At 37.7% G+C, this 57,671-nt stretch carries 40 protein-coding genes and 1 riboswitch (1 of these 41 running past the window's edge); of the genes, 14 read left to right on the top strand and 26 right to left on the bottom strand.

Going from position 1 to position 57,671, the window contains the following annotated elements; genetic code table 11:
* On the top strand, positions 1-76 hold the 3' portion of the coding sequence (locus tag ELS83_RS16370; protein WP_171596626.1) for a hypothetical protein. The gene continues 302 nt to the left of window position 1, outside the view; the window shows 76 of its 378 coding nt (coding positions 303-378); its start codon lies off the left edge, out of view; the stop codon is at positions 74-76.
* A gap of 64 nt (positions 77-140) precedes the next feature.
* Here ELS83_RS16370 and ELS83_RS16365 read toward each other — a convergent pair whose 3' ends face one another.
* Both ELS83_RS16365 and ELS83_RS16360 read right to left on the bottom strand, forming a co-directional pair.
* Complete coding sequence (locus tag ELS83_RS16365; protein ID WP_171596625.1) at positions 141-488, bottom strand: hypothetical protein; 348 nt, start codon at positions 486-488, stop codon at positions 141-143.
* Positions 489-555: 67 nt separating this feature from the next.
* Positions 556-3,846, bottom strand: a complete 3,291-nt coding sequence (locus ELS83_RS16360; RefSeq protein ID WP_216616633.1) for a WD40/YVTN/BNR-like repeat-containing protein — start codon at positions 3,844-3,846, stop codon at positions 556-558.
* A 313-nt stretch (positions 3,847-4,159) separates the two neighbouring features.
* Between ELS83_RS16360 and ELS83_RS16355 the strand changes: the two genes are divergently transcribed.
* Complete coding sequence (locus ELS83_RS16355; RefSeq protein WP_171596624.1) at positions 4,160-4,639, top strand: hypothetical protein; 480 nt, start codon at positions 4,160-4,162, stop codon at positions 4,637-4,639.
* 47 nt (positions 4,640-4,686) lie between these two features.
* Here ELS83_RS16355 and ELS83_RS16350 read toward each other — a convergent pair whose 3' ends face one another.
* Positions 4,687-5,622 carry a glucosaminidase domain-containing protein gene (locus ELS83_RS16350; RefSeq protein WP_249414470.1) on the bottom strand — a complete coding sequence of 312 codons (936 nt, stop codon included), beginning with the start codon at positions 5,620-5,622 and terminating at the stop codon, positions 4,687-4,689.
* A gap of 261 nt (positions 5,623-5,883) precedes the next feature.
* Here ELS83_RS16350 and ELS83_RS16345 point away from each other — a divergent pair, with 261 nt between their 5' ends.
* Positions 5,884-6,369, top strand: coding sequence for a cytidine deaminase (locus tag ELS83_RS16345; RefSeq protein WP_171596623.1), 486 nt, complete (start codon positions 5,884-5,886; stop codon positions 6,367-6,369).
* A 39-nt stretch (positions 6,370-6,408) separates the two neighbouring features.
* Here ELS83_RS16345 and ELS83_RS16340 read toward each other — a convergent pair whose 3' ends face one another.
* The 6 genes from ELS83_RS16340 to panB all read right to left on the bottom strand — a co-directional run bounded on the left by ELS83_RS16340 (position 6,409) and on the right by panB (position 13,183).
* Positions 6,409-9,075, bottom strand: coding sequence for a hypothetical protein (locus ELS83_RS16340; protein WP_171596622.1), 2,667 nt, complete (start codon positions 9,073-9,075; stop codon positions 6,409-6,411).
* Positions 9,076-9,097: 22 nt separating this feature from the next.
* Positions 9,098-9,940, bottom strand: coding sequence for a GLPGLI family protein (locus ELS83_RS16335; protein WP_171596621.1), 843 nt, complete (start codon positions 9,938-9,940; stop codon positions 9,098-9,100).
* Positions 9,940-10,782, bottom strand: a complete 843-nt coding sequence (locus ELS83_RS16330; protein ID WP_171596620.1) for a GLPGLI family protein — start codon at positions 10,780-10,782, stop codon at positions 9,940-9,942. The genes ELS83_RS16335 and ELS83_RS16330 overlap by 1 nt, the downstream gene beginning before the upstream one ends.
* A gap of 63 nt (positions 10,783-10,845) precedes the next feature.
* The gene (locus tag ELS83_RS16325; protein WP_171596619.1) at positions 10,846-11,031 is read right to left on the bottom strand and encodes a hypothetical protein; all 186 of its coding nucleotides are present in this window, start codon (positions 11,029-11,031) and stop codon (positions 10,846-10,848) included.
* 569 nt (positions 11,032-11,600) lie between these two features.
* The gene (locus tag ELS83_RS16320) at positions 11,601-12,302 is read right to left on the bottom strand and encodes a pseudouridine synthase (RefSeq protein ID WP_171596618.1); all 702 of its coding nucleotides are present in this window, start codon (positions 12,300-12,302) and stop codon (positions 11,601-11,603) included.
* Positions 12,303-12,364: 62 nt separating this feature from the next.
* Complete coding sequence (gene panB / locus ELS83_RS16315; RefSeq protein ID WP_171596617.1) at positions 12,365-13,183, bottom strand: 3-methyl-2-oxobutanoate hydroxymethyltransferase; 819 nt, start codon at positions 13,181-13,183, stop codon at positions 12,365-12,367.
* A gap of 466 nt (positions 13,184-13,649) precedes the next feature.
* On the opposite strand from panB, the gene dnaK reads away from it, so the two are divergent.
* Complete coding sequence (gene dnaK / locus ELS83_RS16310) at positions 13,650-15,566, top strand: molecular chaperone DnaK (protein ID WP_171596616.1); 1,917 nt, start codon at positions 13,650-13,652, stop codon at positions 15,564-15,566.
* Positions 15,567-15,675: 109 nt separating this feature from the next.
* Here dnaK and ELS83_RS16305 read toward each other — a convergent pair whose 3' ends face one another.
* The gene (locus tag ELS83_RS16305; RefSeq protein ID WP_171596615.1) at positions 15,676-16,359 is read right to left on the bottom strand and encodes a hypothetical protein; all 684 of its coding nucleotides are present in this window, start codon (positions 16,357-16,359) and stop codon (positions 15,676-15,678) included.
* A 373-nt stretch (positions 16,360-16,732) separates the two neighbouring features.
* On the opposite strand from ELS83_RS16305, the gene ELS83_RS16300 reads away from it, so the two are divergent.
* The 5 genes from ELS83_RS16300 to ELS83_RS16280 are packed head-to-tail and all read left to right on the top strand — an operon-like array spanning position 16,733 to position 22,471.
* Complete coding sequence (locus tag ELS83_RS16300) at positions 16,733-17,542, top strand: toxin-antitoxin system YwqK family antitoxin (RefSeq protein ID WP_171596614.1); 810 nt, start codon at positions 16,733-16,735, stop codon at positions 17,540-17,542.
* A gap of 17 nt (positions 17,543-17,559) precedes the next feature.
* Entirely contained in the window at positions 17,560-18,951 is a 1,392-nt protein-coding gene (gene xseA / locus ELS83_RS16295; protein WP_171596613.1) for an exodeoxyribonuclease VII large subunit, read from the top strand.
* Positions 18,952-19,152, top strand: a complete 201-nt coding sequence (xseB, locus tag ELS83_RS16290; RefSeq protein WP_171596612.1) for an exodeoxyribonuclease VII small subunit — start codon at positions 18,952-18,954, stop codon at positions 19,150-19,152.
* A complete protein-coding gene (gene dacB, locus ELS83_RS16285) occupies positions 19,145-20,569 on the top strand; it encodes a D-alanyl-D-alanine carboxypeptidase/D-alanyl-D-alanine endopeptidase (RefSeq protein WP_171596611.1) in 1,425 nt (474 codons plus the stop codon). Before xseB ends, dacB begins: the two co-directional genes overlap by 8 nt.
* 39 nt (positions 20,570-20,608) lie before the next feature.
* Positions 20,609-22,471: a sensor histidine kinase gene (locus ELS83_RS16280; RefSeq protein WP_171596610.1), complete on the top strand. Its 1,863-nt coding sequence runs from the start codon at positions 20,609-20,611 to the stop codon at positions 22,469-22,471.
* Between the two features lie 56 nt (positions 22,472-22,527).
* On the opposite strand, the gene ELS83_RS16275 is transcribed toward ELS83_RS16280, so the two are convergent.
* The 6 genes from ELS83_RS16275 to trxA (ELS83_RS16250) all read right to left on the bottom strand — a co-directional run bounded on the left by ELS83_RS16275 (position 22,528) and on the right by trxA (ELS83_RS16250) (position 28,972).
* A complete protein-coding gene (locus ELS83_RS16275; protein WP_171596609.1) occupies positions 22,528-23,787 on the bottom strand; it encodes a DcaP family trimeric outer membrane transporter in 1,260 nt (419 codons plus the stop codon).
* Between the two features lie 219 nt (positions 23,788-24,006).
* The gene (locus ELS83_RS16270; RefSeq protein WP_171596608.1) at positions 24,007-24,624 is read right to left on the bottom strand and encodes a thiamine diphosphokinase; all 618 of its coding nucleotides are present in this window, start codon (positions 24,622-24,624) and stop codon (positions 24,007-24,009) included.
* A gap of 38 nt (positions 24,625-24,662) precedes the next feature.
* Positions 24,663-25,256, bottom strand: a complete 594-nt coding sequence (pnuC, locus tag ELS83_RS16265) for a nicotinamide riboside transporter PnuC (protein WP_171596607.1) — start codon at positions 25,254-25,256, stop codon at positions 24,663-24,665.
* 55 nt (positions 25,257-25,311) lie between these two features.
* Positions 25,312-27,771 (bottom strand): TonB-dependent receptor, encoded by a 2,460-nt coding sequence (locus tag ELS83_RS16260; RefSeq protein WP_171596606.1) that lies wholly within the window; start codon positions 27,769-27,771, stop codon positions 25,312-25,314.
* Positions 27,772-27,834: 63 nt separating this feature from the next.
* A riboswitch (TPP riboswitch) is annotated at positions 27,835-27,930 on the bottom strand.
* Positions 27,931-28,028: 98 nt separating this feature from the next.
* Positions 28,029-28,469 carry a thioredoxin gene (trxA, locus tag ELS83_RS16255; protein WP_171596605.1) on the bottom strand — a complete coding sequence of 147 codons (441 nt, stop codon included), beginning with the start codon at positions 28,467-28,469 and terminating at the stop codon, positions 28,029-28,031.
* Between the two features lie 140 nt (positions 28,470-28,609).
* On the bottom strand, positions 28,610-28,972 hold the full coding sequence (gene trxA, locus ELS83_RS16250) for a thioredoxin (RefSeq protein WP_171596604.1): 363 nt from the start codon (positions 28,970-28,972) through the stop codon (positions 28,610-28,612).
* 210 nt (positions 28,973-29,182) lie between these two features.
* On the opposite strand from trxA (ELS83_RS16250), the gene ELS83_RS22585 reads away from it, so the two are divergent.
* Positions 29,183-30,604 carry a tRNA nucleotidyltransferase/poly(A) polymerase-related protein gene (locus ELS83_RS22585; RefSeq protein ID WP_171596603.1) on the top strand — a complete coding sequence of 474 codons (1,422 nt, stop codon included), beginning with the start codon at positions 29,183-29,185 and terminating at the stop codon, positions 30,602-30,604.
* Positions 30,605-30,737: 133 nt separating this feature from the next.
* Complete coding sequence (locus tag ELS83_RS16240) at positions 30,738-32,192, top strand: monomeric [FeFe] hydrogenase (RefSeq protein ID WP_171596602.1); 1,455 nt, start codon at positions 30,738-30,740, stop codon at positions 32,190-32,192.
* Positions 32,193-32,234: 42 nt separating this feature from the next.
* Here the strand turns inward: ELS83_RS16240 and ELS83_RS16235 are convergent, their stop codons facing one another.
* The 10 genes from ELS83_RS16235 to ELS83_RS16190 all read right to left on the bottom strand — a co-directional run bounded on the left by ELS83_RS16235 (position 32,235) and on the right by ELS83_RS16190 (position 54,125).
* Positions 32,235-33,287 (bottom strand): endonuclease/exonuclease/phosphatase family protein, encoded by a 1,053-nt coding sequence (locus ELS83_RS16235; RefSeq protein ID WP_171596601.1) that lies wholly within the window; start codon positions 33,285-33,287, stop codon positions 32,235-32,237.
* Positions 33,284-34,645, bottom strand: coding sequence for a hypothetical protein (locus ELS83_RS16230; RefSeq protein WP_171596600.1), 1,362 nt, complete (start codon positions 34,643-34,645; stop codon positions 33,284-33,286). The genes ELS83_RS16235 and ELS83_RS16230 overlap by 4 nt, the downstream gene beginning before the upstream one ends.
* 81 nt (positions 34,646-34,726) lie before the next feature.
* Positions 34,727-35,788 carry a PorP/SprF family type IX secretion system membrane protein gene (locus tag ELS83_RS16225; RefSeq protein WP_171596599.1) on the bottom strand — a complete coding sequence of 354 codons (1,062 nt, stop codon included), beginning with the start codon at positions 35,786-35,788 and terminating at the stop codon, positions 34,727-34,729.
* Positions 35,789-35,823: 35 nt separating this feature from the next.
* Entirely contained in the window at positions 35,824-45,339 is a 9,516-nt protein-coding gene (locus ELS83_RS16220; RefSeq protein WP_171596598.1) for a T9SS type B sorting domain-containing protein, read from the bottom strand.
* Between the two features lie 346 nt (positions 45,340-45,685).
* A complete protein-coding gene (locus ELS83_RS16215) occupies positions 45,686-46,930 on the bottom strand; it encodes a hypothetical protein (RefSeq protein WP_171596597.1) in 1,245 nt (414 codons plus the stop codon).
* Between the two features lie 75 nt (positions 46,931-47,005).
* Positions 47,006-47,296 (bottom strand): hypothetical protein, encoded by a 291-nt coding sequence (locus ELS83_RS16210; protein WP_171596596.1) that lies wholly within the window; start codon positions 47,294-47,296, stop codon positions 47,006-47,008.
* Positions 47,297-47,329: 33 nt separating this feature from the next.
* Positions 47,330-49,768, bottom strand: a complete 2,439-nt coding sequence (locus ELS83_RS16205; RefSeq protein WP_171596595.1) for an ABC transporter permease — start codon at positions 49,766-49,768, stop codon at positions 47,330-47,332.
* A 51-nt stretch (positions 49,769-49,819) separates the two neighbouring features.
* On the bottom strand, positions 49,820-50,503 hold the full coding sequence (locus ELS83_RS16200; protein WP_171596594.1) for an ABC transporter ATP-binding protein: 684 nt from the start codon (positions 50,501-50,503) through the stop codon (positions 49,820-49,822).
* Positions 50,504-50,521: 18 nt separating this feature from the next.
* Positions 50,522-52,870 carry an ABC transporter permease gene (locus ELS83_RS16195; protein WP_171596593.1) on the bottom strand — a complete coding sequence of 783 codons (2,349 nt, stop codon included), beginning with the start codon at positions 52,868-52,870 and terminating at the stop codon, positions 50,522-50,524.
* A 4-nt stretch (positions 52,871-52,874) separates the two neighbouring features.
* Positions 52,875-54,125: an efflux RND transporter periplasmic adaptor subunit gene (locus tag ELS83_RS16190; RefSeq protein WP_171596592.1), complete on the bottom strand. Its 1,251-nt coding sequence runs from the start codon at positions 54,123-54,125 to the stop codon at positions 52,875-52,877.
* 250 nt (positions 54,126-54,375) lie between these two features.
* Here ELS83_RS16190 and ELS83_RS16185 point away from each other — a divergent pair, with 250 nt between their 5' ends.
* The 3 genes from ELS83_RS16185 to ELS83_RS16175 all read left to right on the top strand — a co-directional run bounded on the left by ELS83_RS16185 (position 54,376) and on the right by ELS83_RS16175 (position 57,456).
* A complete protein-coding gene (locus ELS83_RS16185) occupies positions 54,376-55,755 on the top strand; it encodes a sigma-54-dependent transcriptional regulator (RefSeq protein WP_171596591.1) in 1,380 nt (459 codons plus the stop codon).
* The gene (locus ELS83_RS16180; protein WP_171596590.1) at positions 55,745-57,103 is read left to right on the top strand and encodes a sensor histidine kinase; all 1,359 of its coding nucleotides are present in this window, start codon (positions 55,745-55,747) and stop codon (positions 57,101-57,103) included. Before ELS83_RS16185 ends, ELS83_RS16180 begins: the two co-directional genes overlap by 11 nt.
* 104 nt (positions 57,104-57,207) lie before the next feature.
* A complete protein-coding gene (locus tag ELS83_RS16175; protein WP_171596589.1) occupies positions 57,208-57,456 on the top strand; it encodes a DNA-binding protein in 249 nt (82 codons plus the stop codon).
* The last annotated feature ends 215 nt before the right edge of the window (positions 57,457-57,671 follow it).

Genomic DNA, 57,671 nt, shown 5'->3' with positions numbered 1-57,671 from the left:
GTTTATTATTACGGCAATTCAATTGGCCGACTCCTTCCTTTTAAGCAGAACGAAGGACCAATTGGAGGAGAGATAAACTTATTTTTTACGATATAAAAAGGGATAAACTCATGCTTGGTTTATCCCTTTTATTTTTGTGTTTATTTCTCTTTCGATTCTTCCTGCTGAGGCGGTTTCGTTTCTTCTTCCTCTTCGGCGAAAGGAGCATCGGTTCCTACAATTTTCATATTTCGATAATCGTCGGGATTGAGATACACGCCTGTTCGGGTTACATTTTCGATATTTGCATAACTGTATGTAAGCACCACCATTTCGTTATTTTCCAAATCGATAATGGTTTGCATGATGGCATTCTCGGTTCCCGACTGAGAAATAAAAAGTGCGTTTTTAGGCACATTAACATTGGCAGGAGGAGTAACAATGGTTTGAGTCATTTGGCAGGATGCCAAAAGCAAAACTCCAAGACAATAAAAGACTACTTTTTTCATAATTCAATGTATTGATTTTAGATTAGTATTCTCGTTTTATTGTATTGCAGTTACTCCTCTGCTGGCCCTACTCTACTGTGTAAGTAGGGATTCTGCCAGGAGTCCATGCTGCTCCTTGTTTCTCCAATTCGGCCTCTACCCATTTCATTTCCTGGGCCAGGTTCTGTAATCTCTTTAAAGCAGCCGGAAATTCTTCTTTAAGAATTTCGAACTGATCTTTCTGCGTTTGAGTGACTCCCGATGTACTTGCCCAATGTGTACCCACAATGTTGTTAATTCGTCGTGAAATTGGAATTTGAGCCGGTGGCACTTCTTCCCAACTTGCTCTTGCAGATACTCCTTTGAACAGGAATTCAATTTCATTCAACTCTGCCGATAGTTCATCTACTTTTTCAGAAACATTTGCATTGATTCGTGGTGTTTGCAACAATACAGTTTTTATGGCTGCCATTTTTGCTTTAAACGATTCTGTTAACTGCATACTACCCTGTACAGCTTTCAACATTCGTGCCACTTTTTGCTGGAATTGTACCAGTTCTTTTCGGTTTTCGGCAGGCAATGTTGTGTTGTTAAGCGGAACTGCTTTAAACTTCACCTCATCGGCAAGTTTCTGGTATTTTCCTTTAGACACAATGCCCATTTCGACCATATATTCGCCTGGCATTACAAACATGCCTGATCTTGCTTTTTTGGTAGGCTTAAAGTCTTTGCTCTTTACCGGGTACACCGATGGGAATTTTAAATCCCAATTGATACGGTTGATTCCTTTCTTCGCACTTGAAGTAATCTTACGAATTTCTTCTCCATCCTGATCTTTGATGGTAAACAATAGGTAAGGTGCTACTTCTCTCTTTTCATCTTCGAGCTCTTTCCAGCTTGGCTGTGGAATAAACTCACCTTTCTTGAACAGCTCTTTCTCTTTTTGATGGCGAGCTTGTTTTGCTGTTTTTGGCACTTCTTTTAAATAGTAAGTGAATGTAGCACCAAAGGCAGGATTAGGAGCCGTAAAGTAGGTATGGCCCATGCTTCCTTTTCCTCCTGTCTGAATGAACATTAGTGCATCTTTCACTTCGAAAAGTTCAGCTTCTTTGTTTGCCATTTCTTTGTTTACAAATCTTAGCGGCGAATAATCGTCCAAAATGAAGAATCCACGTCCGAAACTTGCTGCAACAAGGTCGCATTCGCGTTCCTGAATGGTTAAATCGCGAATAGCAATGGTTGGAATACCTGATTTTAACTGCACCCAATTTTCTCCATTGTTTTTGGTAAAGAAAATGCCGAATTCGGTTCCAACGAATAACAATTCAGGATCTTTAAAATCTTGCTCGATGGTATGAACTGTTCCATTTTTTGGCAGGTTACCGGCAATATTTGTCCATGTTTTTCCTTTATCAACACTCTTTAGAATGTAAGGTTTAAAGTCGTCGCGCTTACGGTTGTCGAAAGATGCGTAAACTACATTTTCGTCGTGTTTCGATGGTAAAATGTCGCTTACGTATGTATACTGAGGAATTCCTGGGAAAGAGGCAATTTTCGTCCAATCTTTTCCAGCCTGTTCGCTAATTTGAATCAAACCATCGTCGGTTCCTACATATAATAAATTCTCTTTCAATGGCGATTCAGCCATAGAAACAATGGTACCAAATTGTGAGGTAGAAACATGTTTCTTTACTGCATCGGCACTCCAGTATTTGCCCATTACCTTGAATGAATCGCGATCTTTTCCGGTAGATAAATCTTCGCTAATAACTTCCCATGAGTTTCCTCGATCTTCGCTTCGGAATACTTTATTGGCTGCCACATACAAACGTGTATGTTTGTGTGGAGATATAATCATTGGTGCATTCCAGTTCCATTTGTAAGCTTTTTCATCTTTTCGCTCACGTGGCTTGATATTGATCTTTTCACCACTTTTTTTATCGTAACGGAATGAGTTTCCATATTGATATTCGCAGTATACAATGTTAGGATCTTTTGGATCGATTTGTGCCCAGAAGCCATCGCCACCCAAAATTGGATCCCACTCATCGTTGGTTACCCCTCTTCGGCTGATATTTTGTGATGGTCCACCTAGCGTATTGTTATCCTGAGTTCCCCCGTAAACATTATAGAACGGCTTGGCATTATCCACCTGAACACGGTAAAACTGGGTTACCGACAAGTTCGATTTATACACGTAGGTAGCACCAGCATCGAAACTTTCGTAGATACCGCCATCGCCACCAATCATAAAGTGTTTGGTATCATTCGGGTCGATCCAAAGTGCATGATCATCAACATGGCGATTTTTCAGACCTAGGCGTTTCCAGGTTTTTCCACCATCTTCGGTGTAATGCGTATAGGTTTCTACCGAATACACTTTATCAACATCAACAGGATCGCAGAATATTTCGTTGTAATACTGTCCGCTACTTGCATGGTCGCTCATTTTGCTCCACGATTCTCCGCGGTCGGTAGAACGGTAAAAACCGCTTCCTTTTGCTGCTTCAATAATCACATATACATAATTGTGATTTACCGGAGAAACTGCAATGCCCATTCCTCCAACATGACCCGATGGCAAACCTGTCTTTAACTTACGCCAGTTCTCACCTCCATCGGTCGATTTGTAAATGGCCGATTCTGGTCCGCCACCAATTTTTGCATGTACATGACGACGACGCTGTTCCGAAGTTGCGTACATAACATCAGGATCAACCGGATCGATAATCACATTATTCACACCAGTATTTTCACTGATATGCAAAACTTTCTTCCAGTTCTTTCCTCCATCGGTAGTTTTGTACAGGCCACGTTCCTCACCTGGTCCCCAGGTTGATCCTTCGGCTGCCACAAAAACAATATCCGAATTGCGTGGATCGATTACAATTCCACCAATATGGCGCGATTCTTTCAATCCCATGTTTTTCCAACTCTTACCCCCATTCATGCTTTTGTACACGCCATCGCCATAGCCCAATGCACGTTGGTGATTGTTCTCGCCTGTTCCAGCCCAAACCACATTGCTATTGTTCGGGTCCATCGTAACTACACCAATCGAGTAGGAACCATACTTATCGAAGACAGGTTTCCATGTGGTTCCATTGTTAATGGTTTTGAAAATGTTTCCACTCGAAACAGCTACGTAGTACTCGCTATGGTTATTGGGATTCACTGCAAAATCGGAAATTCGTCCGGATGTTGTGGCCGGACCGATTCCTCTAAATTTTAATCCACTTACTAAACTTGAATTGATTAAAGAATCTTTGGTAGGCTCTTTTGTTTTTTTCTTGGCCAAAACAGAATGAGCTGGCAGCATCAGGCCGGTTAAAGCCATCACCATCAACACCCGTTTCAGTCGGATTGTAAAAGTATTCATATGGTTGGTTTTAGGATGAGTTGAAGCGCTTTTTAGTTGTCTGTTTACGCATCAACATGTGTATATTCTTAAGTTTGTTGAATTTACATGTTTATGGCTAAAATTCCTAGTGCAAAACTGTGAATCTCCTCTCACGAATATAAAGGATTCCTAAGCCATATTTCTCTTCTCTTTATCTCCTCTGTAATATTCACCCTCACCTGTTCTTTAACATGCATTAAAAATGGAATAATATCTACTTTTAGGATATTAAGGTCTTTTATTTCTTATTGAATTAATAAGAGGCCAATTCACAAACTAAATGAAGATGATCATGAATATAAAAATCAAAAAATTAGACTTGGTTATTGCAGGTTACATGCAGAAATTATCAATCCCGGCAATTCGTTTTTCATTTGCTGTGATATTTATCTGGTTCGGAATTTTAAAACCCATCGGTTTGTCGGCTGCCATTCCATTGGTAAAATCAACCGTAAGTTGGATGCCTTTCTTTGCTGCTGAAACCTGGGTAGATATTATTGGATGGTGGGAAGTGCTTATTGGCATTTGCTTCCTTTTTAAAAAGAGCACACGACTTGCCATTGCCTTACTGTTTTTACAAATGACGGGTACATTTATGCCATTGGTAATTTTGCCTGAGGTTACTTTCCAGTCGGGCAACATTTTACTTCCAAGCCTGGAAGGTCAATATGTAATCAAGAATATCATGATTATTTCGGCTGCGCTAGCCATTGGAGGAAGCCTGATTTACCCCAAGAAAAAATCCGATTCAACTGAACCGGATTCCATATAATCTTTCGAATTGATATCCCGACCTGAAATCGGGATATCTTTTATCCTTTATCTTTTCTTTTTTCTCAGCCAGATTCTTTCTCCAGCCTTCACTTTGTAGTTCTTCTTTACTCCATTGTACTTGCACAGTTTTTTCAGTTTTACACCGTACTCCTGCGAAATTTCGTAAAGTGTTTCCCCTTCTTTCACACGGTGGAAATTATATCCCCTGGCTGCTTTATTCCTCTTGTTGTGCAGGTAAAGTCTTTGGTCGATTTGTAGAATATAATTCTTCGGTAAATCGTTGTAGCGAAGCAATTTCTTGCGCTCTACCCCAAGGTTTTTCTCAATGCTATAGAAAGTATCTCCTTTCTTTGTCAGGATGTAATGAATTCCATTGGCAACTTCCAACCTTGCACCAAATGGGTCGATGCTCAGGTCTCCATCAATGTCTGCCAGCTGGGTTTTATCTGGTTTCTCTACATAATAGTCTCCACCAGCACCTTTCCTGTCTAACTTATACAGTTGCTCGCCTTCGATAATACTGATTAGCTTGTGTGCGTATTTAGGATCGGTAGCATATCCTGCTTTCTTTAGTCCATGGGCCCAACGTTTGTAATCATCCGATCGGTACTTAAACAGGAAGGCATATCGCGAGCGAGTGGTCAGGAATTTAGAATGATCTTTATACGAATCGTAAGGGTTGGTATATTTTCTGAAGCATTCTCCTTTTTCATCATCGTCGAACTCCATGCTTGGTCCAACCCAATCGTGGCATTTTATTCCGAAATGGTTGTTCGCTTTTCGGGCCAAATCTGAATTTCCATTTCGCGATTCCAGAATTCCCTGGGCCATTGTAATACTGGCAGGAATTCCTGTTCGCTCCATTTCTCTAATGGCCAGGTCTTTGTATTTTTGAATGTACTCTTTTCGTGTGTAATTTTTTGCCAATACGCTTGTCGAAATTGTAAGCATTAGCAGTGTGTATAGGATAATTTTCTTCATAAATGTCTAAAGTGATAGCCAGGTAAATAAGATTTCGAAAATTTATGTATATCTTAGTTCCGATTTCGAAAACAACCATAAAAATATAACAATCCTGTTATTCATTGATATTTCTGTATCAATTTTTATTCACAAGATATTCCGTTGATAGGCTAACGATAATTTTTAAGTAAATATTATCGAAACTATTATATATATTTATGAGTATTAGTAGTTAGTTCTTGTACTAATTGCAAATTACTGCATACTAATGGCATTAAGATGAAGAAAACACAAATTATAACAACAGTTTACGAATACGATTCGGTTGAGGAACTTTCGAAAGAGGATCAATTGCTGGTCAATCAGGCCAAAGATGCAGCTCATCGCTCTTATGCGCCTTATTCAAAATTTAATGTTGGGGCAGCTCTCCTTCTGGAAAATGGTGAAATTGTACAGGGCAATAACCAGGAAAACTCTGCTTACCCTTCGGGATTATGTGCCGAAAGAGTTGCCGTTTTTTATGCCAATGCCAAATACCCAGATGTTCCGGTAAAAGCCATAGCCATTACTTCGAGAACCAATGGGAACTTTTTAGATACTCCTGTTCCGCCTTGTGGGTCGTGCCGACAAGTTTTATTAGAAACCGAAGACAGGTACAATCAACCCATTAAAGTGATTCTTTGCGGTGAAAATAAAATTCGAATCGTAGACAATATCAAGCAGTTATTGCCCCTGTTTTTCGATAAAGAAATGTTGAACGAATAAAAAAAACGGAAGTCCGATGGGCTTCCGTTTTTTGTTTTTCTAAAACGAAAAACTAAGATTGATTTGCACCTGCGATGGACGCAATTGATAGTAGTTCCCAACAATTGAATACTCATCGACAAAATAACTTGAATAAGTAGATTTATCGAATACATTCAGCCAGTGCAACTCCAATTTTGTGCGTTTATTTTTAAAAGTATATCGGTACAATAAATCGAGAAACAGACTTTCAGCTCCTTCGTTTTTATAATACTCGGCAGCACTTCCAAAATAATGACTTTCCCAGGGAAACACCATCATATTCATTTTATGCAACTGCTGTTCTACCTTATTGGTTTCGCCCCTATTTATCTGCGAGTTTAGCCAGGTAAATTCACTTTTAAATTCCAGGTTCAACCATTCGAATACATCAGTGGTAATTTTGGAATTTACAATGTAAGTCTCGTTATTAATTGGGCTAACAAGCTGGTTCAAAAACATTTTTTGTCGACTCGAAAAATAATTCCCTTTTAGGCTAAAGTTGGTTTTCCAATTGCCCACATATTTGCTTGCCTGTGCAAATAAATTATGGGTATAGCTATTGTTATCGTAATTTTCCCATTTTATTTTCATCGATCCATCGTCCTGAATTTCATTATTAAGCATTACATCCATTTTGCTTTCGGTATAACGATAACCAATGTGCATAAAAACTGAGCTTAAGGGATTTTTATAAAATAATGTTGTCCCCATGTTCTGTCCTTTGGTTTCGCCCAAAGCAGCTTCTCGATGTTGCAAACGTCTATAGTTTTCTAATACCTGTGCATAATTAATCCGACTATTGTCTTTGATCCGATCTATTCTTTTCCAGCTATTTTTCCACTCTAAAAAAGAATTAAGCTTGTAATTCAAGCGAAGTTGTGGCTGAAATAAAAAGCTTTCTTTCTTCAAGGAAACATTTGCAGGTTTATCACAAATCTTGTAACGGGAATAATTAAAAGGTAAATCGGCAAAAAGCTTTAAGGTCTCACTTATGTATTGAACTCCTTCGCTTGCATACACCATGTTCTTATTGAATTCCAATCGGTTTTGAAAATCGAGCCCAAGATTTTCAAACTGTTCCTGTTCTCGAGTATAAATATTCGATTCGAAGTCTTTCTGTTTGTACTGATATCCCAACTTATGGGTAAAACTCCATCGCTTCACGCGATTGATCAGGCTTGCAGATTGATTAACATTTAAAACCTTGTGCGTGGCCTCCTGCATTACCGCGTTGTATGGCTTGCCTTCATTTAAAACATCGGAATAAACACCTGGCTGTATCTGCAAACTTTGTGGGGCCCTGTTGTATCCCACAAAAGAATTGAACTGCCACATTCGTTTGCCCAGGGGTTTTATCCATTTTAGTTTGTTTGAAAATGACTGAAATGGATTATCGTAATCCTGTCTTATTTTATCGCTAGCTTGTTGTACATTACCCATTTGAGCATCCCAATAGACTTTAAAGTTCAGAGTGTTTTTTAAATAGCTTTTATCGGAGTTCTGTGTTACAATAAAATCATTTACAAGCGAGCGTTTATTCAAGCTATTACTGATATGTTCACTTAATACAACAGTATCCTTACCCAGAAAATACTCACTTTTCCTTCCACCTTCATGTTTCTGATAATCGTTTAAATAAGAACTGTTTACCTTAAGTTGTATATCCTTATTCAACTTTAATAAATAATTATTCGATAACAAATGGATGTTGTTATCCAGATATCTCATGCTCTGAAAATTGGGCGTAGATAATCCCTGGATGCCTAATAATTCCTCTTTATCGGTATCGTTATCTACTTTATCGAGTAAATCTTCAATGCTAAGCACTTTTAAATCGGAAGCTACATCCTTCCCTGTATTATTGGCCTGGTACGAACAGATAAATTGCTGTTTTTTATTGAACAGCATAGGGGTAATATTGGCGTTCCAAAGAAAAGGAGTAAAACCTGTTCCCATTTGCGCCTTACCTGTTAGCGTAATATTCCGTTTTAGCTTGATATTTAAGGAAGCCTTATCGGTAGCGGTTACATTACGCAGCAATTTAATGGGTTCATGATTTTCGAGAACCTGCACCGAAGCCACTGCTTGGGCTGGTAAATTGTTATTGGCCAAATTGTATTTGCCTTCTAACAAATCCAAACCCTCTATATAATATTTACGAATTGGTGTTCCCTGGTATAGAATTCTACCGTCCGATTCTACCTCAAGGCCAGGCATTTTGTTGATCACATCGGCAATCACCTGATCTTTTTTACTGGCGAAAACACCTACCGAATAGGATAAGGTATCACCACGCTGAGTAATTCCCGGAGCTTTTACATTCACTTCTTTTATTTCCTTAACATCGGGATATAATGTAAAATTCTCAACATGGCTTTTGGTACTCACCCATAAATTCTGGTTGGAATAATTCAGCGATTGAGTTTTCAGATAGACAGAGTCTTTTTCGGTAGAAAATTGAATTTGATACTCTCCCTCTGCATTGCTTATTGCAAAAGCCACAATTCCTCCATTAACCTGCTTTTGTATCAGTACATGAATATTTTCCAATGCATCACCTTTATCGCTGATAATTTTACCCGATATTTTGGTTTGTGCAAGAGCATTCTGTACCCAAAACAAGAAAAATACAATTACAAAACAGGTAAAACACTTCCCGTAAATGCGTGATTTATTAATTGGCATGAATGGTTTATTGCAGTAATAATTATCTCAACTCCATTGGGTTGTTTCTTTGTTTGGCTTTTCTTTGGGCACGCTCCTTGAACTCTTTCTTTTTAAGTGGATCAGTAAAGCGCGCTCCCATTTGCTCCAAACGTTGCACAATATTTTGATTCGCATCATATTTAGCTTTTACTACCCCCTCGCGTGTAGACTCCGTTGTATAAAGAATTGGATAGTAGATATTTACTTGTTTTTTTGTTTTAGATATTGATTTTAACTTAAAAACATAGTGATTTTTGGTATCACCAACCATTACAATTAATCCAGGTAAGCCATGAAATTTATATGGCCCTTCGTTAACAGGTACTTCTTTGGTAAACCAAGCTATATAATCTCTTCCCGCATATTTGGTAGTCGCTTTTTGACATTCCATTCCAGCAATACTATCAGTGTCCATCTCAATTTTCCAATTCAAGGAGTTCATATCTTCTTCATATTCGTATTTATCATTAAAAACTCGATCGAAGCATACCAATTTTCCTTTTTTATAGTTCTTAAAAATTTGATAATTAAAATTCGTTCTTGGATATATAGAAATGTCTGCAACAGCTATTTCCAGAGGAACATTTCTTTTCTCAATATCATATATCATAGAATCTTTCTTCACTAAATTTTCACTCAAAAATTTAGAACCATTATTACCTATAAGTAATAACATATTCTCATTACGAATATCTTCTTTGTTTGTAGAATCTCTTTGATATTGATGGGTGTAAATACAAATTAAATTGGCTTGATCAATGATCTTTGTGTTGCATGTTTTTGTTTGGGAATAAACAAATGTAAATAGAAACAGTAATATTGTTAAATTTATTAGTTTTTTCATCATAATAATTCAATTGGATTATTTCTTCTTCTAGCTTTTTCCATTGCTCGCTTTTTAGCTTTTTCTCTTGTCTCTGGATCAGAAAAACTACCCCCCATATCCTCCAATCGTTTAATGATATCTTGTTTCGCATCGCGCTTTACTTTCATTAATCCTTCTCGAGTTGTACAAATTGTTGGATAAGTTGGAAAATAAATCAAAGTGCCTTTAGGAGGAACTATCGTTGATAACAGCTCAAAAGAATAATGATTTTTAGTATCAGCTATTTTAACAATTAAGCCAGGTAAACCATGAAACTTATATGGACCTTCACTTAATGGAATTTCCTTTGTGAACCATGCCTCATAAGATCTACCTTTATAATTTGTTATGGCTTTCTGACATTTATATGATAAAATTGTAGCCGTATCGGATTTTATAATCCAATTAAAACAATCCATTGGTTCATCATATACAAACTTATCTTTATGTACACGATCAAATACACTAAATGATCCTTTAGGAAAATTTTTATAAACTTGATGTTCATATTTCAATTTTGGAAAAATAGAAATATCGGCCAATGCAATTTCCATGGGAATTCCTCTATTTTCGAAATCTTGAATCATAGAATCCATTTTTATTCTACCATAACTCTTATATCTTGAACACTTCTCTCCTATAAATAAATCCATCCTTTCACTCCCTATCTTTAAAGCATTAGTGGAATCACGCTGAAAAGTAAACAAATAGGTACATCGAAGTTTTGCAATATCTATTGCTTCATGATTTTTAATTTTATTTTGAGCATTAATTGAAAAAGAAAATACTATCAAGAGTAAAATCAATGTAATTCGAAACATCTCTAATAATTTTAAAGTTAAAAAGCTACGATTGATCCCATTTTGGAATCAATCGTATAAACATTAATCACACAAATCTTCTTCAGCTGATGCTATTCCTTCTAATACTGTTTCCATAGTTAAACCACAAACCATATAACCATCATAACAAGAAAGATTTACATCAATGCATGCTGCATCAGCTTTTTTAGGTGCAGCAGCAATCAACAAAACTCCAAAAAACATTAAACTCAGAATTTTCTTTTTCATAGTAAGAAATTTAACAGCAAAAATCCTTCCCCATACAATTGCCAATTGCACAAGTCATCTCGGTTTAGTAGCTTTGCCTTTGCCAAAGTAGCTAAGCTACAAGCCATTCGGGGAAGAGAATGGATAAAATTTGATTCCCGAATGGCAATTCCAACAATTTCACCCCACATATTGTTTAGTCAATAACTCAAATCCATAACTTAAAATCAAGATTTAATTCAACTGCCAAAAGAATATATGTTGGTATATATTGTTAGATTATTGCCCTACTAAATTAATATAATTTTAATACAATCCAAATACAAACTCCTTTCCAGCAATCTCCTAACACCCTATAATTAGGCTTTTTGGTAGATACAGGAGTCTATTCTCTGTTTAACATTTATGTAACAAGTCAAAATAATATTTACCAGTAAAAACAACACGCAAAGGCTTTTTTCATCCTTTCCAAGTAAAACTTATCTTAAACCATTTTATATTTTATTGTAAAACAAAAGCTCTACCGGAAAAATACCAATAGAGCTTTCTTACATTATAAAAAAACCGATGCGAAAGCATCGGTTTTATATCTAATCTGCTAATTTTTCTAACTCTTTCCACAAATTATCATCCTGTGGAACCGGAGCTTTAATTCTTATGGGTTCTTGTTTTACCGGGTGCATAAAACCAATTTCCCTGGCATGAAGACCAATTCCTCCACCATTTTTAGAGCGTGGAGCTCCATATTTTAAATCGCCGCGAATTGGCATTCCAACTTTCGAAAGCTGAGCTCTAATTTGATGATGACGACCTGTATGAAGTTTCACCTCCAACAAGAAATATTTCTGCGAGCGAGTCAATAACTTGTAGTCCAATATGGCTTCTTTCGCACCTTTTTTCTCCCTATCGAAAGCATTGGTACGATTCTTCTCCTGGTTTCTCAACAAGTAGTGCTTCAAGGTCTCCTCTTCTACTCTTGGACAGTTTTGCACCACGGCCCAGTAAATCTTATCGATCTGTTCGGCCTTTTGCTGAAACATTTTATTCAAACGAGTTAAGGCCTTACTGGTTTTTGCAAAAATCACAACTCCACTTACCGGTCTGTCGATACGGTGTGGCACACCCAGGTATACATCACCTGGTTTGTTGTACTTTCTTTTTATGTAGGTCTTTACTTTTTCGCTTAAAGGTTCATCACCAGTCTGATCCCCCTGAACAATGTCACCACATCGCTTGTTAATTGCAATAATGTGATTGTCCTCGTATAATACCTCTAGTCTTTCTCTTGCCACCTTTATTCAATTATTAATTCTGAATGATTAATGAAGTACTCATTCACTCATTTACTAATTCACTAATATTGTTCTCTTTCGTTCGGGAAATCCTTCGATTTTACATCGCCAATATAAGTTTCTACCGCTCCCTTAATTTCTGCAAACAGGTTGTGATATCTTCTTAAGAAACGAGGAGAAAACTCCTGGGTAATTCCCAACATGTCGTGAATTACCAAAACTTGTCCGTCAACCCCATTGCCTGCACCAATACCAATAATTGGAATGGATACACTTTCGGCCACCTTTTTAGCCAAACCTGCAGGAATCTTTTCAAGCACAATTGCAAAACAACCTGCTTCTTCCAATAACTTGGCATCTTCGAGCAGTTTTTCAGCTTCTTCCTCTTCTTTGGCACGTACTGCATATGTACCAAATTTGTGAATCGATTGTGGTGTTAATCCAAGGTGCCCCATTACCGGAATACCTGCCGAAAGAATACGGTTCACCGATTCCAGAACTTCGCTTCCCCCTTCAAGTTTCACTGCATCGGCGCTTGCTTCCTTCATAATGCGAATGGAAGAGTTCAATGCTTCTTTCGAGTTTCCCTGGTAGGTACCAAAAGGCAAATCAACAACAACCAAAGCTCTTTGTACTGCACGTACAACCGATGCGCCATGATAAATCATCTGATCCAAAGTAATTGGCAATGTGGTTTCGTGTCCTGCCATTACGTTAGATGCTGAGTCGCCAACCAAAATAACATCTATTCCTGCCTTATCAACAATGGCAGCCATCGAATAGTCGTAGGAGGTTAGCATGGAGATTTTTTCTCCCTTCAATTTCATTTCAGAAAGCACATGTGTTGTAACTCTCTTTACCGATTCTTTATGAATTGACATGATTTTAAATTTTTGGACAATAGATTAAGTAAGGTGCAATTATCCCAATTCTGTTTTAATTCATACCATTACAATTATTTTTTGAATGGTATAAGACTGCAAAGGTAAAAGAAAAAAGTGAATGAGAGGTGAGTTAATGAGTGAATGAGTGAATGAGAAGTGAGTGAATGAGTGATTGTCTGAATTTGTGATTTTGTGAATTAGTAAATGAGTTAATGAGGATTTGTTAATTGAATGCTTCAATTAATCATTCATCATTAATCATTCATCATTCATAATTGCCTACTTCTGTCTTTCTGTCAGTAAACCTGTCATGATTTAATCTGATTGCTTCCCATACTGTGTCAGTTTTGCATTCGAAACTGCAATTTTTCGAATGGCACAGCCTTTGATTATTCCCTGTCGGATTTGAGAATGATCCGCGAGTGAATTAGAAAAAAATAAGAACATTAAATAAATACTTAAAATGGGTAAAATTATTGGAATCGACTTAGGAACTACCAACTCTTGTGTATCTGTAATGGAAGGTAACGAGCCTGTAGTAATTCCTAACAGCGAAGGTAAAAGAACTACTCCGTCTATTGTAGCGTTTGTAGAAAATGGTGAAAGAAAAGTTGGTGATCCTGCAAAGCGTCAGGCCATCACAAACCCATCAAAAACAATTTTCTCTATCAAGAGATTTATGGGTGAAACTTACGACAAAGTAGGTAAAGAAGTCGGACGTGTTCCATATAAAGTACTAAAAGGTGATAACAACACACCACGTGTTGAAATTGACGATAGAAAATATTCTCCACAAGAAATTTCGGCAATGACTCTTCAGAAAATGAAGAAAACTGCTGAAGATTATCTTGGACAAGAAGTAACTGAAGCTGTAATTACAGTTCCTGCTTACTTCAACGATGCACAGCGTCAGGCAACTAAAGAAGCTGGTGAAATTGCTGGTTTAACTGTTAAGCGTATTATTAACGAACCAACAGCTGCTTCTTTGGCATATGGTCTTGATAAGAAAGATCAGGATATGAAAATCGCAGTATTCGACCTTGGTGGTGGTACTTTCGATATTTCAGTTCTTGAATTGGGTGATGGTGTATTCGAAGTAAAATCTACCAATGGTGATACTCACCTGGGTGGTGATGATTTCGACCAGGTAATTATCGATTGGTTGGCTGATGAATTCAACAAAGAAGAAGGAATTGACTTGCGTCAGGATCCAATGGCTCTTCAGCGTTTGAAAGAAGCTGCTGAGAAAGCAAAAGTTGAATTGTCGAGCTCTACAAGCACTGAAATCAACTTGCCATACATTATGCCAGTAAACGGTATTCCAAAACACTTGGTAAAAACTCTTTCTCGTGCACAATTCGAGCAATTGGCTGATAGCTTGATTCAAGCTGTAATTGAGCCATGTAGATCTGCATTGAACGATGCTGGTGTATCTGCTGCAGAAATTGATGAAGTAATCCTTGTAGGTGGTTCTACTCGTATCCCTGCAATTCAAAATAAAGTACAGGAATTCTTCGGTAAAGCTCCTTCGAAAGGTGTAAACCCTGATGAAGTAGTAGCTGTAGGTGCTGCAATTCAAGGTGGTGTATTAACTGGTGAAGTAAAAGACGTTCTTCTTTTGGATGTTACTCCTCTTTCCTTAGGTATTGAAACTATGGGTGGTGTAATGACAAAATTGATTGAAGCCAACACTACAATCCCAACCAAGAAGACTGAAACCTTTACGACTGCTGCTGACAATCAGCCATCTGTAGAAATTCACATTCTTCAGGGTGAGAGACCAATGGCACAAGGAAACAAAACAATTGGTCGTTTCCACTTAGATAGTATTCCACCAGCACCACGTGGTATTCCACAAATCGAAGTTACTTTCGATATCGATGCGAATGGTATCTTGAATGTATCTGCTAAAGATAAAGGAACAGGTAAAGAGCAAAATATTCGTATCGAAGCTTCTTCAGGATTATCTGATGAAGAAATTAACAGAATGAGAGACGAAGCAAAGGCTAACGAAGAAGCTGATAACAAAGCAAAAGAAAGAATCGATACTTTGAACAAAGCTGACGGAATGATTTTCCAGACTGAAAAGCAGTTGAAAGAGATCGGTGATAAATTGCCAGCTGATAAGAAACAGCCAATCGAAGATGCATTGAACAAATTGAAAGAAGCACACAAAGCTCAGGATGTTGATGCTTGTAATGCTGCTATCGAAGAGTTGAACAATGTATTCCAGGCTGCATCTCAGGAAATGTACAACGCTCAGCAACAGCAAGGCGGTCAGCCAGGTCCTGATGCAGGCGCACAAGCTGGAGGTCAAGCTGGAGGTCAATCAAAATCAGACGATGAAGTAACTGATGTTGACTTCGAGGAAGTAAAATAAGAAGTGATTAGCTAAAGGCTAAAATTCGATAAATTAAAAGGAGCTGCTCATCAGAACAGCTCCTTTTTTTTATGTGATAAAAATATAGGTAAGATTACTTGTGTCAATATTACACGACAGCATCTGGTGCTGAATGCATCCAGAATGTTTTTACCTTCATTTTAATGTAGTTCAATTCGTATTCTACACATTTCATTGGGTCCTCTTTGCGATATAAGCTCTGGCCTATTTCCATAACATCCTGCATGGTTGCCCAAAGGTGATTCAAACACCTGAAAACTTCCTCTTTAAGCAATCCTCTGGAATTCAGCAGGCGGTTCAACTCAATGCGATCCAGTTTTAATACCTGGTAAATTGCATGTATGCCATCAATTATGGATTGGGCAACATCTTCGTTTTGGGTAGGCATATTGGCTTCCAATTGTTGAAGCAAATTTGGCACGATGGAAAGAATAGAACTCAAATTCTTTTTCTCGATAATCTCCACGATATAATCGAATTGCTTGATTCTGGAAACCGGGAAATAATCCTGAACCTCTAAAATTAAAGTATTTAAACTTTCGATTTTTCTAAATACACCAATTCTGATGTTTTGAATTTTTACCCCTTCGGGTCCACAACAAACGATCTCTTTCGCCTTTCTTATTTGCTCAGAAAAACGAGCTTTGAACACCTCATCGAATACAGGATATACTTTTTGAAAGTCGCCAATGTCTCGAGAGAAACTATCGGAGATGAATTTTGCCGCGATGGGCATTTCATCGAAATTAAAAGGAAAATCCATTGTCTCCATACCACCAATTTTGTTAGTTATGCTTTATTAGTTTTATTCTTTCTGATTGATTCCAATCACTTGACCACTAAGATGGAATCGTTTTCGATTCATGTTTTTCTCGTCACCAAAAAAATTGCCTCATCACCACTTTCAACAATACATAATTAGAGAAAAACACATTGAATTCGATTCATAAAATACAAAATATCAATACCATCCAAAAAATATCGATGATGATCTACAACATATTTAAATTATTAAGGATTCGAACCTGTTGGTTTTAATGGGAAAAGCCTGAGATTTTTTTATGACTGTTATTCTTTTATTAGTTTTGTGTTAGCACTTTTTATTTGAATACTTGTCAATCGTGACAAAACAACAACTGAACAAAATGAAACAAAACATATTTATCCTGCTTTTACTTGTGTTTCCACTGATCTCTATTGCACAGGAAACAAACAAAACAGATGAAAATGGATTAAAGCAAGGCATTTGGATGAAAAAATATCCAAATGGCAAACTAAAATACAAAGGAACATTTTTGAACAATCAGCCCATTGGAAAAATGGAACGATATCATGCCAATGGAAACCTGAAGGCAGTACTTTTCTTCTCGGAAAATGGTAAAAAAGCCAAGGCTGAACTGTTTAATGAGTCGGCCAAACGCATTGCCAAAGGAAATTTTATTGAATCGAAAAAAGACAGCATTTGGAACTATTTCGATGCCAAAGGAAATATCCGCGCAAGCGAAAGTTACCAGAAAGGCATTAAGAATGGCCCAAGTGAATACAGGTTTAAAAAGGGTAGTATTTCTGAATCGATACCATATGTAAATGGAAAGAAACATGGCGTTTGGAAACGATTTTTTGAAGATGGGAAAACTTACCTTGAAGCCATGTATAAAGATGGAAAGTTAGATGGTGGATTCCAGGCGTTTTATCCCAATGGAGTGATTGAATTTGGCGGTAAATATCAGAATAACAAGAAAGTCGGCATATGGGAATATCATGCTGAAAATGGCAAGTTACTTTTCAGCATTGAATACCAAAATGGGATTCCTGTTAACCAGGATCAGCTGGATGCCCAACAGATGAAAAAACTACAGATGATGGAAGCACAAAAAGACCAATTGATCAATAGCGATCCTGAAAATTACATTAACGACCCTGATTCGTTTTTGCGAAACCAAATGAGAAGATAACTTCAGCAAAGTACAGTATGTCGAATAAAGGAATTAGTCTTTTTCAACTGAACAATCGAATTAAAGGCGTTTTAAACGATGCTTTTGAGTCTGAGATATGGATAGTAGCAGAAATTAGTGAGCTACGCTATAATCAGAATGGCCATTGCTATTTGGAATTGGTTGAAAAAGATGAAGAAACAGATAAAATCATTGCCAAAGCCAGGGCAACCATTTGGTCCTACACTTTCAGGATGCTGAAACCTTATTTTGAAACTTCGACCGGACAAAGGTTCTCTTCGGGAATTAAGGTATTGATACAGGTTAGCATCGAATTCCAGGAAATTTATGGTTACACCTTAAACATTAAGGATATTGATCCAAGCTATACGCTTGGAGATATCGCCAGGAGAAGAAGAGAAATTTTGAATCGCCTGGAAGAAGAAGGCGTTCTGGATATGAATAAGGAAATTGATTTTCCGGATATTCCCAAATGCATCGCGGTGATATCATCGCCAACGGCAGCGGGTTATGAAGATTTTGCCAATCAGTTGGAAAACAACCTATCGGGATACAAGTTTCATTACAAGCTGTTCCCGGCAATTATGCAGGGAAACCAGGCCGAGGAATCGATTATTGAGGCTTTGGATCGAATCAACGAATACGAAGAGGTTTTTGATCTTGTGGTGATTATTAGAGGTGGAGGATCGACAGCAGATTTGAACTGCTTTGACAATTATTGGCTGGCCTTTAATATTGCCCAGTTTCCGCTTCCTGTAATTTCGGGAATCGGTCATGAAAGAGATGAAACCATTGTAGATATTGTGGCCAATGTTCGCGTAAAAACCCCTACAGCCGCAGCCGAGTACCTGATTGATTGTTTTGATGAAAAGCAGGCATATCACGAAAGATTACAGGAGGAATTTTATACGGGGGTAAATGAAATTTTGTTGGAAGCTTCGGAAAACCTGAACTACTTGTCGAACAAATTTTCGCCAATGGTTAAAAGTATACTGGAAAAGAAATCGAATCAGCTCTTACTGGCCAGGGAAAAATTAATTGGTTCGGCCAAACAGTTAACAAGGTCGCACTCCTATACCCTTGAAAACCAAAAAAGCAAGTTGAAACATGGAGTGGAACATCGCCTGGTTCATGAAAAGAATCATGCAAAGAACCTGCAAAGCAAAATTGGGATACGTGTAGGAAGGTTGTTGGAAAACCAGAAACACAAGCTCGTATTGCATGAACAAAGTGTAAAATATCTGAATCCTGAAAATATCCTGCAAAAGGGGTATACACTCACTTTAAAAGATGGAAAAATTGTAAAAGACATTCGCTCACTATCGGTAAACGACAGTATTGAAACCAGGTTTAAAGATGGTTCGGTGGAAAGTGAAATTCAAAAAGTAAATCCTAAAAAACACAAATAAATGGCGAAGAAAAAAATAAGCTACAGCGAGGCAATTGCCGAAATTGAAGAGACCATAATGCTGATTGAGAATGAAGAACTTGATGTTGATGATTTATCGGCAAAAGTAAAACGTGTTTCGGAATTGTTGGTGATTTGTAAAGCTAAACTGAACAGCACAGAGCAAGAAGTTGAAAAGATTTTAAAAGAGATCGATGAATAAAATAATACTCCTTTTCGCATTGGTAGTTTGGGGATTTTCCTGTTCCTCACAGAAAACTACACCCAATAAAATTCAGCAGGCAGTTGATGAATTTACAGCCGATAGCAGCTTCGTGGCTGCCGGTATTGGCATTCTGGTAAAAGATGTTGAAAAGGATGAAGTGTTGGCTCATCACAACTCAAAAATGGCTTTAACGCCTGCATCGAGCCAAAAGTTAATTACTACGGCTACCAGCCTTGAAATTTTAGGAAGCCAATATCAGTTTAAAACTCTGGTAGAAACTGATGGGAAGCTTAAAAATGGCGTTCTCGAAGGCAATTTAATTATTCGAGGTGCCGGCGATCCGAGTTTGGAATCGAAATACTTTGAATCCCGCAAAAACATTGCAGGTAAAATTGTTTCTGAACTGTTGGAACTCAAAATTAAAGTGATACAAGGTGATGTGCTGCTTGATGATTCTTATTTCGAATCGTCGATACCAAGAACCTGGATTTGGGAAGATATTGGCAACTATTATGGAGCGGTTCCCAATGCAATCAACTATCGCGATAACATGTACACATTGCACTTTGCATCGGGAAAAGCAGGAGAAAGAACCACCATTGTAAAAACAGTGCCTAAAAACACGGGTTTGGTGTTCGAGAATGAGGTAGTAAGCTCAGAAATTAATCGAGATCTGGCCTATATTTTTGGTGGTAATACAAGCAATTACAGGAGAATTGAAGGCAGTATTCCGCAAAACCGAAAAAATTTTAAAGTAAAAGGTGCTTTCCTGAATCCAAAATTGGCTTTACTGGAAGATCTGATTGCTGAACTGAAAAAAAATAAAATTCAGATTCTCCAAAAATCAAATTCTTCAGCAGAGGAAAAGACTCAACTGTTTGAGATGCCATCACCTGCATTGAGTGAAATTGTATACTGGACCAACCAAAAAAGTGTGAATCTGTTTGCAGATCAATTGTTATTTGAGCTGGGCAAAAATCAAAATAAAGAGGCTGGATGGAAATCTGGAATAAAGGCGATTCAGGATTTTTGGGAAAGCAATGGCATCGAAACACAGCATCAAAAATTATTTGATGGTAGTGGCTTGTCGCACTTCAATGCAATTTCGGCCGATTTTTTTAGCCAGATTCTTACTTTTATGTATGGAAGCCCCGAGTATGAAACATTTTTATCATCACTAGCTGTGGCAGGAAAATCGGGCACCTTAAAATACTTTGGTAAAGGAAGTCGTTTAGAATCGAATTGGAAGGCCAAAACTGGTTCGATGACCGGCGTTAGAAGCTACTGCGGCTACCTAACAAATTCTAAAGGAGAAACTTACACTGTTTGCATTCTGATTAACAATTACAATTGTTCTTCGAAAGCGCTAAATAATAAATTGCTAAATCTTTTAATTAATATTTATAATTCTTAAATTGAATTGACTTACAACTAATAACCAATTCAATACTTTATGAGAATTAGTATAAAATATTTACTACTTCCATTTCTTATTCTGTGCAGTTTACTTGCCAATTCTACGAATCAGAAGCACATTCTAATTCTAAACTCCTACCATAATGGTTTGAGTTGGACCGACTCAACGGTTAATAGCATAAAACGCGAGTTGCTTGCTGATCCTAATTGTACGCTCCACATTGAATACATGGATACCAAAAGATATTTTTCGGAAGGATATCTTGACTTGTTAAAGGCTTATTACCTTAAGAAATACGAAAATCAGAAATTCGACTTAATACTTTCGACAGATAATAATGCTTACGATTTTTTAATTGAGAATCGTGATGAAATATTTGGTGAAGTTCCCGTAATTTTTTCGGGTTTGAATTCGGTTTTTGATCCTCCGAAAGGATATAGTGGCGTATTCGAAAATTTTAGCTTCTGTGCAACACTTGAATTGATTGAAAAGCATCACCCAAATTATTCTAAGATTGTGGTTGTTACCGATTACAGTACAACTGGTGAAAGCCTGGTGGCTGCATTAGAGAAAGAGATTGAAGAAATGGGTGAACCTTTGCGACACTCCATTCTTCGAGCCAAGAGCGTTCAGGATCTTAAAATTTCGTTTTCCAAGCTGGATCCCAACGATGTGGTGCTTTACCTGGTTTATAATCGAGATTTCAACGGCAATTATTGTACCTACGAAAAAGGCTTTTCGGAAACCAAACCCTATTGCAAGGTTCCCATTTATTGTGTTTGGGATTTTTACCTGAATAGGGGTGCAATTGGTGGCTCTTTAATTACAGGTAGAATTCATGGTAAACAGGTCGCCAAACTGGCCAAAGAGGTATTATCGGGAACTCCAATCGATGATATTCCACCTTTGCATGCCGAATACGAATATGAGTTTGATTACAACCAATTGGTGAAGTTCGATATCAGGACAAAGGATCTTCCAAAGAATTCGAAACTGCTGAACGAACCATACAGCCTTGTAAAGGAGAACAAAGAGATTGTGGTGCTTACTTTAACCATTTTAATTCTTCTTACGATTATTATTATTGTAATGATGATTAATATTCACCTGAGAAAATTAAAGGAGCAAAAAGAAAAAGCACACATGCTGGAAATCACGGCAAGCAATATAAAACTTGAAAAGGCAATTAAAATTGCTGAGGAATCGAGCCGATTAAAATCTGCTTTTTTGGCCAATATGTCGCACGAAATTCGTACGCCAATGAATGCAATTTTAGGTTTTACCGAACTGCTTTCAGGCGATAATGTAGATGTGAACAAGCGTAAAAAATTCATATCCATTATTCAGAAAAACACCAACGGTTTGCTTCGTTTAATTAGTGATATTCTGGACATCTCAAAAATTGAAACCAACCAGTTAAAGGTAATTTTGAGCAGGTGCAAAATTTCAGAACTTTTCGATTCGGTTAAAGATGATTATGAAACCCTGGTAGAGCACAGGGAAAACAATCAGCTTAATTTTATGCTTAGCATGCCTAAAGAGAATCAGGTGATTGAGATTACAACCGATCCGGTTCGTTTGCAACAGATATTTAACAACCTACTTGAGAATTCGATCAAATTTACCCCTGCAGGAGATATCGAAATTGGTTACGATGTAAAAGGAAAATTTGTTGAATTCTTTGTTCGCGATACTGGCATTGGTATACCGGAAGATAAACAAGAAATTATTTTTGATCGTTTCCGCCAGGCAGAATTGGATGCCAATACAAGGCAGTATGGTGGTACAGGATTGGGCCTGGCCATCAGCCAAAGTTTAATAGAATTGCTTGGAGGCAAAATTTGGATGAAATCGAAACCACATGTAGGGACAACTTTTTATTTCACAATTCCATTGTAAGAAAAAAGGATGCAGTAAAAAACTGCATCCTTTCTATCATATCTTAAATGTATTCTTTAGAAGAAATAATAAACGCCTAAAGAATATCTTGTATTTCCAATCCATTTGGTATTTTCAACTTTAGCTTTTTCGGTTACAGTTCCATAAGCTGCTGCTGTGTACTCTGCCTCAAATTCAAATTTCAGGTTCTTTACTTTTTTGCAAACACGCGGTGCCAATCTGTACAGCTCTCCGATGTCTTTTCCTCGAGCATAAATCAGGTTATTTACCACCTTATCTTCGGCGCCCAAATTTTTAGAATATCCACCTAAAAATGCCAGCTCCCAATCTTTTTTCTTGTACGATAACTCAGCCCAGGTTCCAAGAACTTTAATTCCTGTATAGCTAGCTTCGTTGGTTAGCGGATTTAAGGATTTTACGGCATATCCACCTAGCATCAACACATCAGTCATGTTGGTTCCGTAGGTTGCCTGTGCTTTAAAAGTAACAGGTTCGAAATTCAATTTGAAATATCCCATCATGGCCCATGAAGAAATGGTTTCATCATTTTTCCATTCCTGATAATCGCCCATTTCAACCGAACCAGTTGAGCTCATTAAGGATGGCTTGATATTTTTATATTCTCCACTAAAACCAATTAAATGCTTCCCTGCATAATAATGAACTTGTCCCTGAACAATAGGTAAACCTGCGTTTCTTAGGTATTTGTTGCTTGCACCATCGGGTCCGGTACTGGTATAGTCTCTTTCGGTAGCAATTGCAGCCAATAACTTCCAATTGCCGGTTTTATGGGTAAGTCTTACCTGCGGATTACGCGCAAAAGGCTTAAATGGCAATCCAGCGTTAGCTCCAACTGTAAATGGGAATACTTCGGCTACAAAGAGTGGCGACCAGGTTTGTCCAATAAGTAATGAGGTATTTCCCCAATCCAAATTCACAAAAGCATGACGCAAACGCATTCCATTGGTATCCGATTCACCATTACCCACAAACTCGGCTTCCAACAATCCGCTAGTTTTTGCACCCAAAATTTCAGGACCAGTTATTTTGGCATTCACTCTCGATTGAATCACCGCCATATTGTACACACCATCTTTGTTGATGTCGTTTCCGGCTGCATCCAATAATTCATTTTTTGGATAAAGAAGAATATGACCTTCTCGGGCTGCTACGGTTTGACGCGTATCATAAGTAAAAAGAGAATGAACATATCCACCAAATTTAACTGAAATTGGTAGTTCTTTTTGCTGCGCGTTAAGACCTGAAACACTTATTAATGAAACAATAAGCAATAACAGATAGTTTAATTTCTTCATCGATTTTAGTTAGGTTTTTATTCGGCTGCAAATATAATCAGCTTTTCCTCTTCTACCACCAAACCTCCAACTGTTTATCAGACTAAAATTTATTTATATTGATTAAAAGAACCTTTTGCATAAGCACAAAGGCTTGGCATGGGAGGTTATGCAAAGGATTCTAAAACAAAAAAACCTGACAACTCTTAAGAGCCAGCAGGTTTATATCTATTTTCTGTTTTAGTATTCCTGATAAACGATTAATGGGCCACCTTCAAATTCAATCCTGAAGCTATCTCCCATCGATTCGTTAAGGGTTCCCTGCCACAAAAGTTCCAGTTTCTGATTGGTTAATGCATAACGTAAATTAGCCGTAGTGATTAGCGTTTCGCTGTTTGGAGAAAATATGGAAACCTGTTGCCTTGTATAACTTTCGAAGTTACGAGAACGAACAATTGGCGTAAACACCCCGTAACTGGTTAGCATCTTAACTCTTACTTTTTTGGCATACTGAGGCAAAAGAAATACGTTCCCGATCATATGATCATCGCGTTGCCCCGTTGCTCCAAGAATGATAATTTCATTGTATTTCTGAGAAATACACCAATCAACAGCCTTGGTTAAATCGTTGGTATCCTGGCTCGAGAAATGGTGAATGATATCTTTGTACTTCCATTTCAACTCGGGATCGAGAGAGTCTAGATCACCAATGATGGCAAATGGTTCCAAAGCTTCTTTCTCCAGTTTGTTAATTGCTCCATCGCAACAAATAATATGCTTCGATTCTTTCAACTCTTTTAAAGGAATTTCGTGAGTTGGGAAGGCTCCGTTTGCTAGTATAACAGCTTTCTTTTGCATTCGATATCAGTAAATAAAATTAGAGCCAGTAAATTTAATTAATTGCCTGAAATAGCCTGAGAACGAATCATATCTTTTTTCCACTGCATGTATCCAACCACTGCCATGGTGGTATAGAAAAAGAAAAGTATGGCCGTAAAATTCAAATCTTTATAGATGTATATGCCCAGGGAAACCGAATTTACCACAATCCATACCAGCCATTGTTCCAATATTTTGCGGGCCAACATCCAGGTAGCTATAACACTAAATGCTGTGGTAAATGCATCCCAGTATGGAACCGTATCATCGGTATAATTCACCAATATATAAGCGATAAATGCATAAATTGCCAGGCTGGCTGCAGCAAGTTTTAGCGATAATTTTAGTTGCAGGCGAGTCACAGGCAATTCATCTTCCTTGCTTTTTCCTCTCGACCACAAAATCCATCCGTAAATGCTAATAAATACGTAGTAGAACTGAAGAGACATGTCGGCATATAGCTTGGCCACAAAAAACACGTAGATGTACATTACCGAAGTCAGTAATCCCACGGGCCACAACCATTTGTTCTGTTTTATTTCCAGGTACAGGTATATCAAACCTGATATGGTTCCTATAATTTCAACAATATTGTCGGTAATCCAATTCATACTTTTGTTTTGAGTGTAGAGGCGCAAAATGCTACGCCTCTACAAATATCATTAATTAAAATCGTACTGTTACACCTGCCAGGAAATTTGTTCCTGCTTGAGGGAAGTAACCATCCATTGCGTATCGCTGCCCTCCTAAAACATAGCTATAAATCCAGGCATTCGATTCATATTCTTCATCAAACAAATTGTTTACCTGCAAATGCAGCTTCACATTCTTAATCAAATTACATTTAATTTCGTATGACAGGTTTAAGTTTGATACAAAATAAGAATCTAATTTTCTACTTGCGCTAGAAGAATTATCGATATACTGGTCATCTACGAACTGTGAACTTAATTGAGCCATAAAACCAGAATTCTTGTAGGTAAACATCGAATTTGCACTTAGTTCAGGTGAAAAGGCCAAATTGGTAGTTCCAAGATCTGTCGCAATTTGTCCTCCATTATCCCAATCATCAACATATTCAGTAAAATTCTTTATTTTATTGCGACTTAAGGTTAAGTTACCTGACCAATCCAATCCTTTGGTAATTTTTATTCCCCCGCTAATTTCGATTCCCATTCGATAACTGTCTTCTACATTCACCATAATAGCACTACCCACATCATTAATTTGACCGGTAAGAACCAACTGGTCTTTGTAATCCATGTAATACAAATTGGTTTCGAAAAATGCTTTTGCACTTGTGTATTTGTATCCAAATTCATAATCGAACAACCTTTCACTTGTTGGAGTTTTTCCAACTTCAGCATCAGTATAATTGCTTCTGTTCGGCTCTCTGTTTGCAACAGCGAAAGAGCCGTATATTCTGTTACTGTTGTTTAATTGGATGTTCAATCCTGCTTTCGGATTAAAAAATAAGAAATCATGATCTTGCGTTAAATCTCTAAAATCATCATCAACTCCTTTAATTTTATAATCAATTCCTCTAAGTTGCAGGTCTGCATAAACGCTAAACACATCGGATAAACTTAAATTGGTTTTTACATAGGTGTTGTAATCCTTTTTAGTTCCGTTATTGAAATAATACTCGTGATCGATAAAAGCATCACCCGCATTTTTCATCCAGCGGATTCTTCCGTAATGATCACCATCATACTTGTTCCAGGCTCCACCCCAAACAACATTTAAAGTTGAGGTAGAATGACTGATAGAAAATACCGCTCCATAAAAATCGTTATTCAACCATTTCCTTCTAATCACATCTGTTCGATCAATCGTTTCTCCGCCTATTACAATTGGATCCAAGCCGTATTTACTCAGCTTGTCTTCTGGCTTGTATTGTTCGTAGTAGCCTTCTCCGTGTGTATAATGTAAACCGATATTCAGTTTTGTTTTTTCTGATAAAAGGTGGGTTAAAAACAATTGACTGTGCTTTTGCCAATAGTTGTCAGTTTCGTTTTCGTAGGTATACTGATTGTAAGTTCTGCTGTCAGAAGCTTTCATATGATCCACGATATCCTGACTCACCAACCAGTGGTCAGCATAACGTTGCATTCCCTCTTCATCATTGTTTAAACGAACGCTTGGAACACCATTCCACGCCTGGTAGGTTTGCTCTTTTCCTGTAAAGAAGTTGGCTTTAATACTTGTTTTCTCACCATAATAACCTCCCGATAAAAATATCGATTGCAGATCCGATTCAGCTCTATCAATAAATCCATCAGAAGTAATTTTTGACAAACGGGCATCAAAAGCAAAACCATTTTTAAGTCCGGTACCAAACTTCAAGGTATTCTTAAAAGTTTTGAATGATCCTGCCGAACTTGCAAGCTCAGCATAAGCTTCTTCAGAAACTTTAGAAGTTTGCAGATTAATTGTTGCTCCGAATGCTGCTGCACCGTTGGTAGATGTACCAACCCCTCTTTGAATCTGAATGTCTTCAACCGATGAAGCAAAATCGGGCATATTCACCCAAAAAACACCATGAGATTCGGAGTCGTTCAATGGAATTCCATCAATAGTAACATTAATTCTGTTGGCATCGGTTCCTCTCACTCTAAAACCTGTATATCCAACACCCGCACCAGCATCTGTTGTGCTAACAAAAGAAGGAGTCGATGATAATATTACCGGAATATCCCTTCCCATATTTTTAGAAGCAATTTCTTCTTTCTTTACATTGGTAACTGCCACCGGAGTTTTACTTCCTGCCCTGGTTGCAGCCACTAGTACCTCATCTGCCAATATGGCCGAAGGTGATAATTCAAAATCTAAAACTTGCGAATCTTTTAGTTCAATCGATTTTTCGATGGATTTATACCCCAAAAAAGAGATAATCAACTGGTAATCGCCAGCTTTTAAATTTTTGAATTGATATTCTCCATACGAATTTGTAACAGTACCTAAATAGGTTCCTTTTACTGCAATTGCTGCGCCCGGAAGAGCATTTCCACTGTTATCGGTTACTTTCCCTTTCAGACTGAATTGAGAAAAACCAACAAAGCATACAAATTGCAATACAATTAACAGAGTAGCTCTGCGCAAAACAGAGTTCATTTGCTTAAACATTGTGTATAAATTAAAACGTTAATAAAATATTGCAATGAGGTATTTATAAGATCAGGTTGGCGAAAAGTTAGCTCGCAATTTTTCCTACGCCGGCATTACCCGGATCAGGTGTAAGGGTATGATCTCAGCCCGTTTCGAAAGGCACCCCACTGTGATTGCCGCAAAGATAATCTGAAAACTAGCAAAAACAAAAAAGAGCCGACTAAAAGCCGACTCCTTAAACCTAAACTATTAAAACTATTCTAACTAATATCCTATTAATTAGGAGCTTTTACTCCTAAAACATCATTAATTGCCTCTACAAATTTGGCTTTTGGCAAAGCGCCCTGTGCCATGGTTGGTTTCCCTTTCATGGGCACAAACAGTAATGATGGAATGCTTCTAATTCCAAAGGCTCTCGAAACCAATGGCGAATCATCTGTATCCACTTTATAAATTTGAATGGCATCGCCATATTCTTTCTGCAATTCCTTTAATACTGGAGCAATGCGTTTGCATGGTCCACACCAGTCTGCATAAAAATCAACAATTACCGGTTTATCTCCTTCAAATTTCCAATCTCCACCCTTCTCGTAATCAAATACCTTTTCTTTAAAAGTATCGTCATTCAAATGGATGATTTTTGCTTCCGATTTCGATTGAGCAAAACTATTGGCACCAATAAATGCTACCAACAATATCATTAATATCTTCTTCATGTTTTTTTCCTTATCGGGTGTAAACACCTCTGTTTTTTTCTGATTTCATTATCGCTTTAAAGCTAATAATGATTTTCCATAAGTTGTGTCGGCTCAACGACCATTAATAAGTATTTAACTTTTTCGGAATGTAATAGTAATTATTTGGCCTCAACCTTTAGAACTTCGGCAAAAGCTTGCTTAAAATTCTCTTTTGAAAGAGCTCCCTGGGCCATTTGTGGCTGACCATCCTGCGGAATAAACAACAATGAAGGAATACTTTGGATTCCAAACATGGCAGACAATTCCTGTTCTTTCTCAGTATCGATTTTATAAATATCAAGAGCATCGCCATACTCTGCCTTCAACTCTTCTAAAATTGGAGCTACCATTTTACAAGGTCCACACCAGTCGGCATAAAAATCAACCAAACATGGTTTTGAGCCTTCAAATTTCCAATCTTTATTATTTTCGAAATCAAATACTTTCTCTTTAAACGTTTCTTTCGTTAAATGTTCTACCATAACTAACACCTAAATTAATTTACTACTTTATATATCTACAAATCTATACATTTTTATTTGACAATTAGTATACCAAAGTCTATTTTTCTCTGAATTTTCATAATCCCCTTAATTAATTGTAATTTTGTCAGCAAATTAAACAGTCGGTCTGTCATGCACCGACCTTCATATAGTAACAACCTGATATCAGGTTACCTGATTAAATAAGAAGTGAAAGAACATTTAAAACATCCTATATTTTCAATTATCTCTGATATTGTAAGCACAGAAAATCTTGAAAGCTATGTAATTGGAGGCTTTGTTAGAGATATATTTTTAAAACGCGAATCGAAGGATATTGATGTTGTTGTGATTGGAAGTGGCATTGAATTGGCTCAAAAAGTAGCTGCCAAGGCTGGCAATCCTAAAGTATCGATATTTAAAAATTTTGGAACTGCCATGCTCAAGTTTAAGGATCTTGAAATTGAGTTTGTAGGAGCCAGAAAAGAATCGTACAACAGAAATTCGAGAAAACCAATTGTTGAAAATGGCAGTTTGGAAGACGACCAGAAGCGAAGAGATTTTACCATTAATGCACTTGCTTTAAGTCTTCACAAAGACAATTTTGGAGAGCTTTTAGATCCTTTCGGAGGGATTGATGATTTGAACAACAAAATCATTAAAACACCTATGGATCCTATGATTACTTTTTCGGATGATCCGTTAAGAATGATGCGTGCCATTCGATTTGCCACCCAGTTGAACTTTAAGATTTCGGATGTGACTTTCGAAGCCATTAAAGAGAATAAGGAGCGAATCCATATCATTTCGAAAGAACGCATTATTGAGGAATTGAATAAGATTGTAATGTCTAAAAAGCCATCTATAGGTTTTAAACTGTTAGATGAAAGTGGATTATTGCAAATCATATTCCCTGAATTTCATAAACTAAAAGGACGCGAAACCAGAAATGGAATCAGTCACAAAGATAATTTTTACCATACTCTTGAGGTTTTAGATCAACTGGTTCCACACTCTGATAACCTTTGGCTGCGATGGTCGGCACTTTTGCACGATATCGCAAAACCAAATACCAAGAAATTTATAAAAGGAATTGGCTGGACATTTCATGCACACAACTTTGTAGGAGAGAAAATGGTACCTCGTATTTTCAAGAATATGAAACTGCCATTGAACGAGAAAATGAAGTTTGTTCAGAAAATGGTACTATTGCACATGCGCCCAATTGTATTGGCACAGGAAGAGGTAACCGATTCGGCTGTGCGCCGATTGCTTTTCGATGCCGGGGATGATATTGATGAGCTCATGAAACTTTGCGAAGCAGATATTACTTCCAAGAATGAAGAAAAAGTAAAACGCTTCCTGGATAATTTCCAACTGGTACGCAGAAAACTAAAAGAGGTGGAAGAGAAAGATGCTGTTCGAAACTTTCAGCCACCAATTGATGGACAAGAAATTATCGATACCTTTAATTTATCGCCTTGTAAAACCATTGGCGACATTAAACTGGCCATAAAAGATGCCATTCTCGATGGAGTAATTCCAAACGAAAGAGAGGCAGCCTACCAATTTATGATCGAAAAAGGAAAAGAACTGGGATTGACTCCAGTAATCAATAAAAAGAACAAATAGCTCGGAATCCTTTCCGGGCTTTTTTTTGCTGTTGTACAACCTATTCATGTTAAACAGCACTTCATAGACACTACATAATATCTAATTTTGGCGGCAGTTACGCTAACAAACTATTTATAATTATACTACCAAAATGGCCTACGTTGATAATACGATGATTATCAGAAGGGATCTGCTATCGAGGATGGCAGAGCTTTTTAATGAAGGAAAATTTAAAGAAGGACTTGACCGAATTCCTCTTGAAATGGCACCTCGCAGAAAACAAGATCTTGACAGGTGTTGTGTGTTCAAGGAGCGGGTTATCATAAAAGAGAAATTAATTCCACTTTTGGGATTTGATTTGGAAGAAGATCGCGATGAGTTGAAAACGCTTGCCGACTATGCTGATGAAGCATTAGAGAGAAAAGATCCGATCAACAAAATTTTAACTGTTGTTGATGAAGCTTGTACCTCCTGTGTAAAGAATTCATACATTGTAACCAACCTTTGTAAGGGTTGTGTGGCACATCCGTGCATGATGAACTGTCCGAAAAATGCCATTAGCTGGAATGCTAACGGACAGGCACAAATCGATCCAAAAACATGTATCAACTGTGGTATCTGTATGAACGTTTGTCCGTACCACTCTATCATATTTATGCCTGTTCCATGCGAAAATGCCTGCCCAGTTGGTGCAATCTCGAAAGATGAATATGGCATCGAGCAAATTAACGAAGAGAAGTGTATCGATTGTGGTAAGTGTATTACGGCTTGTCCTTTCGGATCGATTATGGAGAATTCACAAATTGTGGATGTAATGAAATCGATTAAGGAAGAAGAAACAGAAACCATTGCCATTGTTGCTCCGGCTGTAATCGGTCAGTTTAAATCGACCACCGATACTGTATTGGGAGCGGTAAAACAACTTGGTTTTACTGATGTAATGGAAGTGGCAAAAGGTGCAAATGTAACCACAGAAAGAGAAGCTGATGAACTCTTGGAGCGTTTAGAAGACAAGGCTCCATTCATGACTACATCATGCTGTCCGGCCTATGTTTCGGCAACAGAAAAACACGTTCCTGAAATTCAAAAGTATGTTTCTCATACCAAGAGTCCGATGTATTACGCTGCAGAAATTGCACGCGAAAAATATCCGAATGCAAAAATTGTGTTTATCGGTCCTTGTATTGCCAAACGTCGCGAAGGGATGAAAGATCCAAATGTTGATTATGTGATGACATTCGAAGAGCTGTCGGCACTATTCAATGGCTGGAAAATTGAAATTAGCAAAGAACAACCATTAGAACTCGACCGCAGTATTCATAACCACGGACGCGGATATGCTGCCAGCGGTGGTGTAGCTCAATCGGTTCTTGAGGTGAAACCTTACGTGAATATCAAGCCTGTAATTGTGAACGGTTTGGATAAGAAGAAAATCAAAATGCTAAAAGCTTTTGGTAAAACTGGCAAAACAAGTGGAAACTTTGTTGAGGTAATGGCCTGCGAAGGAGGTTGTATTGCTGGTCCGAGTTCAAACTTCGATCCGAAAACAGGAAGCAAATTATACGAAAAGAATCTTGCGGCTTTAATTGAAAGCCTTGAAGACTAGAATATCAATAAGACCAAGGGTGATATTGCATTGCCCTTGGTTTTACTTTCTCCAAAAATCGAGGATTACAGGCAAATGATCACTAAACCCTCCGTGATACCTGTAGCCAACAAATGTCCTAAAAGGCTTTACACCAAAATAAGTTTCGTCCTTCTCCAATAGATAGTCAGGAGCAAATACACTCATTCCGTCGGGTTTGCAATACAAAACAGCTGATTTATCGAGCAAATTCCCCGAAACAATAAACTGATCGAGCATTCCCCATTTTCCTTGGTATTTGTGGCTTCCAATGCTGCCCTTCCTAACGAATCCATCGGCCAGGTTATAGAGTTGTTGTTTCTTTATTTTACCTGATACAGCCGTAGCATTTAGTACCGATTTTATAGATTCATTCTCGGGATAATCATTAAAATCGCCCATGATTAAGAGCTTTGCCTTGGGTGATTCCTGATAAATGGAATCTACTTTCTGGCGTAGCAATCTGGCAGCTGCTAATCGCTTGTGTTCCGATTTCAATTGTCCTCCCCACCTCGATGGCCAGTGGTTCACAAAAACATGCAAGGTATCGCTACTGTGCAGCTTTGCTTTCACATACAGAATTTCACGGGTAGTTGATTCCTTTTCATTTGGGTAAATCAAAGGAATAAAATGGGTATGTAAGGGTTGAAATATTTCGGGCTGATAAAGCAAAGCAACATCAATACCCCTGCGATCTGGCGATTCCTTATGAAGCATTTTGTAACCGATTTTATTAAGCCTTCCATGTGCAAATATACCATCGAGCACAAAGCGGTTTTCGATTTCGCACAGACCAATTAAATCGGGAAATTCCCATCCTCCGGCAGCCATAATCACCTTGGAAATTCGATTCAGCTTTCGCTGATATTTATCCCAAGTCCAATGTCTTTCTCCTGTAGGTAAAAATTCGTTATCCAGCTTTAAGCTGTCATCAAAACAGTCGAAACAATTTTCCAGATTGTAAAACATCAGCCTCAAATCTCCTCGCTTGCTCACCTCGCTGCCTTCCAGCACTGTTTGTCCGGGTGCGAGCCAGGTAATAAAGATGAGAAATATGCCGATTATTCCGACTTTCATTCCAGGGCTTCTTTGAACTCATAAGCGCCCATATCGGGGGCAGCATCAACATTTCTTGCCGTGTTTTGCAAATCGAGAGGGAATGTAACTCCGAATTCTACCTTACCGCTATTAATGCAAGGAGAAATATCGCTAAGGGTAAAGAGTCTTTCTTCGAGCGAAGTAAATTCAGGATTTTCATTAAAAATACAATTGGAGAATATACTTGAGTAATCGGTCTGAAGCGAATTGCCCAATTTTAAAAGAGTATTTTCGATTTGAAGTCCTGTTGTATTGTCAATCATTAATTCGTCCCTCTGTGATCCCCAAACAATGCAATTAGCGATTTCAATCGACTTTCCTGTTGCATTCATCAATTGGATAACCGGAAGAGTTCTGACATCAAAATTCCAGGAATTGTAGAAGGTAGAATGATAAAGGTCGAATTCTCCATTTTCAACACGCAAACACTCATCGCCACAGTTTAGCACCAAAAGATCGTGAGCTACAAGATCAACATGGGTAGCAGAAATTCCATTTTCCGTAAAATTTTGAATCACTCCATATTCCAGTTCGAGTTCATTTGGCCCATTTTCATTCCCCTGAAATTTGATTCCATTGATTCCATCCTCGAGCCTAAAATAAGACATGACATTTCCTGAACTGCTTTCGTGAAAGTAAAGGCCATTCCATTGCCCCGGCACATTTTCATAGAGCTCTTCGAGTCGAGAGCTGCCCAAATACACCGGCTCCTCAAAACTTCCATTAATTTGCACACTTCCGTGGATATCCATTCCGGCGTTCTTTCCAAAATAGACTCTTGTTCCTTTGTCCATACCAAGAATTACATTTTCGTTAATGGCAATTTGCTGATTTACCAAATAGGGACGATTTCCCGTCCAGTTTTGAGAACTGAGTATGTTATCCTCCACCAATACCACATCTTGCGCCCAGGTGCTTAAAATTAGCCCTTGCAGCTTACCATTTACATTGAATACAAGAATGTCTTCCAACAGAACCGGATCATCTGCATTATTTTCCTTTAAGTCAACCTCAACAAAGACAAACAAACTATCATTTGCCCCTATCTCGATATTGCTGAAATTTTCGCCCGTAAGTCCGTTTACATTTAAGCGGTATGGTGAGTTGTTATCTTGCAAAAAAACTTCTTCCACATTTACACGCTTCGACGATTTGTTGTAGACCTTAAATTGCATTGTGGTAGAGCCAAATCCTGTAAAGAGTGTATCAAAAGAAAGCGTATCTACTGAAAAGCTCAATCGAAACTCAGGATCGGTATTTAATCCTTCATCATTGTCGCAAGCTACAAAGCCAGGAATTAAAAGAACTGAGCAGAGAATATAGAATAAGTTGCGCATACTATTATTGTTTAGAATTTTGAAGATAAAAAAAATCCGGTAGTTAAGTCATCTACCGGATCTTTATTTATGTTTTGATATCTAAAAGAAGACATAACTTTTGCTCTGCCTTTTGTGACGCTGTGTTTTGGTCTTGCTAAAGTTTCTGTCGGCAGCTCTTCTTTCTCTCATTTTGCTTTCACGTTTCATTTTATTAGGAATATCGAAGTTGATTCCCAGAGTAATTTCATGTGTACCATTACTACTATCAGCAATTAAATTATCGGTATAATGATCGTATGAATATCCAATATAGTACTGGTTGTAGTTCACACCTACCATTCCAACAATCTGATCGTTTGTACGATAAGAGGCTGCCATCCAAAAATGATTGATGTAAAGTTTGATTGAGGCATCGTAATACATTTCAGAATCGATTGTTTGGCGAACAATTACAGATGGCTCAAGATCAATTAAATCGGTCACGTGAAAAGTGTAACCTGCAGTTCCGTAAAAATGGCGCATCATAATATCATCGTTGTAATTGTTATCACCCATTCGGACTGATGACTGGAACAAATGTACAGCCGAAAATCCTACAAAATAGTCATCGTTGTACAGATATACACCAAAATTGGCATCAGGTACATAGGTAACCCTATCGGTACCTGTATAAAGCGGATCGTTCACAGGAATATCTTTCCCATCGAATTTGTACTGGTAAAACAATCCTCCCAAACCAAATGACAGCTTGGTTCCCGACTGTCCCAATCGCTTTCTTGTCAATTGCAAATGGTAGGCATATGATAGTTCGATTCCTGTACGCGATACAGCCCCGTATTTGTCGTTAAAGAAATATCCTCCCACGCCTACACCTCGTTGTTTGTTACGGCGAGCCAAAGGGTTCCCCATCACATTACAAGTCGTACATTTGCCACCCAGATTTTTATTAAAGCTTAATGCCTGGGTTTCCGGAGCTCCATCAACACCAGCCCATTGTTGCCTTAAACTTAGTCGCAATGGCGAATACATTCTACTACCAGCCATGGCTGGATTTAATAAAAACCCATTCTCCACGTACTGACTGTAAAGTGGCAACTGCTGTGCTTTTACTTGAGTCATCCCAAGTAAGAGGATACCTAATAAAATTAGCGTTCTTTTCATTAGAATATTCTGGTCAGGTTTTAAAGTTCGTTCTCTTATCTTAATATCGTAACGGTTCCCATTATCGGTTTCTCTTCGTCAACTTCAACGGCATAGTAATATGAACCAATTGGCAGTTTCATGTTTCCATTGTAGCCTTTCCAAGGTTCTCCCTTGTACTCATTACCTGTTCCGCTAAACTTATAAACAGCTTTCCCCCATCGGTCGTAAATCACAATTTTAAGATTCTGAATAAATTCTATTCGGTCGATGTCCCAATAATCGTTATAACCATCAGCATTTGGTGTAAACGCTTTTGGAATACGAATTCTGCGTTCGAACAGGTATTCAACAACAATTGTTGAGTCTAATTCACAACCATTTGCGTCTACCAAATTCAGGTGATATGTACCCCTGTCGAGATCTTCGAGAGTTGGTGAATTATCCAATGCAATGCCATCTGTTGACCAATTGTATGTATAATCTGTTACACCACCACTCACACTAACACCCAGTGCACCATCCATCGCATCGTAAGTGGTTGGTCGAATCACCTCCACTTCAAGCGCTAATGGTTCCGGCTCAAAAATATCAACGATAGAAACATCATTACACCCTTGCGCATCGGTTACGGAAACTTCGTAAGTTCCCAATTTTAAATCGGTTGCTTCCTGTGTATCCTGTCCATCAGACCATAAAATTGTATAATCTGGCGTACCCCCTGTAATATCTACATATGCGCGACCCGTTCCGTCTCCATGACAGAGAACATCCTCAAAATCATTAACTTCAGCAATTAGCGTATCTGGTTCATTCAAGGTAAATGTTCCACTCTTGCTACATCCATTATCATCGGTAACAATGTAATCATATGTTCCCCTGGTTAGCTCTTCAATTCGCTGAGTTACACTACCATAGTTGTCCCAATTGATAACATATGGTGCGGTTCCTTCCGTAATATCCAACTGAATCCAACCATTTTCCAATCCGTAACAAGTTGGTTCCTTGCTGTCTGCAACTGCCACATACAGTTCTGCAGGCTCAACAATCTCAATATCAACTGGTGTCGATTTACAACCATTCCTATCGGTGATTTCAACTGTATAAATTCCGGCTGATAAATTTTCCTGATCTTCATTAGTCGGAATTACTCCCGTACCTGTCCAAACACAGGTATAAGCAGGTGTTCCACCCTTAGGTTGTATGTTGATATAACCATCATCCATTCCAGGACATGTTATATTTTTCGTAAACACTTCAACATCCAATAAATCTGGTTCTTCTACGATAACAATCAATGTTTGTTCCTCATATCCCGGATCTCCACCCGAATCGTGCACCGTAACTTTGTAAGTGCCAGATGATAAACCAGTAATATCCTGATCATTACTCCTGAAGTAATTTGCCCCACTCCATGTAAATGTAAGGTTTGCTGGATCGCTGGCTCCTTCTATTCCAAGGCTAATTGCACCATCGCTGGCACCAGGACAAATATTATGCGTTACCAAAGTTGTATACAACAACAACTTAGAAGGTTCGTGCACTTTTTTATCATCTTCTATTCTACAAGAATTAGCATCAATTACTGCCACTTCGTAGATTCCCATTTCTAATCCACTTACCGATACACTTCCTGTAGTATTATCCACATCGGCGTAAGAGTAACCATTTGGACCTGAGATTAATACCGTATAAGGAGCTGTACCTCCACCAAAGCTGGCAGAAATTGTTCCATCGCGTTGCCCCTCGGCTGTGATATCAGTTGGTGTAACCGTTAAATTCATATCTGTCGACTCTGCAATCAATTGATTTCCAGATACAGAACAACCAGTTGCCGTAGTAACAGTGTATGTATACAATGCAGGTTCCAAATTGAGTATTCTCTTGGCCGAAGACAGAAAGCCGGTTCCCAAATCATTGGTCCATTCTATGGTATAATCTGCCTTACCTGCATCAACCGATAATTCAATTTCTCCATTGCCAGCCTGGTTACAACTTACATCTTTGTAATTTGCAACACTTACAACAATCGGATCGGCAGCTAACAGTTCATAACTTGCATTTGCAGTATTACCACCATCTGTTACAGTTACAGAATAAGTTCCTGGTGCTAAACCACTTATCGACTGCCCACTTCCTGTATAGCCTGAAGGCCCGGTCCACGAGTAGGTATAAGTTCCTGATCCTCCGGCCGCTACCGCTTCCAGTTCACCATCCGAAAAACCTACACACCCAACAGGTTGTACCTGATTGATATAAGTATACACCAGTCCCGGAGATTCGATAATTACAGATTTCTCTACAGTTGTACAACCTGATGCATCGGTGGCAATTACATGATAAACACCTGCCGCCAGATTTTCAATCAAGTAATTATTTTCATCAAAATTATCAGGACTGCTAAAAGTTCCACTTGGTCCACTTACCGTAAAAGTATAAGGCATTCTTCCTTCGAATAATTCCAAAGCCAAAATTCCTTCATTTGCTCCAGGAGTTTCAACATGTTGTTCTACTACAACTCCCAATTGTAATGGAAGACCAATATCGAGATCAACAGTATCGTTATACGAACAGTTTTTCTTATCGGTGACTTCTAAGGAATATTTTCCTGAAACTAAATTTTCAATATTTTTTTGATAGGCCTTATAATCATTCGGACCAGTCCACGTATAAGAGTAACCTTCGTTCCCACCATAAGGTGTTACATAAATAATTCCATCTTCTGTATTTTCACAAGAAGGCAAAACTTTATCAGCAACAATAAATCCAATTTTGTTAGGCTCCGTTACTGTAATTTCCTGCTCTAATATGCACCCATGGCCATCAACGATTCGTAATACGTAATTCTCAGGGGCTAAACCTTTGAATATTCCGGTCGTTTCTTCCACACCATCAAGGAAATAGCGGTAATCAGGGGTACCCTGTCCACCTACAACAAATATTTCACCTGTATTATCGCCATGACAATTGGCTGGTTCTACAACTAACTCTTCTGCAATAAGTTCGCTTGGTTCATTCAATTCTTGCTCCTTACTTGCAACACATCCTGCATTGTCGGTAACTGTTAATTGATATAGCCCACCAGCTAATCCCGATATATTATTATCGCTGGATGTATATCCGTCAGGACCAGTCCATGAGTAAGAATAATCTGGTACACCGCCAATTACACTTGGAGAAAATTCTCCATTGGCATCGCCATAACATTTCAGATCCAAACCATTCAAATCCACAATCATTTCAGGGTTTGAATTAATGGTCACATCTTCTTCTACAGTTTTACAATCATTTTCATCCTGAACGTAAACTTTGTAATCTCCAGAAAATAATCCTGTGATATTTTCACTCGCCTGTAAATTGTCATCCAAATAATATGACAATCCTCCCGTTCCACCCGAAGCATCAATTAAAATTTCTCCTTCAGGAACAGTAAAGCAAGCTAAATCTTTCGTATCGATATTATCTATTAATAATTCATAAGCATCGAATACATTTACGATGGTGTCGAATGTACAATTTTTACCATCGGCTACAGTTACATGATATTTTCCTGGATCAAGATTGAACGCAGTACTTTCCCAAATTGTCTTGTCAGTAGATGCAGTTGTAATTTCAGTTCCCGATTCATCTTCCCAGAAAAATTGATATTCCGGATATTGAACATCGGCAACTTTTGCAATGATTCGACCATTTCCTTGTCCGAAACATTTTACATTATTGGAAGTAATTTCCAAAGATACTTTTGAAACTTCTCCAAGGGCAACTTCAATTTTCGATTCGATTTTACAATCGGTACCATCAAATTTGTTGATTCCATATCGAACTTCAACTTTATAAAATCCATTTTGATCAACTTCGATTACCGGATTTGTTTCACCAGTTAATTCTGTATATGGATCTGTTGCTCCGTCATCAGCACTGAAATACCATTGGAAAGTTGTTGAACTGTTAATTGGAAATCCTTCAACATGATCCAAAACTGCAACATTACTACACCACTCTTCTCTAGGTTTATCAAAACTCTCTTCGAATGAAGGTGGATTTTCCTCTCCACTTGGATCAACATATAAAACAAAACCTGTAGTGTTATCTTCTTCAAAATGATATTTAACTGGATGTGGTTGCCCAGAACCCGAAGTACCCTGAATATCAGTTAGTGCTGCATTGTAAATTTTGTCGAAAGTTCCGCTTGGTTTATGAACTGTTGCCGGAACTCCTGCTGTACTGGATTTTAGGAAAACGTATGAACAACGAACACCTTCCATTTTTAAATCGTAATGAACCGTTATGGTTTTTCCCGATTCGATGGTATTGTTTTCATATCCCAGAGTGAATTCAAGATTTGTAAATTCATTGTTACCAAAAATCTTTCCTTCCTCCATAAATCTTACCGAACCAAAATACCCTTGTTCTGTATCGGCTGTACTTTTAATATTGATTACTCCATTGTCAACAAAATCAACAAATCCGAAATGAACGTCACCATCTGTTTCGCAATAGATTCCACCACCATTCTCGAAAGTAATATAGGAATCGGTACTTGTGAAAGTCAAACCTCCGGTAGTATTCATTTTCATGTTCCAACCTGTAATGGCATCGGAACTTATTGTCACCAAAGATTTTGTCATATCGAACGAACGAACTGCATCAAAATCGTGAAGCGATAATGAACTAAACTGATTTACAGTGAAGTTATTCTCCTGGGTTGAAACAGATCCTTCATCAATAATCAGGTTACCGGAAGTAACAAATCCTGTTTGCCACGTCCAATTCTGGCTGGTTCCAATAAATCGGATATCTCCATCCATGGTTTTACTGGCAAAGTCAACAGTTTTATTATCGGTTAAACCATCGCCAACAAACTCGAATGTTCCCTGCATATCCAATGCCATACTTTCTGTAAGGTCCATAGAACCACCAATTTGCAATTTAGCGGTTACTGAAAAATTTGCATCCGGATCAATATCATCATTCCAAGTCATGCTATGACACTTTGCATCGGCTGTAATCTCAACCAACTTACTGCCAAAGAATGAATTGGAAGTAAAAAACACATCGTCGTTTAGAGTTGGAACACAACCTTCTTCGCTACCGTCCATAGCTCTACTCCAGTTTTCATGATTGTTCCAATCATCATCAGCTCCATTACCCGTCCAGTATAATGCTATAGGTGCAATGGCACCATCTATTGTCCAGCCAGTTACATTTCCTAAATCGAAAGAATTCGTAGCGGTATAAGTAACTCCTTCAGAAACATCGGCATGTATATCTTTCAATTCCAGGAAGTTTCCTGTTACATTATTATTGGCTTTGATAAATGTTTCATTACCTGCACCATCCTTAGTGGAATGTAAATATATCGGTGCAAAACAACTACCTTCTACCAATAGATTGTCGGTAGTAATGGTTCTGCCCTTTTCCAATTTATACTCAAAACCTCTTGCCAATTCAAGAGTTCCAAATGAATTTTTCTTCCCGTTAATTACACCATCACCTTGTATTAACATGTGCGAAGCATATACATCGAGTCCAGAGAAACCACCATCCAGCTTACCTCCCTGTTCGAAAATAAAATCATTGAAGCTGATAGAATGTGCTGCTGTACCTACAAGAATTACATCGGCAATATCTTTTACACGAACTGTACTATTATCAGCAACTAATTCAAACCCTTGATCGTAAGACTCATCGGCAAGGTTAATATAGATTGATCTTCCAGAAACATCCTCGCTACCATTCACAATTACATTAGAATTACTGATATCTAATCCTCTTGAATGAATTCCGGCAGGTTGATCGATGGAAGTGATACTTTTACACTCTACTAAATTGCCATTGGCAACCAATTTTCCTTGGCGGATAAACAAATCTCCTGAAGTCTGAAAGTCAGAATACATTGTCCAAACTCCTGATTTACCATCGAACTCCACTACATTTGGAAACACATAACCAAATGTGTTCATACTCTGAGCTTCGGTTGCTCTAAAATAGAAATTTACCAGAGGAGATAAATCAATATCCAATTCTGCATTCAATATAAACGAGCCATATATATATACACCTGAAATATCGGTTGCTCCCATTACAAAATTTGGTCGAGCTGTTTCAGATCCAGTCCAATCCATTGTTCTGCATCGAATATCTCCAGCTCCTGTATATACATTCTGATCAAATCCGTTAAATGAATTTACATCAAAGAAAACATTATCCTTAGCTGTTGGCACACAACCATCTGCGGCTCCGCCCGAAGTTGTAGACCAATGGTTCGGATCGTCCCAGTTTCCTTCTCCTCCTACCCAGAACAGATCTCTTCCCGTAGGTTCGTCCTCGAACTTCCAACCTGTGGTATTACCCAAATCAAGAGAAGCTTTCGCTACAAACACATTATCTGGTTCTGCATGAACATTTAGTAGATTTACCGAATTCACCTCTATATCAGTCACTCCTGATTTTGCCTGGAAAATCGCAGCATCAGAATCTGAGCCTGAAATATCAATGGTACCTTCACAAGCACCATCGGCATTTAATCCACCTAAAATAAAAGTTTGTCCGCTTTCAAAAACATAAGTTTTACCTACTGCCATTTGAATATTTTCAGCTGTAAAACTAATTTTCGAAGGTGTTGGTTTTCTGAAATAAGTATTTCCATTGAAAACCATATTGTTGAAGCTTACATCATCAGCAAAAACATCCAGGTAAGCATTTCCGGTTGTTTCTTGAAAAGTTAAATTGTGGAAGTTTAAAACTTCATCGCCCGTTGAAACAATAAATTCACCAGCTGTTGCCATCTGAATTTCAGATGTTCCTGCCAGTAAAGTAAATGAGTTTGCAGACACCTCTAATCGATCTACTTTTAGAATGGAAGATCCCAGGTTTAATGAACGAAGATTATCTACTCCATAATTTGAATAAAATTCGTTTGCCTCAACTTGGTGATTATTTGTTGAAAGATCACCTCGTTCAAGATTGATAATTCCGGTAGTTGTAAGATCTGAATTTAAAGCCCAAGGACCATTTTTCCATGTTCCATCATCCTGTTTGTTTCCGACAAAATTCAAGTCACTTATCAGTTCAACTGCACCAATCGTAATGGTTTGAGCAGTTTCTGCTTTAAAATTCATTTCGCCTGAAAAAGAATTATTACCAACTGCCATTCCTGACATATCCAGGCTACCAAATACATTTAGTTGCTGGTCACCAGAAAAGGTCATTGTTGGTGAAGCAATCCAGGTCATATTGTTACATTCGGCAATTTTTCCTTTTACCGAGATGTTTACATTTAAATTTCCTGTAGGTATGCTACCTTCATCAAAGAAAACATTGTCTTTTCTGGTTGGAACACAACCAGTATCCCAGTTTCCTGCTTCAAACCAATTGCCATCCACAGCTCCTGTCCAATTTACATCTCCACCTACCAGGTCGTTCGGAAAAACCCAACCATCGTAGCCAGATACACCAACCGATTCTTTTGCTTGCAGTACACCTGCCATTCCGCCAACAACATTTACATCTTCAACTCGAATGCGTTGGATATTTGAAGAGTTTACATCACTATCAATAAAGGCAATTCCGCCATCCCCTTTCAAGGAGATATTTTCTGAACATGAACCCATTGCTGTAAGTCCATCGATATCAAGAATTTTCTGAGTACTTCCAGCCTGGAAAAGATATTCATTCCCTTCAGCAAAAACCAGCTTATGGTATTGATGATTTCCTTTTATGATTGCACTACCATTAAACCTTAACTCATCGAAAGTTGGATAGTCTGTTGCATTATCATTGGTTAAAAACACCTGGTTATCAAGCGGATTAAACAATACAGCTCCATAATTGATTCCATCAGAATTGTTATTATAAAACTCTGCACCACTTTGAGTCAATGTAATTTGAGATCCTGTGCCGTTAAAGGTAAAACCACTGCCTTCAACATGCCATGCACGCATTACACCTTCGTTAATGTCTATCGTTGAGTTGGTAATATCCAAAGTTCTTGCCTGACTGGAATTAGATTCAAATCGATCAGCATCAATATCAAATGTTGCGGCAGATAAATTTCCAGAAATCAGACGCAATACATTATCGATACTAATATTGGTAGCCAATGTATAAGCTCCAGTTGCCTCAACAATTAGCGCACCAGACATTGTAGCATTTAAAGAAACCGAACCACTTCCTTTTAGGTAAGTTTCTCCATTGAAAGCCCAATTGGCTCCTGTTGCATTCAGCGATGAGTAAACTTCAAGAGAATTATTCCCTCCAATCACTGAAGTTCCTAAAACAGTAAGTTCCTTACACTCGGCAGGAACATTAATTTCTACTGTAAATCCATCTGGTATGGTGGCATTATTGTTCCTTGAAGGAACACATGATTTGTCCCAATTTAAGTGATTGCCCCACAAATTATCTCCTCCTGCACCCGTCCATGTATAATCGTCGGCAGAAGGGGCAATAAAGTTCCAACCTGTGTTTGCACCCAGGTCGTAAGAATTGTTTGCGGCAAATGGAGCAGCTCCTCCGTTGGCAGTGATATTTCTAACTTTTAAATAATCTAAGGCAACACCATTGGCAGAAATAAAACCTCCGGCACCACCACCTGTTATACTTATATATGAGTAACATTGTCCTAAAGCTGTAAACAACACTTGAACATTTTGAACTCCATTATTCAAAGTATATGAATTGCCTTCTGTAAAAACCAGTTCCTGAAAATCATTTTCTCCACTTAAACTACCATCTTTCTGAAAAGTAAGTTTATTAAAATTCGCTCTTAAACTTGAATTCACAATCTCTCCGGCGTTACCAGAGAAAACAAGATCGTAGAAATCTACCATTTGCATCCCAGTAGTTTCAACACTGGAATTATCAGACAAAATATTAATAGTGGAATTTCCTGGATGTACTGTAAGATTATCGGTTTGAAAAGACAAGACCGAATTTCCTGTTTTATTTAAATTAATCGTCGCAGAGTTTAAAAATAATTCGCGCGAAATTGATGTTTCAGATACAATACTACCACAATTCACTTCAGCTTCGATACTTAAAGTTCCTTGCTGAAACTGAATGTCATTATCAAGAATATCAAGATCTCCAGTAATTCTCCAACCTCCATTGTTTTCAAAAATAAGATCCCCATCAAAGATATTACCTCCAAAATCGATTGTATTGCCTTGTGTACTTGCTCTAAAATATAAAGGACGATCAAGATCGATGATCATTTGGTTGGTAAAAGTTACACCACCGTATATGACCAAATAATGAGCTGGATTGGCATCCGTTTTCAGGGTTGGCATATTTTTTACATTTCCCCAATGCATATTCGCACAACGAGCTACGTTGGTAATTACAACCTCCGCTCCCGGATCTGGAAATGAAAATTCATCGAAATACACATTATCGTCCTTATCGGGCAACAAGGCTTCCGGATTCACCTTTCCTCCTGGCTGATCACTCCAATGTTGAATATCATTGAAATTACCCGATCCTCCAATCCAGTAGAAATCACGTGCTTCGGCAGTAATATAAACAGTATGTAGTAATATTAATAGTAGTAGACGTATACCATACCTTTTCATAACAATCAGTTTTCTAATCAGTCAAACTCACTAGCATGTTAGATAAAAACAATTATTCTTTTTATAAAAGAACTCTTTGTTTTGACGAGAGAAAAATAAATAAGTTTCAAATTTGGTGAAAAATTTCAACATATTAATTATTACCCATGTATTATTTCCACCTACAAATCACACATTTTTCCCCTAAGTTATGAATAGTTTTTTGTTTTATAAAAATTAAACATTTGTAGTTTGAACGATATCAGAAGTTTACAAGCAAAAAACCTGATCAAATAAGGTATGATCAGGTTTTTCAATATGTTTAGATGATTGTAATCTTTTTTTATGACCAGTCCTTGTGGTCTTTTTACATGAATTCTATTTCCTCCAAATCGTCCCAATCGATAATTTCATATTGGTCATTTCCGGTGAATATTAATATTCCCGCATTTTTTCCCGAAACATCAGTTTGATCGCCTAAATAAAGGTTTTGCCCACTTTTTAGCTCAACTAAACAATAATTATACGCCTTGGGTGTAATTTTTTTCACATTTCTAAAAGGAATGGAAAATTCTAGCTTATCATTCAACCCATTAAGAACCTCAGAATCCATAGCCTCATCAAGATCGTACACAATAACTCCTTCGAAGGTTTTCCCCTCCTTGGTAGTTAGCTTGCCATATAGCCTTTCAGAATCTTTAAATTCAGAAAAACAGTTCACCACATTTTGAGGAAGGGCTATAATTTCCAATGACAAAAAGTGTTTCCAGGTAAAATCAATTCTCCCAACTTGAGGAATGGTTACAATAATTCCCCTGTTGCTTCTGCTTACGTCATTCGACGATTTTAAATGCAATTCTCGACCCGATTGTAAAGTAATCAATGATCCATTCTCTTGCTTTTTTATCTCTTTTATTTTAGCAAAAGGGATATTCATATCGCCATCGCGACTTAAGCCATCCAGTTTATCTTGCAGCAAGCGTTCATCATGATCCCATTGAATAAAACCGGTAAACTCTCCTATTGTAGTTGTAATTTTTCCATAAATTGGATTTCCAAAATTTTCCTGAATCTGGTTCTCAGGTCTGAAAAAATTAACTACATCAATTCTATTCCAATCAATTTTAAGCAAGCCCAATTCATGATCCATGATCCAAACCTGATTTCCAACATCATTGGAACCTCCTTTGAGATTAATGAATTTCCCTGTTTTTAATTCAAGGTTTACCGATTCGCTGCCTGTAACCGAAATGGAATTGATATCACCAAAACGACATTCGAATTTTCGTATCAATGACTGATTGGTAGAACCATTGGAGTACTCAACACGATACCATGAAGTTCTTCTTCGTTTCTTGTACTCTACTATTTGGGGCTTTTCTTCGTCCAGGTATTTCAGGTAAGGATTTTCAATTTTCTGAGAATTAAAAACATCCGTTAGAAAAACTTCCTCATCGTTCCAACGAATTGGACCTTCATATACATCTCCATCAACAGTAGTTATTGAACCATACAGATAGCAAGGATAGTTTTGGGCTCCTAAGCCTAAGGCATTCAATAACAAGCTAAAAAACAAAGAAAAAAACAGTACGATTTTAATCAGGTATTCCATATTGCGGCTTTATTAATTGTTTTGAATCGTTTGTAAGACGAACAAAGCTCTTATTAGTTACAGCCGCAATTTAAATTATTTTTTTCTGAATAAAACCTGGATGTATTTTGAGTTTTCGGCAGGTGTAAAAATTTGTATCAACTCCCAATCCGAATCGTAATCAGCTATCGTCTTCTTTAGCTTATAAATCCTTAATAAATTTTCTGCAATCCCACTTTCCGGATCAAATTCAGGATCATCGCTCACGTCCCATACAAATGATTCGAGTCTATATTGAACACTTATTTTGCGATCTGCAAATTTCACTTCCACTTCGGCCACCTGGTTATCATCGGCAAATGGAATGGGTACACATATTTCTCTCATGACTTAAAGGTTAAAGGTTATTGCTTGTTGTTTTTATTCATATTTAATGGCATTTACCGGATCGGCAGAGGCTGCTCTGAACGATTGCCATGCAACGGTACAAATTCCGATTGCCAAAGAAACAATGATGGTAAGCAGAAAAATCCACCAACTAATCTGAATGCGATATGAAAAATCGTTCAGCCAAACATTCATTGCCCAGTAGGCAATTGGTATGGCTATAATATTGGCTATTATAATCAGCTTCACAAACTCTTTGGTTAACAGGTACACAAGCTGACTAACCGAAGCTCCCAAAACTTTACGAACACCCAACTCTTTGGTTCGCTGCTCGGCAATAAAGGACGAAAGGCCAAATAAACCCAGAGAAGCAATAAGGATACTCAGCAAAGAAAAAATGGAGAAAATCCATGTCAACCTTACTTCAGAATCATAATTCTCTCTCAATCTTTCATCCAAAAAGAAGTAATTAAAGGCCATTTTTGGACTAAACTCGTTCCAAACCTTCTCGATATATTTTATCGTTTCTTCCCGGTTATCCTGATTCAGTTTTACGTACATAACCCGTCGAAACCTCTCATGTTCGCTTACCAGAAAGTTAATCGGTTCAATATTTTCACGCAAAGGTCGGTAATGAAAATCAGCTACAACACCAACTACCTCTCCTTTCATGATTCCATCATCATCCTCTTCTCCCTCTAACTCAACGCCCAATTGCAACTTTTTACCAACGGCATTCTCATTCCAATTGAATTTTCTGGCTGCGGCCTGGTTCACAATAAATGCACTGCTTGTATCCGAAGCGATATTCCGGTCGAACTTTCTGCCTTGCATCATTTTCATCTGCATCATATCCAGGTAATCAAAATCGATTACACTAAAGTTTAGGGCATATTGTTCCATCCCTTCCTCACCTTCGTACAAATGCACAGTTTTCGAACCATCAAAACCAATTAATGTATTAGAGGTAGCAACTGTGTTGATATTTGGATTTTTTCTGAGCTCATCTTTCAAAGGTTCAATCCTGGTTCTCATTAGAGAATCTCTAACGATACTTACCAAAACATCCTCCTTACTAAATCCCATATCCTTGTTATTCATGTAATTTAGCTGAATGCCTACAATTATGGTTCCGCTAATCATGATGGCAGATACGGTAAACTGTGATATCACCAGAAGTTTTCTGAGCATTCCACCTGCTTTGCCCTTTATGGTTGATCCTTTTAAAATGACCGCAGGATGAAAAGAAGACAAATAAAATGCAGGATAACTACCAGAAACAATACCAAGAATCAAGGCCAATAGAACACTGAAAACTAATATTTCTGGTGTCTCCGAAATACTTAGAGCCAAATCCTTATCCACCAAACTATTAAAAAATGGCAAAATCAGCTCTACTACAATAATTGCAATTGCCAGGGCCAGAAATGTTAAGGATAAACTCTCCATTAAAAACTGTCTGATCAAGGTATCTCGATGCGCCCCAACAACTTTTCGAACACCAACTTCCCTTGCTCTTTTGGTAGATCGGGCTGTGGCCATATTCATATAATTAATACCAGCAATCGATAATATAAAAAAGGCTATGGCTGATAATATAAATATATACTTGATATTGCCTGTTGGTGCATCCCACTGAAGGTCGGACTTTAAATGGATATCGGCGAGCTTCTGAACAACCAGGGTGTAATCAATTCCCAACTGATCGCCCAGGGCTTTCATGTATTTTTCGTAATAAAGCGGAAATTTTTCCTTGATGGCTTCTACCCTGGAGTTTTCCTTCAGCAGTAGGAAAGTATAATTGCTAAAACTCCAAAATGTAATGGGTTCGGTGCTATTGAACTCCTCCGAGCCACGCAAGGCCTCAAGGGTTTTCATGGAATAAAAGCCTCTGAACCTAAAGTGACTGTTTCCCGGAATATCTTCCATTACACCAGTTACTGTAAAGGATCTATCCTCACCTACAATTAATACCTTTCCAAGCGGATCTTCATCGCCAAAATACTTTTTGGCCAGCGTTTGGTTTAAAACAATAGAGTATGGTTCGCTTAGTGCTTTATCAGGATCACCTTGCAGAAGCTTATAACTAAACACCCTGAATACACTCGAATCAACATAGGAAATTCGTTCCTCGTAAAACTCTTTTTCACCATATCGGAATTGTTGTCTTCCCGACCCCTGAACTCTAACAAACTCTTCCACTTCAGGAAATTCCTGCTTAAAAGTTGGTCCAAAAGGCATGGGCGAGGTAGCTACCCGGTCGCGTTTTCCATTCAAGGTAAAATCGGAAGCCAAACGCACAATTCTTTTATGCTTTACATTGTACTTATCGTAGGATAATTCTTCCTGAATAAAAAGCACAATTAAAATTGCACATATTAATCCCACCGACAATCCTGTAACATTAAGGACTGTATAGAACTTATTTCGATTAAAATTTCGAATAATGGTAATTAAGAAATTTTTTAACATTGCGATTCTATTGATGAAACAAGTAGATGTGGGGTTTTGTGGGCTTGGGTATTATAGTTTTTGTCTCATATTTTCGGTAACTACATGACCATCGAACAGCTGAATAATTCTATGACTCCTATCGGCATCAGACGGCGAGTGAGTTACCATGATAATTGTAGTTCCTTCTTCATTCAATTGTGTTAAAAGGTTCATCACCTCTTCACCATTCGCCGAATCCAGGTTCCCTGTAGGCTCATCGGCCAAAATCAATTTTGGATTTGAAATTACGGCACGAGCAATTGCAACTCTTTGTTGCTGCCCTCCCGAAAGTTGCTGAGGAAAGTGTTTTGCCCTGTGGGCGATATTCATTCTTTCCAAGGCTTCATTCACTCTTCTTTTACGTTCCGAACCCGATACTTTCATATAAAGCAATGGCAATTCAACATTCTCGAATACAGTAAGTTCATCAATCAGGTTAAAGCTCTGAAATACAAAACCAATGTTCTCTTTTCTAAGATTTGTTCTTTGGCGCTCAGAGTAATTTTCAACCTGGTAACCATTAAAGTGTAATTCTCCCTCGCTTGGGTTATCTAATAAACCTATAATATTTAACAGGGTAGATTTTCCACAACCCGATGGTCCCATAATGGCAACAAATTCTCCTTCATTAATTTCGAGGTTCACATTGTTCAGAGCTGTTGTTTCAACCTCATCTGTTCGGAAGATCTTAATTAAGTTTTTCGTTTTAATCATAGCCTTTATATTTATAATTTATTCATATTTTAAAACTTGGGCAGGAGCACTTGAAACCAGGCGTGCAATCTGTTTATAGATGGTTAAAAATGCAATTAGAATTGATAAAATCCCTGCCAGGATAAATATGCCAATTCCGATTTCAATTCTGTAGGCAAATCCATTCAGCCACCATTCCATTGCAAAAAATGAGAGCACCCAGGCAATTGCTACCGATAACATGATCCATTTGAAAATGTCTTTGTATAACAATTGAAATATATGATCGACGTTGGCCCCAAACACTTTTCTTAATGCCACCTCTCTTGCCTTGCTCTCGGTAACAAAGGAAACCAGGCCAAACAATCCGAGGCAAGAAATGATAAAGGCAATTGCCGTGAATGTTGCAAACAGCTTTCCCATTCTTGATTCTGCCTGGTAGAAATAATCAAAATCCTCCTCAAGCAATCGGTAATTGAATGGTACATCAGGAAATTTTTGTGTCCATATTTTTCTAATGTTATTTACAATAGGTTCCTGATCTTCGCCAACGCGTATACCAATGTATTTAAAAGATCTCGGATTACGCATCATGATTAGTGGGTTAACTCCCACCTGCAGACTATTAAAATTAAAGTCTTTCACAATACCAATCACCTCTCCGGTATAGTTCCAAAGTGTAATTTCCTCACCAATGGTATACACCATACCCATTTTTTCTGCTGCCGATTCATTGATGATAAACTTTAAAGTATCCTCGCCATGTTTTTTCGAAAATCCACGGCCCTGAATTACATCCATTTCGAAAGTTTCAATAAAATCAAAATCAACAAAGGAGAGTTGAAACAAAACCTGTTCGGCATCAACAGTTTTACCCGGCCATTCAACATCCCAGGTTGAATTTGAAAAGTTTACCGGCATCTGATTTGCCGCTGTAACCCAATGAACTCCGGGAATTTTAAGCAATTCATTTTTCAACTCAGAGTACTCATCATAGAAATCATCCAGCATTTCTACATAAACAATATTGTCTTTGTTGTAGCCAATATCCGATTCTTGTAAGAAATTCAATTGTTTATATATCACGCAAGTGCAAATAAAAAGTGCAATTGACATGCTAAATTGAATTACAACCAATATTTTTCGCAACATGGCAGAATCCTGCCTGAACACTCCCCTGATGACTTGAATGGGTAAAAAGGAAGAAAGAAATAAAGCTGGATAACTTCCCGATAAAACACCTGTTGTTAAAACAATGAAAACAACAGCAAGCAAGAATTTAAAATTGCCCGGATTTAGAGTTAATGTTCTATTGGTTAGATCGCCAAAAACAGGCAATAACAACTCTACAAACACAATGGCCATTCCAAGTGCGATGCATGTAAATATGATAGATTCGGTAAGGAATAAACCTACCAAACCACGTCTTTGTGCTCCAACTACTTTTCGAATGGCAACTTCCCTGGCTCGTCTTTCTGATCTGGCCGTAGCCAAGTTCATATAATTAAAACAAGCAATTAATAGTATCAGTACTGCAACCAAAAGAAAAACCTGTACATACCAAATTGGTCCGGCTTTGTTCTTATTAATTGAGTACAAATGATACCTGTCGAAGGCCTGCAAATCCAGCTCTACATTAGAGTATGGAATTCGCTGTCGCACATGATACCTTATATTTTCAGCCAAATAATCGGTATTGGCTCCATCTTTTAGTTTTAAAAATGTATGAAATGAATTGGCTTCCCAATCACTTAAATCGTATTGCCAATAATCTCTGAAAAACTTGAATGGCAGAAAAAAATCAAAATGTATCGATGAATTTTCTGGAGCATTCTCCACCACTGCACCAACAATATACTGATAGGTCGAATTGATTTCAATGGTCAGACCTACCGGATCGATATCACCAAAAAAACGTTCCGATAGCCTGCGACTCAGTACAATCGTATTTTCATTCTCCAGCGGATTTGTATAGTTTCCATAGAGAATTGGAAGCGAAAATATTTTAAAGAAATCAGGATCGACAACCTTACCTCCATTTTCGACTATGGTTTTGCCATTGGCTGATAAAACCAACTGCCCCCATGTACTTACCATTCGCGAAGCATATTCTACTTCGGGATACTCGTTCTTTAAGGATTCGGCTAAAGGACTTGGCGTAGAATAGACCGAAAATATATCGCCATCGGCATATTGCTGATTCTCATAAACGGTATAAATCCTATTGATATCCTTGTGATAAGTATCGAAACTAATTTCATAATTTACCCAAATTAGTATCAAAAGTGTGCACGTAACTCCCGTGGCCAATCCCAAAATATTAATTGCGGAATAAGCTTTTTGCTTGTACAAATTTCGAATTACGGTATTGAGTAAAATTTTTATCATCGATTTACTTTAAAAGTAACTTTTCTGCTTCGCCATAAAGTTCATAGCTGTTGGTAATTACCTTTTCGCCTGGCTGCAATCCTTCCAAAACCTCGTAGTATTTCGGATTTTGATTTCCCAATTTGATCTCTCTTTTCACTGCAAATTCTCCCGATGGATCGACAACGAAAATCCACTGTCCACCTGTACTTTGGAAAAATCCTCCTCGAGGTACTAACAATGCTTCTCGGGGTTCTCCCAACTCGATTTTGGTACGGAAAGTTTGCCCTGTTCTAATTCCCTCAGGCAAATTACCATCAAATTTCAAATCTATTTCGAACTGTCCGTTACGAACCTCAGGGTATACCTTCGATACCTTTAACAGATATTCTTTGCCATTAAATTTAAAATTTGCGTTTAAACCTTTGTTTAATCTTGCAATGTAAAGCTCATCTACCATTGCATTTATTTTATAGTTGTCCAGAACATTCACCTGACCAAGTCTTTGACCTTTTGATTTTGACTCACCCAACTCGGCATTTAAAGCTCCCAACTGACCACTAACCGGAGCCTTCACATTCAGATTCTGTAGTTTCTCTCGAACCAAATCCAAATTGTCTTCCATTTTGCTCAAGTTGGCTTCCAGTCTTTCAATTTGGATTGTTCTGGATAGTGAATCTGTTTTTTGACGCTCCAATAACAAATCCCTCACCTTTTTATGGTAGAAGTAATCGTCGCGAGAAGCTTCAAATTCTTCCTGTGCAATTAAATCCTTCTCGAAGAAGGTCTTATTTCTCGTATATTGTCTTTTACTTTTTGCCAAATTTAAATCGATATCCAACAAGTTACGCTTAATATTAAGTCGATCTTGCTCCATACTCAATCGAGTATCACGTAATCGGTTTACCTGTTCTGTAAAAGCGGCTTCCGAATTTAAGATCTGCAAATTCAATTCCGAATTACTTAAACGTAAAATCACATCGCCTTTGGTAACCATACTCCCTTCTTCAAGTAAAATTTCTTCCACTCGTCCACCTTCAATTGCATCCAAATAAACAGTTGTTATTGGATTTACAGTACCAGTTCGGGCAATGTACTCCTGAAAATAGTCGTTTTTAACATCAGCAATTGAAAGTGTTTCTTCATCTACTCTAAAGCTTAAACCTGATGTTCCTAAAAATGCTGTGTAGAGAATAACTATGGCTACTACGCCAACTGCCAGGTACCAGTTTTTCTTCTGAAGATACCACGGCTTCTTCTCGATAATTCTATCCATATTTTTTTGACTTGTTATATACCTTTTTCAAACACAGCAAAACAACAACCACTTTCATGCCAAATACAACTTTATCTTGAATAACAGATACTTAATCGACAAAAACTACAATTTTGCCGATAAAGTATGAACGGATTTAAGACACAAAGTGTACGATTACGTACATCATTTTTTTATTTCTGAAATATTAGTAATAACTTGAGTCCAGATTTAAACAAAATAAACCGAACCCACAAATAAATATCATATTATGACAGCGCAAAAGAGCGGAAAAATATTGGCTATCGATGACAATGAAGATATATTATTTTCATTGAAATTACTTTTAAAACAACATGTAGAGTTAATTCATACCGAATCGGATCCTGAAATGATTCCGAAACTAATGAAACAGGAAGAATACGATGTGATTCTATTGGATATGAACTTTACCAAAGATGCCATTAGTGGGCAGGAAGGATACCATTGGTTAAACAAAATTCTTGAAATCGATCCAAGAGCAGTAGTTTTATTTATTACTGCCTACGGCGATATCGAAAAATCGGTAAAAGCAATTAAAGCCGGAGCAACAGATTTTATTTTAAAACCATGGCAGAACGAAAAACTTCTGGCAACCATTTCTTCGGCCATAAAGCTTCGTAAATCGAAAGAGGAAGTTAGCGAACTAAAAACAAAGCAAAAAGAACTGAATGCTGTTCTCGATCAACCTTTTAACGATTTTATTGGTACGTCGCCAGAAATGCAGCAAGTATTTCAAACCATTAGCAAGGTTTCCAAAACCGATGCCAATGTTCTGATTCTTGGCGAAAACGGAACAGGTAAAGAACTTGTTGCAAGAGCTCTTCATCGAAACTCGAGCAGAAAAGATGAAGTATTTGTAAGTGTTGACCTTGGTTCGATAAACGAAAACTTGTTTGAAAGCGAATTATTTGGTCATGTGAAAGGAGCATTTACCGATGCCAGAACCGATCGCCCGGGCAGATTCGAAATTGCTTCAGGAGGAACTTTATTCCTGGATGAAATTGGAAACCTAAGTTTGCCAATGCAAGCCAAACTATTAACTGTTTTAGAAAGGCGAGAAGTAATTCGTGTGGGTTCAAACAAACCAATTCCAATCGATATTCGCTTGATATGCGCGACAAACATGCCCTTAAAACAAATGGCATCAGAAGAAAAATACCGTCAGGATTTATTATACCGAATTAACACTGTAGAAATAGGTCTTCCTCCACTACGAGAGAGATATGAAGATATTCCTTTATTGGCAGATCATTTCCTTGAAATCTATTCGAAGAAATACAAGAAGAGAATCAGTCCACTATCGAAAGCATGCATTAACAAGCTTTATGATTACGGATGGCCGGGTAATGTTCGAGAATTACAGCACCAAATGGAAAGAGCTGTAATTATGGCCGATGATAAAAACCTCGAACCAGGCGATTTTCAAATTAGCATGGAAAGAAGTCAGCAAGACGATGTAGAGTTTGACTCCTACAACCTGGAAGAAGTGGAGAAAAATATCATCCAAAAGGTTTTAAAAACAAACAAAGGAAATATATCTAAAGCAGCAGGCGAACTTGGACTAACAAGAACCTCTCTATACCGAAGACTAGAAAAATATGGTTTATAAAAGTTTCCGAATTAATTTTATTATCAGGATTATCGTTCTTTCTGCAACGATATTCCTGTTATTCTACCTGGTCGCTAAAAAAAGCTTATACTTTACAGCGAGCCTGACTTTTATTGCCATAATATACCAGGTTTATGAAATTATCAGGTATGTAGAAAAAACAAACCGACTGCTTAAGAATTTTCTTGAATCGATTCGCTATTCCGACTTTACAAGAAACTTCCAGGTACAAGGCCTGGGCAGTTCGTTTGATAAATTACAAGAGTCATTCAATGCGGTAATTACCGATTTTCAAAAAATCCGTGCAGAAAAAGAAGAGCATTATTTTTACCTGCAAACTGTAATCCAGCACATTGGAATCAGTTTAATTGCATTTCATCGCGATGGAAAGGTAGAAATGATCAACAATGCTTCGAAAAAGCTGTTCCAGATCAGCAATCTGAAAATGATTCAGGATTTGAAATCGTTTAGCCCCGATCTTGTTGATTCTTTATTGAGCCTGAAGCACGGAGAAAACACCTTAATTAAGGTAAACGACAATGATGACATTCTGCAGTTGGCTGTATATGCCACCGAGTTTAAAATCAATAATCGCCAGGTAATTCTTGTATCGATAAAGAATATCCAGTACGAGTTGGAGGAACAGGAGATTGAATCATGGCAAAAGCTAATTCGTGTCTTAACCCACGAAATTATGAATTCCATTACTCCAATTTCTTCTCTTTCTACAACCCTTACCACAATTCTGGATGATTTTGGTGAGAACAATACCAACCGTTTCGAGGAGGAAGATTTAGAAACCTTAAACGAGGTGAAGATGGCATTGGAAACCATACACAAAAGAAGTTCCGGTCTGCTCCACTTTGTTGATACTTATCGAAACTTAACCAAAATTCCGAAACCGAATTTCAGCATTTTCCAGGTTCAGAAGTTATTTGATAACATCCACCGATTAATGGAAGAGGAAATCAGGAGAAATGGAATTGAATGTGAAATTAGTATCAATCCTGAATCCATCGAACTTTCGGCCGATGAGCAGCTCATAGAGCAAGTTTTAATCAATTTAATTAAGAATTCGATTCATGCTTTGGAGCACTCTGAAAATCCAAAAATCGAGCTTAAGGCTTATATGAATTCAAGAGGCAGGATTTCAATACAGGTAAACGATAATGGTCAAGGAATTATTAAGGAAGTTTTAGATAAGGTTTTTATTCCATTCTTTACCACAAAACCGAAAGGTTCGGGAATTGGCTTAAGCCTGTCGAAACAGATCCTACGCTTGCATGGAGGTACCATTACAGCTCATTCGGTGCCGGATGAGAGAACCAGTTTCACATTAACTTTTTAGTTATAGCTGTAAGAATTAACGTTCTAATAATTTTAATTTAAGAAATTCTTTCATTAAATTTAAAGGGCAAATATATTTCTAACCCTTAATAAAATATACAGCATATGACTAAGACAATCACATTTAATGAGCTAAGACAAATTAAGGATCGTTTGCCAGATGGCAGCATGCAAAGGATTGCGGAAGATTTACAATTAAACGTAGAAACAGTTAGAAATTATTTTGGTGGAACAAATTTTGACGAAGGTAAAAGTACAGGAATCCACGTTGAACAAGGACCTAATGGAGGTATTGTTGAACTTGATGATACTACAATTTTAGATCACGCTTTCCGTATTTTGGAGAATGCCTAAAAAGGGAATTTGACATCAAATAAATAAAAAAGGGTTTTGAATATTATCAAAACCCTTTTTTAGTAGATCTGTCCCGTCCTGAAATAAGTTGACAGTAAATCGACTTATTTATGAAAATATTGAGAAAGACTGTAGCAAGGCGTACCCAACGAAATTATAATTTATCCTTTAAATTGTCAGTTGTACGTCAAGTTGAAGAAGGGGAAATGACCTAC

This window comes from Marinifilum caeruleilacunae, from assembly GCF_013141825.1.
GTDB lineage: Bacteria > Bacteroidota > Bacteroidia > Bacteroidales > Marinifilaceae > Marinifilum > Marinifilum caeruleilacunae.
Note: the sequence above shows the minus strand (reverse complement) of the source record. Positions and strands in the feature narration are given on the sequence as shown.

Excerpts from the sequence above, each read along its gene's own strand:
- ELS83_RS16225 (WP_171596599.1), bottom strand. The coding sequence starts at position 35,788 with ATGAAAAGAACGCTAATTTTATTAGGTATCCTCTTACTTGGGATGACT.
- ELS83_RS16335 (WP_171596621.1), bottom strand. The coding sequence starts at position 9,940 with ATGAAAAAACTAATAAATTTAACAATATTACTGTTTCTATTTACATTT.
- ELS83_RS16230 (WP_171596600.1), bottom strand. The coding sequence starts at position 34,645 with ATGCGCAACTTATTCTATATTCTCTGCTCAGTTCTTTTAATTCCTGGC.
- ELS83_RS16350 (WP_249414470.1), bottom strand. The coding sequence starts at position 5,622 with ATGAAGAAAATTATCCTATACACACTGCTAATGCTTACAATTTCGACA.
- ELS83_RS16175 (WP_171596589.1), top strand. The coding sequence starts at position 57,208 with ATGACTAAGACAATCACATTTAATGAGCTAAGACAAATTAAGGATCGT.
- ELS83_RS16185 (WP_171596591.1), top strand. The coding sequence starts at position 54,376 with ATGACAGCGCAAAAGAGCGGAAAAATATTGGCTATCGATGACAATGAA.
- ELS83_RS16210 (WP_171596596.1), bottom strand. The coding sequence starts at position 47,296 with ATGAGAGAAATATGTGTACCCATTCCATTTGCCGATGATAACCAGGTG.
- xseA (WP_171596613.1), top strand. The coding sequence starts at position 17,560 with ATGTCGAATAAAGGAATTAGTCTTTTTCAACTGAACAATCGAATTAAA.
- ELS83_RS16330 (WP_171596620.1), bottom strand. The coding sequence starts at position 10,782 with ATGTTTCGAATTACATTGATTTTACTCTTGATAGTATTTTCTTTTTCA.
- ELS83_RS16190 (WP_171596592.1), bottom strand. The coding sequence starts at position 54,125 with ATGGATAGAATTATCGAGAAGAAGCCGTGGTATCTTCAGAAGAAAAAC.
- ELS83_RS16240 (WP_171596602.1), top strand. The coding sequence starts at position 30,738 with ATGGCCTACGTTGATAATACGATGATTATCAGAAGGGATCTGCTATCG.
- ELS83_RS16360 (WP_216616633.1), bottom strand. The coding sequence starts at position 3,846 with ATGAATACTTTTACAATCCGACTGAAACGGGTGTTGATGGTGATGGCT.
- dnaK (WP_171596616.1), top strand. The coding sequence starts at position 13,650 with ATGGGTAAAATTATTGGAATCGACTTAGGAACTACCAACTCTTGTGTA.
- ELS83_RS16215 (WP_171596597.1), bottom strand. The coding sequence starts at position 46,930 with ATGGAATACCTGATTAAAATCGTACTGTTTTTTTCTTTGTTTTTTAGC.
- ELS83_RS16195 (WP_171596593.1), bottom strand. The coding sequence starts at position 52,870 with ATGATAAAAATTTTACTCAATACCGTAATTCGAAATTTGTACAAGCAA.
- ELS83_RS16275 (WP_171596609.1), bottom strand. The coding sequence starts at position 23,787 with ATGAAGAAATTAAACTATCTGTTATTGCTTATTGTTTCATTAATAAGT.
- ELS83_RS16345 (WP_171596623.1), top strand. The coding sequence starts at position 5,884 with ATGAAGAAAACACAAATTATAACAACAGTTTACGAATACGATTCGGTT.
- panB (WP_171596617.1), bottom strand. The coding sequence starts at position 13,183 with ATGTCAATTCATAAAGAATCGGTAAAGAGAGTTACAACACATGTGCTT.
- pnuC (WP_171596607.1), bottom strand. The coding sequence starts at position 25,256 with ATGAATTGGATTACCGACAATATTGTTGAAATTATAGGAACCATATCA.
- ELS83_RS16340 (WP_171596622.1), bottom strand. The coding sequence starts at position 9,075 with ATGCCAATTAATAAATCACGCATTTACGGGAAGTGTTTTACCTGTTTT.
- ELS83_RS16365 (WP_171596625.1), bottom strand. The coding sequence starts at position 488 with ATGAAAAAAGTAGTCTTTTATTGTCTTGGAGTTTTGCTTTTGGCATCC.
- ELS83_RS16180 (WP_171596590.1), top strand. The coding sequence starts at position 55,745 with ATGGTTTATAAAAGTTTCCGAATTAATTTTATTATCAGGATTATCGTT.
- dacB (WP_171596611.1), top strand. The coding sequence starts at position 19,145 with ATGAATAAAATAATACTCCTTTTCGCATTGGTAGTTTGGGGATTTTCC.
- ELS83_RS16270 (WP_171596608.1), bottom strand. The coding sequence starts at position 24,624 with ATGCAAAAGAAAGCTGTTATACTAGCAAACGGAGCCTTCCCAACTCAC.
- trxA (WP_171596605.1), bottom strand. The coding sequence starts at position 28,469 with ATGAAGAAGATATTAATGATATTGTTGGTAGCATTTATTGGTGCCAAT.
- ELS83_RS16305 (WP_171596615.1), bottom strand. The coding sequence starts at position 16,359 with ATGGAGACAATGGATTTTCCTTTTAATTTCGATGAAATGCCCATCGCG.
- xseB (WP_171596612.1), top strand. The coding sequence starts at position 18,952 with ATGGCGAAGAAAAAAATAAGCTACAGCGAGGCAATTGCCGAAATTGAA.
- trxA (WP_171596604.1), bottom strand. The coding sequence starts at position 28,972 with ATGGTAGAACATTTAACGAAAGAAACGTTTAAAGAGAAAGTATTTGAT.
- ELS83_RS16300 (WP_171596614.1), top strand. The coding sequence starts at position 16,733 with ATGAAACAAAACATATTTATCCTGCTTTTACTTGTGTTTCCACTGATC.
- ELS83_RS16260 (WP_171596606.1), bottom strand. The coding sequence starts at position 27,771 with ATGTTTAAGCAAATGAACTCTGTTTTGCGCAGAGCTACTCTGTTAATT.
- ELS83_RS16355 (WP_171596624.1), top strand. The coding sequence starts at position 4,160 with ATGAATATAAAAATCAAAAAATTAGACTTGGTTATTGCAGGTTACATG.
- ELS83_RS16205 (WP_171596595.1), bottom strand. The coding sequence starts at position 49,768 with ATGTTAAAAAATTTCTTAATTACCATTATTCGAAATTTTAATCGAAAT.
- ELS83_RS16220 (WP_171596598.1), bottom strand. The coding sequence starts at position 45,339 with ATGAAAAGGTATGGTATACGTCTACTACTATTAATATTACTACATACT.
- ELS83_RS16200 (WP_171596594.1), bottom strand. The coding sequence starts at position 50,503 with ATGATTAAAACGAAAAACTTAATTAAGATCTTCCGAACAGATGAGGTT.
- ELS83_RS16325 (WP_171596619.1), bottom strand. The coding sequence starts at position 11,031 with ATGAAAAAGAAAATTCTGAGTTTAATGTTTTTTGGAGTTTTGTTGATT.
- ELS83_RS16280 (WP_171596610.1), top strand. The coding sequence starts at position 20,609 with ATGAGAATTAGTATAAAATATTTACTACTTCCATTTCTTATTCTGTGC.
- ELS83_RS16235 (WP_171596601.1), bottom strand. The coding sequence starts at position 33,287 with ATGAAAGTCGGAATAATCGGCATATTTCTCATCTTTATTACCTGGCTC.